The following is a 57,031-nucleotide window of genomic DNA, read 5'->3' on the forward strand; positions in this document are numbered from 1 at the left end:
CAACACGTCAAGGCTTTATTCAGCAATTAAGCTGATTCGCGCGAAAGCCTTTTTACCGGCCTGACAAACATGCGTCGCCCCCACCTTATATAGGAAGGAGCGATCAACCACTTCACCGTCCACCCGCACACCGCCAGAACCCAGCAGATCACGCGCCATAGCGGCATTCTTCACTAGACCTGCCTTGTTGAGCAGCGCAGCAATAGGCATGTCTTCGGCAGACGACAACTCGATCTCCGGCAGATCGTCAGGAAGCTCGCCTTCCTTCATGCGATTACCGGCAGAGCGATGGGCTGCGGCTGCCGCATCGTCACCGTGGAACCGGGCCACGATTTCTTCAGCCAGCTTGATCTTGATATCGCGCGGGTTGGCACCTTGCTGCACATCAATCTTGAACTGCTCGACTTCCGCCATCGAACGGAAGCTCAGCAGCTCGAAGTAACGCCACATCAATGCATCCGGAATGGAGACCAACTTGCCGTACATCACACCCGGCGCCTCCTGGATACCAACATAGTTACCCAGCGACTTGGACATCTTTTTCACACCATCCAGGCCTTCGAGAAGCGGCATGGTGACGATGCACTGCGAGGCCTGACCATAGGAGCGCTGAAGCTCGCGCCCCATCAACAGATTGAATTTCTGATCGGTGCCACCCAACTCGACATCCGCGCGCAGCGCCACCGAGTCATAGCCCTGCACCAACGGGTAGAGAAATTCATGAATGGCGATCGGCTGGTTGGTCGAGTAGCGATTATTGAAGTCATCTCGCTCGAGCATGCGCGCAACGGTGTACTGCGAGGTCAGCCGGATAAAATCCGCCGGCCCCATCTTGTCCATCCAGGTGGAGTTGAACGCCACCTCGGTTTTCGCCGGATCGAGAATCTTGAACACCTGCGCCTTGTAGGTCTCGGCATTCTCCAGAACCTGCTCACGAGTCAATGGCGGGCGCGTCGCACTCTTGCCACTGGGGTCGCCGATCATGCCGGTGAAATCGCCAATCAGGAAAATCACCTGATGGCCCAGCTCCTGGAACTGACGCAGCTTATTAATAAGCACGGTATGCCCGAGGTGCAGATCCGGCGCCGTAGGGTCGAACCCAGCCTTAATGCGCAGCGGCTCACCACGCTTGAGCTTTTCAACCAGCTCGGACTCAACCAATACCTCTTCAGCGCCACGCTTGATCAGCGCCAGCTGCTCTTCGACCGACTTCATGACAGGACTCATAACCACTCAAAAACGAAAGGGAACCAACCATACAAGATCGCTGACAAATAACAAGTTTTGCCCAATGACAGCACACCCTGCGCAGGTCTAATGCCCTCAGGGTTGCCTCAAAGACGATTTGGTTATATTTTATACAGTTACTGCATATTCATCATTTTCTTCATATTTTTTCTTTTCACCTTATTCAAAGTCAAAAGCAGCCTATGACCTCTACAACTAAAGCGCCGCCCCTGTACCCGAAAAGCCATATCCTCGCTGCCAGCGGCGTTGCCGCCCTGCTCAGCCTGGCCCTACTGGTGTTCCCCTCCCGCGAAGTCGAAGCCAAGAAAACCTACCTCAGCCTCGAGCTCGACAATGGCTCGGAGCTGGTTGTGCAGGAGAAGGACGATCTACGAGCCGATACACCTAGCCTGGAGCAAAACAACTCGCCATTCGCCAAGATCGAAGGCGCCCCAGGTAACCCGAGCAACGCCAAACCAGACACCGATAGACAAGAGCAAAGCGCCGACCTCAGCGCTACCGCGGCCCTCCCAGCCGATCCCGCTCATAAAGTCGTAACCGTCACGAACGGCGACACCCTTTCCACGGTATTTGCCCAGGTCGGGCTTTCCGCAACGACCCTGCACGCGGTACTCAATAGCAGCAAAGAAGCCAAGCAGCTGAGCCGCCTCAAGGTCGGTCAGGCACTGGAGTTCCAACTGAGCGCGGATGGCCAGCTGGAAAGCCTGCGCAGCAAGCTGAGCGATCTGGAAAGCATCAGCCTGGCTAAAAGCGATAAAGGCTTCACCTTCAAACGCGAGCTGATAAAGCCAGACGTACAGACGGCCTATGCCCATGGCGTAATCAATAGCTCACTGTTTCTTTCGGCCAAACGCGCGGGCATGTCGCATGGCTTGACCATGGATCTGGCCAACGTATTCGGCTACGACATCGACTTCGCCATGGACATTCGTGATGGCGACGAATTCGAAATGGTCTACGAAGAGAAAGTGGTCAACGGCAAACAAGTCGGCACCGGCAACATTCTCTCGGCACGCTTCACCAACCGCGGCAAAACGTTTACTGCCGTGCGTTACACCGACAAGCAAGGCAATACCAGTTATTACAGTGCCGACGGCACTAGCACGCGCAAGGCCTTTATCCGCACGCCGGTGGACTTCGCGCGCATCAGCTCGCGCTTCTCCAATGGTCGCCGCCACCCGATCCTGAACAAGATCCGCGCGCACAAAGGCGTCGATTATGCCGCGCCACGCGGCACGCCGATCAAGGCTGCCGGCGATGGCAAAATCGCCCTCGCGGGACGTAAAGGTGGTTACGGCAACACCGTCGTTCTGCAGCACGGCAGCCGTTACCGCACGTTGTATGCCCACATGCAGGGTTTCGCCAAAGGCATCCGCACGGGCGGCAACGTCAAGCAAGGGCAGATCATCGGCTACATCGGCACCACCGGCCTGTCCACCGGGCCGCACCTGCACTACGAATTCCAGGTCAACGGCACGCATGTCGATCCACTGAGCCAAAAGCTGCCCATGGCCGACCCGATTGCCGGCAATGAGAAAGCGCGCTTCATGCAACTGAGCAAACCACTTATGGCCCGCATGGATCAGGAAAAATCCACCCTGCTCGCCCTCAATAAGCGCTGAATTACATGCCGCACTACCTTGGCGTGATGTCCGGCACCAGCCTGGATGGTCTGGACATCGCCCTGATCGAGCAGACCAGCAAGACTACACTGCTCGCCACTCATTACCTGCCCATGCCTGATGAACTGCGCGCCGAGCTACTGGCCTTGTGCGCATCAGGCCCTGACGAACTCGCGCGCGCAGCCCTGGCCGAACAGCACTGGGTGGAACTGGCCGCACAAGGCATTGCGAACCTCTTACAGCAGCACAACCTCAGCCCGGCCAGCGTTCGCGCCATTGGCAGCCACGGTCAAACCGTACGCCATGAACCCGCTCGCGGCTTCACGGTACAGATAGGCAACCCCGCACTGCTTGCAGAACTGACCGGCATCAGCGTGATCAGCGACTTCCGGCGCCGCGATGTGGCCGCCGGCGGTCAAGGTGCACCACTGGTACCGGCATTCCATGAGGCCTTATTCGGCAAGCGACGCGGCCAGTTGGCCGTGCTGAATGTTGGCGGTTTCAGCAATCTCAGCCTGTTGCAGCACGATCGACCGGCACGCGGCTTCGACTGTGGCCCAGGCAATGTATTGATGGATGCCTGGATTCAGCGCCAGCGTGGCGAACGCTACGACCGCGACGGCGCCTGGGCGGCCAGCGGACAGCTGCAGCCACAGCTGCTGCACGCGCTGCTGAGCGACCCGTTCTTCCAGACCCTGGGCCCCAAGAGCACCGGCCGCGAGCTGTTCAACCTGGTCTGGCTCGACCAACATCTGAGCAGGCAGCCCGGCTACGCCGCGGCGGACGTCCAAGCCACGCTGCTGGAACTGAGCGCAGCGAGCATCGTCGCCGCCCTTAACCACGCGCAACCACAGACTGACGAATTGCTGGTCTGTGGCGGCGGTGCGCACAACCTGGCCTTGATGGCGCGTTTGGCGGCCTTGCTGCCCGCCTGCACGGTCAACAGCACCGCAGCCTATGGCGTTCCGGCAGACTGGGTCGAAGCCATGGCCTTTGCCTGGTTGGCACACTGCTGCCTGGAAGGTATTCCGGCAAACCGGCCCAGCGTGACCGGCGCCCGTGGCCTACGCGTGCTCGGCGCGATCTATCCGGCTTGACGCGGTTTTCGCAGGGCACATAAACGACAACGCCGTGCACTGGGCACGGCGTCGTTATCTGCAAAACGCTGATGGCTAGATCGAGAACGACGAGCCGCAACCGCAGGTGGTGGTGGCGTTCGGGTTCTTGATCACGAAACGCGAACCTTCCAGCCCCTCCTGGTAATCCACTTCGGCACCGGCCAGGTACTGAAAACTCATCGGATCGACGACCAGGCTGACGCCCTCGCGCTCGACGATGGTGTCGTCATCGGCAACCTCTTCATCGAAGGTGAAGCCATACTGGAATCCCGAGCAACCGCCGCCCGTGACGAACACGCGCAACTTCAGACGCGGATTGCCTTCCTCATCGACCAGGCTCTTCACCTTGCTCGCCGCGCCCTGCGTGAATTGCAAAGCTGTGGGGGTGAAGGTTTCGACGCTCATGCTGACTATCTCCCGGCGCTACGCGCCATACTGCGTTGGGGCCCTGCATTATCCGCTTACCCGAGAAAAGCGGTCAACTATTGTGCAACTTCCAGATGCTCTGGCAGCTCCAGCGGACGCGCCGAGTCTTTCATATGGCACAGACGCCCTTCGATCTGCGCGCCCATGGCCATTTCCATCAAGCCGTAATAGAGATTGCCCCGCACTCGCGCGCGGCTTCCCAACTCCAGGTGCTCTCCGGCATAGACATCGCCGATGACTTCGCCGTCGATCACGATATGGGGGGCGCGGATCTCACCTTCAACCTGCCCCTCGACGCTGACGCGCACCATACCATCGCTGGTCAGCAGGTTGCCGCTGACCCGACCATCAACCTGCACCGCCCCCTGGAAGCGCAGATCGCCACTCAGCTCGGCACCGGCCGCAATCAGGCTGGTCTTGCCGCTGAAACGCTGCAAGTCGGCTTTGCTTTTGTCTTTATTCCACATAAGGCACTGTCACTCTTCGTCGATCCATTTGAATGTACGCTCCAACGGCTTCTCGCCGTCGATTTCGGCACGCACCCTGACCTGACGCGGCACAAAGCCTTCAGGCAATTTCAGCTCGCCAAAACGGCCGGCTTCGGGGATCGCCTGAAAATGTTTGAAGGCGAAAGGAATGACCGGCGCGCTCAACGGCTCCGGCAAGCCCTCGGTCAAGGCTGCCAGCGGCAAACTGAGCTCTTTGTCGCCCTGCCGCCCTTCCACCGTCACCTGTAGCTGACCCACCAGCGGCTTATCGTCCTTGCCCACCCGGCTGAGCAGCAATTTGTAGCGAAAACGCCCTGGCGTGTCCGTGGCTTGTAGCTCAAAGGTACGAATGCGCAGACCTTCGCGACGGCTGGCAGGTGCCAGCACGCCCTTGTAGAAGGCCAAATCCTGCTGCTGTTTGAATATCTGCTCTTCGAGCAACTTGATGGTCAGCCGGCTCTGCTCGTTAGCCTGCTGCGCGACTTTCTCGCCACTGCCGACCACCGCCAAGCGTTGTCGTAGCTGATCCAGCTCCTGCTCTTGCTTGAGCAACTGGGCCTGCATGGGTTGCTGCTCGGCCATCAGCGCCTGTGTGCTGCGCGCCTGCCACCAGGTACCGGCATAGAAGGCGAGAGGAACCGCGGCGAGCAACAGCAACAGCGCTAGGCGCACTCGACCAGCGCGACGCGGATCGCTCGGGCGGACCTCCCAGCCGGCCATCAGGGCAGCATGGCCGCGTGCGACAGACCGAGGCGCTCGTCGAGGCCGAAGAGGATATTCATGTTCTGCACGGCCTGACCCGATGCGCCTTTAACCAGGTTATCGATCACCGACAGCACCACCACCAGGTCGCCACCCTGCGGCCGGTGTACGGCCAGGCGGCAGACGTTGGCACCGCGCACGCTGCGGGTTTCCGGGTGGCTACCGGCCGGCATCACATCGACGAAAGGCTCGCCTGCATAACGCTGTTCGAACAGCGCCTGCAGATCGATCGAGTGATCCACCACGCTGGCATACAGGGTCGCGTGGATACCGCGAATCATCGGCGTCAGGTGCGGCACGAAAGTCAGCCCCACCGCGTGACCGGCCGCGCGCTGCAGACCTTGGCGAATTTCTGGGAGATGGCGATGGCCTTTGACGCCGTAGGCTTTCATGCTTTCGCCGGCTTCGCTGAACAACGAACCGACACTGGCGCCACGCCCGGCGCCGCTGACCCCGGATTTGCAGTCGGCGATCAAGCGTGTGGTATCGGCCAGCCCGGCTTCGAGCAGCGGGATAAAGCCCAGCTGCGCGGCAGTCGGGTAGCAACCCGGCACGGCGATCAGACGCGCCTGCTTGATCGCCTCACGGTTGACCTCGGGCAAACCGTATACCGCCTCGGACAGCAGGTCCGGTGCGCCGTGCGGCTGGCCGTACCATTTGCCCCACTCTTCGGCATCCTGCAGACGGAAATCCGCAGACAGGTCGATGACCTTGGTGCCGGCAGCCAGCAATTCGCCCGCCAATGCATGGGCCACCCCGTGCGGCGTGGCGAAAAACACCACGTCGCACGCGCCCAGCGTGGCGACATCCGGCACGCTGAAAGCCAGATCGGGATAGTGGCCGCGCAGGTTGGGGTACATCTCGTCGACGCGCAGACCGGACTCGGAGCGCGAGGTGATGACCGTTACCTGTGCCTGCGGATGCTGCGCCAGCAGACGCAACAGCTCGACACCGGTGTAACCCGTGCCGCCGACGATTCCGACCTTGACCATCACTTGCCCCTTGCAAAAAGCCATTGGAAAGCTGCCGATGATAAGGCCGCATCGGCCAGCGGCCAACCGCGGTGATGACGGACGGGGCAGCGATCACTACTATCGAGGCACTTTATTGCTCTGAGGTCGAAGCATGCTCTACCTGTGGCTCAAAGCCCTGCACATTATTGCCATGGTCTGCTGGTTCGCCGGGTTGTTCTATTTGCCACGCCTGTTCGTCTACCACGCCATGAGCACAGACGAAGCCAGCCACGAGCGCTTCTGCGTGATGGAGCGCAAGCTGTACCGCGGCATTATGCTGCCGTCGATGCTCGCCACCGTCGGCCTCGGCATCGGCTTGCTCAGCCTCAACCCGAGCTACTACTTCAGCCAGGGCTGGATGCACGCCAAGCTCGCGCTGGTCGTACTGCTGATCGCTTACCACCACGTCTGCGGCGCGCAGCTCAAGCGCTTTGCCCGTGGCGAGAACCAACGCGGCCACGTGTTCTACCGCTGGTTCAATGAAGCGCCGGTATTGCTCTTGATCGGCGTGGTCATCCTGGTGATCGTCCGCCCGTTCTGATCCATTCGCCCAATCGCTAGAAGGTGTCGCCATGTCCTTGCCTGCCCTGCTCGAACAACGCTTGCGTCTGCCGGTCGTCGCCGCGCCGATGTTTCTGGTATCCAACCCGCAGCTTGTGCTCGCCTGTTGCCGCAGCGGCATCGTCGGCAGTTTTCCGGCGCTGAACCAGCGCGACAGCAGCGGCTTCAAAGCCTGGCTGGAAGAGATCGAGGCGGGCCTGGATGAGCAAGCCGCGCCCTATGCGGTCAACCTGATCGTGCATGGCAGCAACCCCCGGTTGCAGGCGGACTTGGCACTCTGCGTCGAGCACCGCGTACCGATCGTCATCACCAGTCTGGGCGCCGCCAAGGAGGTGGTCGATGCCGTGCACAGCTATGGCGGCCTGGTGTTCCATGACGTGACCACCCGCCGGCATGCCGAGAAAGCCGCCGAAGCCGGCGTCGATGGCTTGATCGCCGTCGCGGCCGGCGCCGGTGGCCATGCCGGCACCTGGAGCCCGTTCGCGTTGGTTGCCGAGATCCGTCAGTTCTTCGACAAAACCCTGCTGCTCGCCGGCTGCCTCAACCACGGCCATGAGATTCTCGCCGCGCAATTGCTCGGCGCCGACCTGGCCTACCTCGGCACCCGCTTTATCGCCACCCAGCAGAACGACGCCCCGCAGGCGTACAAGCAGATGATCGTCGAGGCCAAAGCCGCCGACATCGTCCACACCCCAGCGGTGTCCGGCGTGCCGGCCAGCTTCATGCGCCAGAGCCTGGAGCAGGCGGGTTATGACCTGAAGCAGTTGCAGAACAAGGGCGAGGTCAATTACGGCGAGAAGCTCAAGCCGATCAGCGACGAAGCCAAGGCTTGGAAAACCGTGTGGTCGGCGGGCCAGGGCGTCGGCGCGATTGCCGACCTGCCGGCGGTCGAGGAATTGATCGCGCGGCTGGACCGTGAATACCGCGCCGCCCACCTGCAAACACAACAGCTGCAACGACGCTGGGTACGATGAAACGTCGCCGCCTGCTTGGCCTCGGCGCCATCGGGCTGCTCGGCGGCTGGACCCTGCGCCCCAGCGACCAGGGCCAGCCGCACACCCCCTATTTCGCCGCGCTCAACCAACGCTTGCAACGCGAAGGTGGTGGCGCGCCGCTGCTGGTGGTTGACCTCGACCGCCTCGACCATAACGCCGCCCTGCTCAATCGCCGCCTGGGCGGCAAGCTGCCTGTGCGCCTGGTGGGCAAATCCCTGGCTGCCAATGGCTTGCTCGGCTACCTGGCGGAGAAACTCGCCACCCAGCGCTTTATGGTGTTCCACCAGGCGCAAGCGAATGAAGTGGCGCGGGCGTTCCCGCAGGCCGATCTGCTGCTCGGCCAGCCCTTACCCAGTGCCGCCGCGCTGGCCTTTTATCAGCAGTTGCCGCACCCCAGCGCATTCGCTCCGGCACGCCAACTGACCTGGCTGATCGACAGCCCGCAGCGCCTGGCGGCCTATGCGGAGCTGGCCCGCGCGCTCGGCCAGCCGCTGCAAATTGCCCTGGAGATCGACATTGGCCTGGCCCGTGGCGGTTTTGCCAGCCCAGCGCAGTTGGGTGCAGCGCTCAGTTGGCTGCGCGACAACCCAGCGCCGCTGACCCTGCGCGGCCTGATGGGCTATGACGCGCAGGTCGCCCGCACGCCGTTCTGGGTCGGCCAGGCTCAAGCCTTGGCCGACAGCACGGCACGCTACCGCGCCTTTATCGACACAGCGCAGAGCTTCACCGGGCTCTGGCCCCGCAGGCCCACCCTCAACGGAGGCGGCAGCCTGACTTACCCCTTGCATGCGCGCGGCGACACACCGCTGAACGAAGTTGCGCTCGGCTCGGCGCTGCTCAAGCCCAGCGACTTTGATACGTCGCTGCTCGCCGAGCACCAGCCGGCCCTGTGGATTGCCAGCCCAGTACTGAAAGCGCAGCGCGGCGCACTGCCCTTCCTCGGCGACGGCCAAGCCGTGCTGCAAGGCTGGAACCGCAATCGCCAGCAAGCCTTCTATCTCAATGGCGGGCCGTGGCCGGCCGCACCGATATCGCCTGCCGGGCTGAGCCATGACCCACTCTACGGACGCAGCGCCCACCAGGAACGCTTGATCGGCTCCCGCCGCACCGCCTTGGCGGTGGATGATTGGGTGTTCCTGCGCCCGCAGCGCGCGGAGGGTTTACTCGCCGCGTTCGGCGAGCTGCGCTTGCTGCGCCACGGGCGCTTCGTCGGCAGTTGGACACCGCAAGGCAGCGCTTAAATTTGCGCCCCAGCAGGCCGTTGAGACAGGCAGGCGAGGCCGCCTAGACAAGGCAAGAACGGCCGAGAACGCGCAGTTTATAGGGTGTAAATACGCACTTTGAGGCCGTTTTTAACGCCGTATCGGCACCGTAGGTAGTTTTTCAACGGCCTGCTAGGCTGCTTGTTTAGCGGCCTACACGCCCGCTAATCTGTGTGGCCTATTTCCCCTGGCGCCGACAAGGAAGCTCGCATGACCCAAGCCCGTTTCAAGATTGTCTTCGATGGCGAACTGATGCCAGAAGTGGCCATGGAAACCGCCAAAGACAATCTCGTCCGCCTGTTCAAAAGTGACCGTACGCGGATCAACACCCTGTTCAGTGGCAGCACCATCGCCATCAAGCGCGACCTGCACGAAAGCGAGGCCGACCAGTACCTCGCAGCCCTGCACCGTGCCGGCGCGAAGGCGCGCAAAGAGCCGGATCTAGCCGCCAGCCTGTCGCTGGTGGAAACCGATGAACACCGCCCCGCACTCAGCACGAGCGATGCAAGCGCCAGCATGACCTGTCCCAAATGCGGCCAGCAGCAGGACAAAGCGCTGGAATGCTCGGCCTGCGGCATCGTCATCGAAAAATTCATCGCCCGTCAGGCGTTGCCAGCGGAAAGCCCCGCGGCCGCGCCCGGCCCCTCGCCTACACTCGTCAACAACCCAACCAATACGCCCTATGCCCCGCCCCAAGCGGCTGTCGGGGAAACCCTGCCAGCGTTCGGCGAGCTCAACGTCTTCACCCTCGATGGACGCATCGGCCGGCTGCGTTACCTGGCCTGGTCGCTGGTACTGGTGTTCGCCATGACCGGGATCATGGCCGTGGTGGCCATCGCGGCGAGCATTTCCGAAATCCTCGGCGGCTTGCTCGGCATCGCCGTGATGATCGGCATGCTGGTGGTCAGCGTGCAGATCGGCGTGCAACGCCTGCATGACATCGGCTGGAGCGGCTGGCTGCTTCTGCTGAATATCGTGCCCATCGTCAACAGCGTGTTCTGGCTGCTGATGCTGGCGATTCCCGGCAGCGCCGGCGCCAACCGTTTCGGCCCGCCACCGCCGGCCAACAGCCTCGCGGTCAAGGTTCTGGCCGGGCTGTTCCTGACCCTGCTGATCGGCAGCGTGCTGGCCATGTTCCTCGGCGGCTTCGCCATGCTGGCCATGCTGTTTAACGGCCTCGACCTGAGCGCACTGAATCCGCCGAGCAGCTGATCGCGCGCTGGGCCGCGGCAGTATTGCCGCGGCCCAGGCAACCCAACGCCACCGGCGCGGTCAAAGCCGGCCCCCTCACGGAGAATCTCCATGCCCTGTTATGCCCTGATCACTGGCGCCTCCAGCGGTATCGGCCTGGCCTTGGCCGAAGCCCTGGCGCGCCGCGGGCGCAACTTGATTCTGGTCGCACGCCAGCGCGACGCCTTGGAAAGTATTGCCTGCGAACTGACCCAACGCTTTTCCGTGGAGGTGCTGTTTCGCGTGTGCGACCTCAGCGAGCCGCTGCAACTCTCGGGGCTGCTGCATGAATTGGAACAGAGCGAACGCCGTATCGACTTGCTGGTGAACAACGCCGGCCTGGGTACCTGCGGTGCGTTCGTCGCTCAGGACTGGAGCCGCGAGCAAGAACTGATCGAGGTGAATATCCTCGCGCTCGCGCGGCTGTGTCACGCCATCGGCACCGTCATGGCGGGCCAGGGCAGCGGCCAGATTCTCAACGTGGCGTCGGTGGCGGGCTTCCATCCGAGCCCCTGGATGAGCAATTACTACGCGAGCAAGGCTTACGTGCTGCATTTCTCCGAAGGTCTGCGCGAAGAGCTCAAGGAATACGGGGTCTCGGTGTCGGTGCTGTGCCCTGGGCCGACGCGCAGTGCATTCTTCCGTAGTGCACAGATGGACAGCCGCCCACTGCAAGGCGGCAAGTGGATGATGAGCGCCGAAGAAGTGGCGCTCATCGCGGTCAAGGCGTTGGCAAAAAACCGCGCGATGATCATTCCCGGCTGGCGCAATCGCTTGCTGGCGATGGCCCCGCGAGTGGCGCCGCGTTGGCTGGTGCGCAAACTGGCGGCACGCGTCAATCGCCGCCTGAGCGGCGCGGCCTGAGCACCGGGCGCAGACTCAATTGGCGCTGACCGTGCGACCGGCGGCCCAGGTGCGCAGCGCATCCAGGTCTTCGGCCATGACCACCGACAGCGGCGCAGTGCTCTGGATACTGTGCAGCAACAAGGCTTGATCGACGCTGCGTTGCTGCGCCTGCGCGGCATACAGCGCACTGACCACCACTTGCTCGATCTCCGCCCCGGAAAACCCGCTGCTGGCCGCCGCCAGCAGATTCAGGTCGAACCCGCTCGGTTCCAGCTCGCGCCGCCCCAGGTGGATGCGGAAGATTTCCGCGCGCACCGGCTGGTCCGGCAAGTCGACGAAGAACAGCTCATCGAACCGCCCCTTGCGCACCAGCTCCGGCGGTAAACGTTCGATGGCGTTGGCCGTCGCGACCATAAACACCGGGGCTTTGCGCTCGGCCATCCAGGTCAGCAAAGTGCCGAGCACACGCTGACTGACGCCGCCATCGTGGTCGCCGCTGGCCAGGCCTTTCTCGATCTCGTCCATCCACAGCACGCAGGGCGCCATCTGCTCGGCGAGCCGCAATGCCTCGCGCAAGTTGCGCTCGGTCTCGCCGAAGAACTTGTTGTACAGACAGGCGAAATCCAGACGCAGCAAGGGCAAGCCCCACAGCCCGGCCACCGCCTTGGCGGCCAGACTCTTGCCGCCGCCCTGCACGCCAACCAACAGCACCCCCTTGGGCAGGTCGACGCCTTTACCGTCGAGGAAAATCCCCTGACGCTCGGCCAGCCAGCGTTTCAGGTTGCTCAAGCCGCCAACCTCGGCGAAACGTGCGGTGTCGTACTCAAAACTCAACACGCCTTCCAGGTCGAGCAACTGGAACTTGGTCTTGTTCAGCTCCGGCAGATCCTCCTGGGTGATCGCGCCGTCGTCGCAGATCACGTTGCGCGCCAGGGCTCGGGCCTCGGCATGGCTCATGCCGCGCAGGTTTTTCACTACCTGCTGCAAGGTGCGGTTGTCGGTGCGCACGCGGGTGTTACGGTTGCGCTCGCTCCACCGGCTGGCTTCCTCGCGGACGATCGCCAGCAGCTCGTCTTCCGAGGGCAGCGCTAGGCTGAAGCGCGCGGCGAAACGCTGCACTTCCGCCGGCAGCTTGCAGGCATGCGAGACCAGCACCAGGGTCGGGGCGTGGGTGGCATCGCGCATGGCGATTTCCTTGAGCAGGCGCACCAGCTTGGGGGCCTCGTCGAGGAACGGATGCAGGTCGCACAGCACATACAGATTCGGCTGCGGATCGGCCTTGATCAGACGCAACGCGGCCTCCGGTTCCTGGCTCGCGCCTGACTCCAGCGACTCGCCGCCAAAGCCCAGACGCTGCAAGCCTTCGGTCACCGACCAGGTGTGCAGACCGAGGCCGCGCTTGACCGCCAGCCCGGTAAGGGTTTCCAGCACGCGAGGTTCATCCCAAGACTCGATCAGGATCAGCTTGACCTTGGAGTCGAGCACCAGGCCCAGATCATGGATATCGTTCTTCACACCCGCTCCTTGTGGCGGCCATCTGGCCGGGACCAACACTCGCCGTTAAACTCGGGCCTCTTTCAACAGGCCGGGAGACTGTCCATGGACTGTCTGTTCTGCAAGATCGTCGCCGGGGACATTCCCGCGCGCAAGCTTTATGAAGACGATCAGGTGATCGCTTTTCACGATATCGGCCCGCAAGCCCCGGTGCATTTTCTGGTGATCCCGAAAAAGCACATCAGCACCCTCAATCACCTGACCGAGGACGACAAGGCCCTCGCCGGGCACATCCTTCTCACCGCCCAACGTCTGGCCACGGAGCAAGGCTGCGACGAGGGTTTCCGGGTGGTGATGAACTGCAACGAGCAGGGCGGGCAAACCGTGTACCACATCCACATGCACGTGCTCGGCCAGCGCCAGATGCATTGGCCGCCGGGCTGATGCTCAGGTCGTTCGGCCTCGCCATCCTGCTCGCCCTGGCGCTGCCGGCGCAGGCCCAGCAAGCCGGCACGGTGTTTCGCGACAACCTGCCCGGCGGCGCGCATGGCCCGGAATTGGTCGTGGTGCCGGCCGGGCGCTTCCTGCTCGGCGACAGCAGCGGCCGTGGCAACCACAACGAGCGGCCGCTGCGGCCGATCGAGATTGCCCAGCCCTTCGCCATCGGCCGTTACGAAGTGACCTTCGCCGACTGGCAACACTATGCCGACGCCAGCGGCACGCCGATGCCGGACAACGAAGGCTGGGGGCTGTCGTCGCAGCGCCCGGTGATCCACGTGTCCTGGCACCAGGCGCTGGCGTATACCCACTGGTTGTCGAAGGCCAGCGGTCAGCGCTATCGCCTGCCCAGCGAAGCCGAATGGGAATACGCCGCACGCGCCGGGAGCGCGGAGTATTACTGGTGGGGCGCGCAACTCGACAGCCCGCCGAGCCAGCCGCGCGCGCATTGCCGTGGCTGCGGCAGCCCACGCCTGATTCAGCACAAAAGTGCGTTGGTCGGGCAATTCGCGGCCAATGCCTTTGGCCTGTACGACACGGCGGGCAACGTCTGGGAATGGACTGCCTCGCGCTTCGCCAACCCGTTCGACGGCAGCGAGCAACAGGCCGCCGGGCTGCTCGAGCAAAGCCCGCGGGTGATCCGCGGCGGCGCCTGGAACAGCGGGCCGAGCTACCTGCGCAGCAGCCAGCGCGACCTTAAACAACCGCAACACACCGATTACGCCCTGGGTTTGCGCGTGGTGCGCGAGCTGCCCTGATCTCGATCAAGCCGACCCGCCACGATTGCAGTAAACTGGGCGCCGTTGTTCAGCCGGAGGTACCCCATGGCCAATGAACGTCACTACTCACCCGTCGACCGTCTGTTGCTGCAAGCCGATGCGGCTTTGCGCACCCTGCTGCCCTTCAGTGGCCAGCCCAGCCGGCCATCGCCGGCCATCGTGCAGCCGGAAGCCGAACTGGATGACCAGCAAGCACGGCACATCGCCGGACTGATGCGCATCAACCACACCGGCGAGGTCTGCGCCCAGGCGCTCTATCAAGGCCAGGCGCTGACCGCCAAGCTGCCGCACGTGCGCGCCGCCATGGAGCATGCCGCCGACGAGGAAATCGACCACCTGGCCTGGTGCGAGCAGCGTATTCGCCAGCTCGGTAGCCATCCCAGCGTGCTCAACCCACTGTTCTACGGCCTGTCCTTCGGCGTCGGCGCAGTCGCCGGCCTGATCAGCGACAAGGTCAGCCTGGGCTTTGTCGCCGCCACCGAGGATCAAGTGGTCAAACACCTCGACGAGCACCTAGAACAGATTCCGGCCGAAGACGAGAAATCCCGCGCGATCCTCAAGCAGATGCGCAGCGACGAGGCACAGCACGCCACCAGCGCCCTGGAAGCCGGCGGCCTGCGCTTCCCCGCGCCGGTGAAATTCGGCATGACCTTGGTCTCCAAGCTGATGACCAAAAGCAGCTACCGCCTGTAACGGATAAGCCAAACCAAAAGGGCGCCAATCGGCGCCCTTGATGTTTCTACGACAAACCCGCTTAGCGCGGCATGTTGCGCGCGTAGAAAATCTCCAGCATCTCGTGCCGCACACGCTCCTCCACCTGCTGACGCTGCTCGGCCGTCAGGCTGCTGGTGGCATCGCCGAACAGGTAGTTATCCAGCTCGAAGTCCTTGAGCAGCATCTTGGTGTGGAACAGGTTCTCCTGGTACACGTTGACGTCGGTCATCTGGTACGCCGCCTGCGTGTCATCGGAGAGGTAGTTCTGGATCGAGTTGATCTCGTGGTCGATGAAGTGCTTTTTACCTTCCACGTCACGGGTGAAACCGCGCACGCGGTAATCGACGGTGACGATGTCCGAATCGAACTGATGGATCAGGTAGTTCAGCGCCTTCAACGGCGAGATCACCCCGCAGGTCGACACGTCGATGTCCACGCGGAACGTCGCAATGCCTTCCACCGGATGGATTTCCGGGTAGGTGTGCACGGTGATATGGCTTTTATCCAGGTGCGCGAGAATGGTCTCGGGCAACGGACCGGGCGATTCCTCGATCTGGCTTTCCGTCGGCTCCACCGGCTGTTCAGAAATCAGAATGGTCACGCTGGCGCCCTGCGGATCGTAATCCTGGCGGGCAATGTTGAGGATATTGGCACCGATAATGTCGACGACATCCGTGAGAATCTGCGTCAGGCGCTCGGCATCGTACTCTTCGTCGATGTACTGCACGTAGGCCTGCTGGTCTTCCGGCGTTTCCGCGTAGCAGATGTCATAGATGTTGAAGCTCAAGGTCTTGGTCAGGTTATTGAACCCGTGGAGCTTGAGTTTGCTTTTCACCGTTGGAAACTCTCTTTATATAAGCGGCGCAGCCGCGTGGTCGAGCATGCCCGTCAACTGCGAACGACGCAGCTGCGTAGGACGGTTAACACCTCTTCGCGATGGCGATTTTGGTTGTGTGGTGCGAGGCGGCACTGCGCCCCTGAAAAAGGCGCGCATTATGCCGACCACGGCTGCCCGCTGCCAGAGTTTGCCGCGTACAGGTGATAAAAGGATGTCAGCGGCGGCTTGCGGCCCTCAGCCCAACTCGACGATTTCATAGTCGTGGCTGATGTCGACGCCGGCACGGCCGAGCATGATCGACGCCGAGCAATACTTCTCCGCCGACAATTCCACAGCACGCTTGACCTGCGCCTCCTTCAGGCCGCGGCCCTTGACCACGAAATGCAGGTGGATCTTGGTGAACACCTTGGGGTCTTCATCGGCGCGTTCGGCCTCGAGGAAGGCTTCGCAACTCTCGACCGCCTGTCGGGATTTTTTCAGGATGCTGACCACATCGAAGTTGCTGCAACCGCCTAAACCGATCAGCAGCATCTCCATCGGGCGCACACCCAGATTGCGCCCGCCGCTCTCCGGCGGACCATCCATGACCACCACGTGGCCGCTACCGGATTCGCCGAGAAACAGGGCTTCGCCCGCCCACTGAATGCGCGCTTTCATTACCAAGCCTCCGCTGTTAAAAAGGGACGCAGCTTATCACAGCGCTTTTCGCCGCCCGGCATACCGCCGCCAGCGCAAGAGTTCCCCGGCCAGATGTTAGCTGTGTCGCAAAATCGGTCCAGGTTATGGGACGTCTGTTAAGCTGGCGTCGGATTACTGGCACACTTGGCCGGATAACTAAAATAACTAATAAAAAATTGCCTGTCGGACAAAGGCTTACCTTTATTTTATATTCGGGACTCGGGCATGGTTGCGATAACCCTTACACCTAAAATCAAGAATCTCGACAAACTCCTCGCGCATTGTCACCGCCGCCGTTACACGGCGAAAAGCACCATCATCTATGCGGGCGATCGCTGCGAAACCCTGTTCTTCATCGTCAAAGGTTCGGTCACCATCCTGATCGAAGACGACGATGGCCGCGAAATGATCATCGCCTACCTCAACTCCGGCGACTTCTTCGGCGAAATGGGCCTGTTCGAAAAGGAAGGCACCGAGAAAGAACGTAGCGCCTGGGTGCGCGCCAAGACCGAATGCGAAGTGGCGGAACTCAGCTACGCCAAATTCCGCGAACTGACCCACCAAGACCCGGACATTCTCTACGCACTCGGCAGCCAGATGGCCGAACGCCTGCGCAACACCACGCGCAAGGTCGGCGACCTGGCGTTCCTGGATGTCACCGGCCGCGTCGCGCGCACCTTGCTCGACCTGTGCAAACAGCCGGACGCCATGACCCACCCCGACGGCATGCAGATCAAGATCACCCGCCAGGAAATCGGCCGCATCGTCGGCTGCTCGCGGGAGATGGTCGGCCGCGTGCTCAAGGCCCTGGAGGAACAAGGCCTGGTGAACGTGAAAGGCAAAACCATGGTGGTATTCGGCACCCGCTGAGCTCAGCAGACAACAAAAAGCCGGCGCATGCGCCGGCTTTTTGTTGTCTGCGAGTGTTGCGGCCGCGGTTAGCCGCGCACCTCAGTCGACATCGGGACTGGCGATCACCCGCTTGCGCTCCGGGAAAAACAGCCGCTCCAGCTCGGCGCCGGGGCTCTCTGCGCGCATAAAGGCCTCACCGACCAGGAAGGCGTAGACCTCGCTGATCTCCATCAATTCGACATCGGCACGGTTGAGGATGCCACTTTCGGTCACCACCAGGCGGTCGCGGGGAATCCGTGGCAGCAGGTCGAGAGTGGTTTCCAGGCTGACCTCGAAACTGTGCAGGCTGCGGTTGTTGATCCCCAGCAGCGGCGTGTCCAGGGTATTCAGCGCGCGCTCCAGCTCAGCGCCATCGTGCACCTCGACCAGCACGTCGAGGTCGAAGGCCTTGGCGGTGGCCGCCAGCTCGGCCATCTGCGCATCGGACAGCGCCGAGACGATCAACAGCACGCAGTCGGCGCCCAGCGCACGGGCTTCGACGATCTGATACGGATCGATCATGAAATCCTTGCGGATCACCGGCAGCGAACAGGCGTTACGCGCCTCTTGCAGGTAGCGGTCCGCGCCCTGGAAGAAATCCACATCGGTCAGCACCGACAGACACGTCGCGCCGCCCGCCTGGTAGCTTTGGGCGATGGCCGCCGGCACGAAGTCTTCACGCAGCACGCCCTTGCTCGGCGAGGCCTTCTTGATTTCGGCGATCACCGCCGGTTGCTTGCGCTTGGCTTGCGCCAGCAGCGCCTGGGCGAAGCCACGCGGGGCATCGGCGACACGGGCCTCGCGCTCGACCTCGGCGAGGCTGACCACGGCACGACGCGCCGCGACTTCCTCGACCTTGCGCGCCAGAATTTTTTCCAGAACGGTTGGCAGGCTCATCCTTCATTCTCCTGTCTGAACACCGCAGTAAAGGACACCAGTTCTTCCAGGCGTTCGCGGGCCATGCCGCTGAACAGCGCGTCATGCGCGAGCTGCACGCCTTCCTTGAGACTACTGGCGATATCCGCGGCATACAGCGCAGCGCCGGCATTCAAGACGATCATGTCGGAGGCTTTCTGCCCAGCGTCGGTCTTGCGCCGGCCCAGCGCGTCGCGAATCAACGCCAGCGATTGCTGCGCATCGTCCACGGTCAGGCCGATCAGGCTCTGGCTCTTGATGCCGAAATCTTCCGGCTGGATACGGTATTCGCTGACCACGCCGTCTTTCAGCTCGGCGATAAAGGTCGGCGCCGCCAGGCTGATCTCGTCGAGGCCATCCTGCGCATGCACCACCAGCACGTGCTGGCTGCCCAGGCGCTGCAACACTTCGGCCATCGGCCGGCACAGCGCCTGGCTGAACACGCCGATCACCTGATGTTTGACCCCGGCCGGGTTGGTCATCGGGCCGAGCATATTGAAGATGGTGCGCAGGCCCAGCTCGCGGCGCGGGCCGATGGCATGCTTCATCGCGCCATGGTGGGCCGGGGCGAACATAAAGCCCACGCCCACCGATTCCACGCAACGCGCGACCTGTTCGGGTTGCAGATTGAGGTAAACGCCCGCCGCTTCCAGCAGGTCGGCACTGCCGCTCTTGCCGGACACCGCGCGGTTGCCATGCTTGGCCACGCGACCACCTGCCGCCGCCACCACGAAGGCGGCCGCGGTGGAGACGTTGAAGATGTTCATGCCGTCGCCGCCGGTGCCGCAGGTATCGACCAGATGCTCGGCGTTGATCTGCACCGGCGAGGCCAGCTCGCGCATCAGCTTCGCCGCGCCGGTGATTTCGTCGATGGTCTCGCTCTTCATGCGCAAGCCCATGAGGAACGCGCCGATCTGCGCGTCGGTGCATTGTCCGGTCATGATCTCGCGCATCACGTCCTGCATTTCCTCAGTGCTGAGGTCGAGCTGCGCGACGATACGGTTCAGTGCGTCTTTGATATTCATGCGCGCACACCTCCCTGTTGCTTGAGGAAATTGGCAAAGAGCTCGTGGCCCTGTTCCGTGAGAATCGATTCGGGGTGGAACTGTACGCCTTCGATGTTCAGGGTTTTGTGCCGCAGGCCCATGATTTCATCGACCGAGCCGTCTTCCAGCTGGGTCCAGGCGGTGATTTCCAGGCAGTCCGGCAAGGTGTCGCGTTTGACCACCAGGGAATGGTAGCGGGTCACCGTCAACGGTTTGTTCAAGCCGGCAAACACGCCGAGGTCTTCATGGAACACCGGGCTGGTCTTGCCGTGCATCACCTGGCGCGCGCGCACCACATCGCCGCCGAAGGCCTGGCCAATGCTCTGGTGGCCCAGGCAGACTCCGAGAATCGGCAGTTTGCCGGCGAAATGGGCAATCACTTCAAGCGACACCCCGGCCTCGGTCGGCGTGCAGGGGCCGGGCGAGACGACGATGCGCTCGGGCTGCAACGCCGCGATGTCGGCAACGCTGAGTTCGTCGTTGCGGATCACCTTGACGTCCGCGCCCAACTCGCCGAGGTACTGCACCACGTTGTAGGTAAAGGAATCGTAGTTATCAATCATTAGCAGCATGTCGATGCTCCTTGGCAGTCGGCTCAGGCGTCGGGCGTGGCGGTCTGTTCGGCGAGGGCCACGGCGCGGAACATGGCGCGGCGCTTGTTCAGCGTCTCTTCCCATTCCAGCGCCGGCACCGAGTCGGCGACGATACCGGCGCCAGCCTGCACGTGCAGTTCGCCGTCCTTGATCACCGCGGTGCGAATCGCGATGGCGGTGTCCATGTTGCCGTTCCACGCCAGGTAACCGACGGCGCCGCCATAAACGCCTCGCTTGACCGGCTCCAGCTCGTCGATGATTTCCATCGCGCGAATCTTCGGCGCACCGGACAGGGTGCCGGCCGGCAGAATCGCCCGCAATGCATCCATCGCCGTGAGGCCGCTCTTCAGCTGACCGGTGACGTTGGAGACGATATGCATGACGTTGGAATAGCGCTCGATGACCATCTTTTCGGTGAGTTTCACCGAGCCGATTTCCGACACACGCCCGGTGTCGTTGCGGCCCAGGTCGATCAACATCAGGTGCTCGGCGACTTCCTTGGCATCCGACAGCAGGTCTTCTTCCAGGGCCTGGTCGGCTTCTTCGTTGGCGCCGCGCGGGCGGGTGCCGGCAATCGGGCGTACGGTGATCAGGTTGTCTTCGACGCGCACCAGCACTTCCGGCGAGCTGCCGACCACGTGGAAATCGCCGAAGTTGAAGAAGTACATGTAGGGCGTCGGGTTGATACAGCGCAACGCGCGGTACAGGTCGATCGGTGCGGCCTTGAACGGGATCGACATGCGCTGGGAAATCACCACCTGCATGCAGTCGCCGGCGAGGATGTATTCCTTGATCGCCTTGACCGAGCGCTCGTAGTCGTCACGGCTGAAACTGGAGCGAAACAGCGGTTCTGCGGCGGCCGGAGCATTCAGGTCGACGCCCAAACGCGGGGTAATCGGCTGACGCAGCTGATGCAGGATGGCTTGCAGGCGCGCCTGGCCCTGCTCGAAAGCGTCCGCTGCAGCCGGGTCGGCCAGCACGATGGCGTGCATCTTGCCGGCCAGGTTGTCGAACACCACCACGGCGTCCGACACCATCAACAGAATGTCCGGGGTGCCCAGCGGGTCGGGATTCACTCCGTCGGCCAGCTTCGGCTCGACATAGCGCACGCTGTCGTAACCGAAGTAACCCACCAGGCCACCATTGAAACGTGGCAGCCCCGCCAGGGTCGGCACCTGATAGCGTTCTTTGAATTGCTCGACGAACGCCAATGGATCAGCGCACTCGTGGCGCTCCACTTCGGTACCGTCGACGCTCACGCTGATCGTGTGGCCGTATGCCCGCAGAACCGTGCGGGCAGGCAGGCCAATAATCGAATAACGGCCCCACTTCTCGCCGCCCTGCACGGACTCCAGCAGGTAGGAGTTGGCTTGGTCGGCGAGTTTCAGGTAGATCGACAGCGGCGTATCGAAGTCGGCCAGGGTTTCGTAAGCAAGCGGAATGCGGTTATAGCCGGCAGCGGCCAAACGCAGAAATTCTTCGCGGGTCATGATCAGCCTCGTGGCTTGAGGGTAAACGGTTGTGTGCAAACGTGCCGACTAGGCGGCCAGAATCAGGTCAGAGGCGCCAGCGCCAACGGGCCAGGGCCTTGATGATTTTCATCCCAGCTCGGGCGAGCCAGAGTTTGCAGGTAACCACCACGGGGATCTCTTCGGCGGGGGAGTTGGATCACGGCACACTAGCGCAGCCGCCGAGCCGAATCAACCCGACCAGTCGCGCTTTCCGCTGCTGTCAGGGCCTAACCCGGCAGCAGCAGTTGGCGCAGATCGTCCAGCACCTGTGCCGGCCCTTCCTCGGCGATTGGCCGACCATGGTTGTAGCCGTAGCTCAGCGCCACGCAGGGTACGTTGGCGGCCTTGGCGGCCAGCACGTCGCTGCGCGAATCGCCAATAAACAGCGCCTGGTGATGCGCCACCTGGGCGTGCTTGAGCACATGCAGCAGCGCAGCCGGGTCGGGCTTCTGCTGGGGCAGGGTGTCGCCGCCGACAATCCAGCGGAAATAACCGCACAAGCCCTTCTCGTCCAGCAGCGGCGCAACGAAACGCTGCGGCTTGTTGGTGACGATGGCCAAGGCAATATCCCGCGCGCGCAACCAGTCGAGGGTTTCCGTCACGCCGGGGTAAACGCGGGTCAGCGCATGGCTCTCGGCGTAGGCGGCCATAAACAGCTCAAGCGCCGCGCTCGCCTCGCTTTCGCCGATGTGCGCATGGTGCAAATCGCCCGCCAGGGCGCGGCGCACCAGCACGCGGGCGCCATTGCCGACCCAGTCGCGGACCCGCTCGATGCCGGCCGCCGGGCGCCCCAACGCGTGCAGGGTTTTATCCACCGCGGCGGCCAGATCCGGCACCGAGTCGACCAGGGTGCCGTCCAGGTCGAACATCACCAGGCGCGGTAATTGGCCACCGAACAGTTGCTGCAGTCGCGTCACCCGCGCACCTGCGCCAGCTCGGCACGCATGCTGTCGATCACCGCCCGGTAGTCCGGCTGATTGAAGATCGCCGAGCCGGCGACGAAGGTGTCGGCGCCGGCGGCGGCGATCTCGCGGATGTTCTTGACGTTGACCCCGCCATCGATTTCCAGGCGGATCTGCCGGCCGCTGGCATCGATCAGCGCGCGCGCTTCGCGCAGCTTGTCGAGGGTATGGGGAATGAATGTCTGCCCGCCGAACCCCGGGTTGACGCTCATCAGCAGGATCATGTCGACCTTGTCCAGCACGTGTTTGAGCACGTCCAGCGGGGTGGCCGGGTTGAACACCAGGCCGGCCTTGCAGCCGCCGTCGCGGATCAGTTGCAGGGAGCGGTCAATGTGCTCGCTGGCTTCCGGGTGGAAGGTGATGTAGCTGGCGCCGGCCTCGATGAAGTCGCCGATGATGCGGTCCACCGGCTTGACCATCAGGTGCGCGTCGATCGGCGCGGTGATGCCGTATTTGCGCAGCGCCGCGCAGACCATCGGGCCGATGGTCAGGTTGGGCACGTAGTGGTTATCCATCACGTCGAAGTGAACGATGTCGGCGCCGGCGGCGAGCACGTTATCCACTTCCTCGCCCAGGCGGGCGAAATCGGCGGAAAGGATCGACGGAGCGATGGCGAAGGGTTGCATGGCGCACCTCTGAGGGCTGGATCACGGTGGCGCGCATTGTAACGATTACGCCGCCGGCTGGCAGCGCCACCTGAAGGTGGCGCGCCAATCTGCCTCAGATACCGCCTAGGCAGAGGTATTTGATTTCCAGGTACTCATCCAGGCCGTACTTGGAACCTTCGCGCCCCAGGCCAGAGGATTTCATGCCGCCAAAAGGCGCGACTTCGTTGGAGATCAGCCCGGTATTGATACCGACCATGCCGTACTCCAGCGCTTCGGCCACGCGGAAGGTGCGGCCCAGATCGCGGGTATAGAAGTAGCAGGCCAGGCCAAACTCGGTGTCATTGGCCTGACGCACCACCTCGGCTTCGTCGCTGAAGCGGAACAGCGGCGCCAGGGGACCGAAGGTCTCTTCGCGGGCCACGCGCATATCAGGGGTGACGTCGATGATGACCGTCGGCTCGAAAAAGTGCCCGCCCAGCTCATGCGCCTTGCCGCCCTGCAGCACTTTGGCGCCCTTCTCCAGCGCATCGGCCAGATGCGCCTGCACCTTGGCCATGGCGTTGCCATCGATCAACGGACCAATGACGACGCCAGCCTCGTCCCCAGGACCGACCCGGAGCTTGGCCACGGCCGCAGCCAGCTTCTCGGCAAAGGCATCGTAGACGGCCTCATGCACATACAGGCGGTTGGCGCAGACGCAGGTCTGCCCAGCATTGCGGTACTTGGCCACCAGCGCGCCTTCGACTGCTGCGTCGAGATCGGCGTCTTCGAAAACGATGAACGGCGCATTACCGCCCAGCTCCAGCGAGAGTTTCTTCAGGGTCGGAGCGCATTGCTCCATCAGCTTGATGCCGACACCAGTGGAACCGGTGAACGACAGCTTGCGCACGATGGGGTTAGTGCACAGCTCGGCACCGACTTCACGGGAGCGCTCGGCGTCAGACGGCAGCACGCTGAACAGCCCGGCGGGAATTCCCGCGCGCTCAGCCAGTACGGCCAGCGCCAGCGCGCTGAACGGTGTCTGCGGCGCCGGCTTGAGCACCATGGCGCAGCCAGCGGCCAACGCCGGACCGGCCTTGCGGGTGATCATCGCCGCCGGGAAGTTCCAGGGCGTGATCGCCGCGGTCACGCCAATGGGCTCCTTGGTCACGATCAAGCGCTTGTCCGGCTGATGGCCGGGAATGGTGTCGCCGTAGACGCGTTTGGCTTCCTCAGCGAACCATTCGATGAAGGATGCCGCGTAAAGCACCTCACCGCGCGCCTCGGTCAGCGGCTTACCCTGCTCGGCCGTCATGATCCGCGCCAGATCTTCCTGATTGGCCAGCATCAGCTCGTACCATTTGCGCAGCCGCGCCGCGCGCTCCTTGGCCGTCAACGCACGCCAGGCGGGTTGGGCAGCCTGCGCCGCCTCGATGGCCTGACGGGTCTGCGCGCCACCGATGTTCGGCACGACGCCCAGCGACTCGCCATTGGCAGGATTGAAGATTTCAGTCACATCGCCATTGCTGGCGTCGCACCATTGGCCGTTGATATAGGCCTGATGGCGCAGCAGATCGGGATCGTTCAGTTGCATGATTTTCTCCTGCTGCCGAGGGAGGAGATTACCCCTCGGCTGAATTAGGGATTGCAAAGGCCTCACTCGGCGGGCGGCAAGTCCTTGGTGAAGGTCTGGTCGTTCTCGCCGCGGAACATCCGTGCCCCATAGATCAGCGCGCACAGGCCAACGCCGATGGCGAAGGCCCAGCCGGCGCCCTTGATCGCCAGCACCGCGCCGATCACCCCGGCGATGCCCAGGTCACGCTGGCTGCGTGCCTCCATGATGCCCAGGCGCACGCTCACGTAGCCCTGGATCAGCAGGGTCAGCGCCAGCGCAACACCGAGAATCGGCTGCACCAGCGTCACCACCGGCAACAACAGCAGGCCGGTGTTGGTGCCCCAGCGGAACGAGCCGACGCCGCCGTAGATGGATTTCATCGCCTTGGCGCCGCCCTTGAAGCGTTCGGTGATCACCACTTGCATGGCTGACCACTGCGGGCCACACATGGCCACGTCCGGCCCGAAGATGCTCATGAAGGCATTGCGCCCACCGAAGATCAGGTGCGAGCGGTTGGGGTTGAAGTCGACCTTCTCGTCACGCCGTACATGGTCGGCTTCGCCCAGGATCGCCTTGGCGCCGAGCACGTCGCCGAACACCACCAGATAGGCGGCGAACACGGTGGGAATGGCGGTGACGAACATCATCAGTGGCGGCATGCCGAGGCCGAATACGGTGTACTCGTTCCACAGGGTGACGAAGTCCGGCTGGCTGAAACCCCACTCGATGTTCGGCCAAGGCGCCTCACCGAACAGCGGCGCGACTATCACCGCCAGCAGGATGATCGGGAAGATGCCCAGCTTGGCGAAGTTCCACCAGAAGCGATTGCGCTTCTTGAGGTCCTGGAAGTGGATGGAAAACACCAGGTAGAAGGCGATGCCGATGGCGATCGAAATGGTCCAGGGGAAGGTGTCGAAACGACCGCCTTCCTTGAACACCGTCACCACCGCGCTGAGCCCGGCGCCCATGATGATGCCGGCCTTGAGCGCCGAGGGCACCAGGGACACCACCTTGCGCGCCATGCCCGTCATGCCCAGGCCTATCGAGAACACTCCAAGCATCAACTGGAAGGCAATTAGCGCATGCACCCGCTCCGGGCCCTCCGGGAACTGGCTGCAGTAAGCCATCAGCAAAGGAATCGCCGGGGTGATCCAACCCGGAACGACCGGGTCGCCCAGCAGGTGGTGGGTCAGATACAGCAGGCCGTTGAGCATGACCACCGCCAGCGCCACCTCGAAGGGCATGCCGAGAAATTCGGTCATCAGCGGAATCGCCGCCAGGTCCACCGCACACATGAGCAGGCCCTGCATGTAGTCGGATATCTCGAAGCGGTAATGAATGAAAGGCAGACGCACCTTGAATGGCCCCACCGGCCAGTAGGGGGCTTCCACACCAAGGTCTTGTTGATGCAGTTCGGACATTTGAGTCACCCAGCTTTATTAGAGTTGTATTTCAGCCGGCCCCAGCACACTGGGGCCTTTCATCTTCGTTGCGGTAATCAGTAGGCAGCGCGGTAGATCTGTTCGATATCGCCAGCCGTCAGGCGCCGCGGATTGTTGCGCATCAGCCGATCGATCTTGCTGGCTTCCTCGGCCATGGCCGGGATGGCGTCTTCCGGCACGCCGAAGCTGCGCATGCCCTTGGGAATGTCGACGCTGGCGCACAGCTCGGCCATGGCCTCGACGGCCAGGTCGGCGGCGGCCTTGTCGCTCAGGCCATGGGTCTGCACGCCCAGAGCAGCAGCGATCTCGGCCATGCGCTCGACGCAGGCCAGCTTGTTCCAGGCCATTACATACGGCAGCAACAAGGCATTACTCACGCCGTGGGCGATGTTGAAGCGACCGCCCAGCGGATAAGCCAGCGCATGCACGGCGCCCACGCCGGCATTACCGAACGCCATGCCTGCCATCAGGCTGGCGGTGGCCATGTCTTCGCGAGCGACCAGATCCGCCGGGTTGGCATAGGCCTTGGGCAGCGCCTTGGCGATCAGCTTGATGGCGCCAATGGCCAGGGCGTCGGTGATCGGCGAGGCGTTCACCGACAGATAGGACTCCACCGCGTGTACCAATGCATCGACGCCACTGGCAGCGGTCACGCCGCGCGGGCAGGTCAGGGTCATCAGCGGGCTGACCAGGGCCACATCGGGCAACAGGTAGTCGCTGACGATGCCCTTTTTCAGTTGCGCCTGCTTGTCGGAGAGGATCGACACGTTGGTCACTTCCGAGCCGGTGCCGGCGGTGGTCGGGATGGCAATCAGCGGCGGCCCTTTGCGCTTGATCTGATCGACGCCGAACAGCTCTTCCAGGGCACCGTCATGACCGACGTAGCCGGCCACGGCCTTGGCGATATCGATGGCGCTGCCGCCACCGACGCCGATCAGACCGTCATGGCCACCGGTGCGATAGGCATTGGCGCAGGCTTCGACGATGGCGATTTCCGGCTCGGGCTCGACACCCTCGAAAATGCCGTAGGCGCGCTCGCCCAGTTGTTTGATCACGTGATCGACAGTGCCGGACTTGAGCAGAATGCTATCGGTGACAATCAACGGGTTGGTGATGTTCAGACGGGGCAGTTCGACCGCCAACTGCTCGACCGCCTCGCGGCCGGTGATCAGTTTGTTGGCGATCTTGAATGCAGAAATACTCATCAGCGGGGCCTTTTTCTCGTTGTTGTGCCAAAACGAATCAGGCCGAGCCATAGCGAAAGCTGTGCCAGCTCGCGCAAAGCCCCGCGCCAGAGCGCCTGCGACGATTTGACCCAGCGCCGACTCACAGGCAATTGATTAGGAAATTAATCAACCCCGCATAAATCGATTCGCTTTCTAATCAGTGTGATCCCACTTTTTCATCTTCTGCACCACGGTGGCCTGACTGATACCCAGGGCGCGGGCCGCTTCACGGGTGGTCTTGTGCTGCAGCAAGGCCGCACGGATTGCCTCGCGTTCGAGCAATTCGACGCGCTTGCGCAGCGGTATCTGCGCATCATCACCTACGGCCTCAGATGCCTGACGCACCTCGGTGGGCAGGTCGAACAGCCCGATACTGTCACCTTCGCAGGTCACCACCATGCGCTCGACCAGGTTGATCAGCTCGCGGATATTGCCGGGCCAGGGGTAATCGACCAGCCGGTCCAGCGCCTCCAGACTCCAGCTCAACTGACGGGCATAACGGGCGTTGAACTGCGCCAGGTAGTAGTTGAGCAGCGGCACCACCTCATCGCTGCGCTCACGCAAAGCGGGAATATGGATCGGCACCACATTCAGGCGGTAATAGAGATCGGCGCGAAAGCGCCCCTCGGCCACACGTTGCGGCAGGTCATGGTGGGTGGCGGTGATGATGCGTACATCCACCTCCTTGAGCTCCAGGCCACCGACCGGAATAAAGCGACTCTCCTCAATCACCTTGAGCAGTTTGACCTGCACGGCCAGCGGCAGGTCGCCCACCTCATCGAGAAACACCGTGCCCTGGTGCGCCAGCTCCAGCAGGCCGCGCTTGCCCTTGCTGCCGGCACCGGTAAACGCACCGGGCACGTAGCCGAACAACTCGGCCTCGATCAGGTGTTCCGGCAACGCCCCGCAGTTGAGCGCCAGAAATGGCTGCTGCGCCCGGGCACTGGCGGTGTGGATGTACTGGGCGATAAGGGTTTTACCAACACCCGTCTCGCCCTGCAGCAGCACCTTCACATCGCTGCGCGCGACTTGCCTGGCTTGGGCGAAGACGCGCCCGGAGGCGACCTGGTCCGCCACGGGAGAGTCGTTGAGCAAGGCATCGCGCTGCCCGGCATGCAGGCGTGCCGTACTCGAGCGCAGTTGCTTGAGCTGTTGCAGCTCGTCGCGCTCGTGCTTCATGCGCAGCAGTTCGGTCATGTCGCGCACGGTGCTGACCACGTAACGCACACTGCCATCCGCCGCCAGGATTGGCGTGCCACTGACCAGCAGGCGATTACCCTGGCTAACGCGCTGCATCATCGACAGCGCCTTGCCTTCCTTAAGCACCCGCAGCGAGACGGATTCCGAGAGCACGCCATCGCGTACCAGCTCCTGCATCGGCCGGCCGACCAGGTCGACGCCGCGCAGGCCGGTCAGGCGCTCGTAAGCTCGGTTGACCTTCAGCGTGACGCCATCGGCATCGGTGATGTAAACCCCGTCATGCAGCGCGTCGAGCAGCTCTTCCAGATTGGCTTCGCTGAGATTCATGGCCCCTCCTCTCACCGCGAAAGGCCAGTAGTTTAAAGAGTGCGCACGCGAGAAGGGCAAAAACCGCTGGCACCCGAACGGCGGCGCCAGCGTGGGCGGCTTACTCGCTGGCCTGGGTACGCAGTTTCTCGCTGCGCCCGCGCAGCCATTCCAGGGTCAGCAACAGCACCACCGAGAAACCGATGAGCAGGGTCGCGGCGGCGGCGATGGTCGGGCTGAGGTTCTCGCGGATGCCGCTGAACATCTGCCGCGGCAAGGTGACTTGCTCGGGGCCGGCGAGGAACAGGGTCACCACCACTTCGTCGAACGAGGTGGCGAAGGCGAACAGCGCACCGCTGATCACCCCCGGCGCGATCAGCGGCAGGGTGACCCGGCGGAACGCGGTGAGCGGCGAAGCGCCGAGGCTGGCGGCGGCGCGTACCAGGTTGTAGTTGAAGCCCTGCAAGGTCGCCGATACGGTGATGATGACGAACGGCACGCCGAGCACCGCGTGCACCAGGATCAGCGACAGGTAGCTGTTGCCCATGCCCAGCGGGGCGAAGAACAGGTAGCTGGCCACGCCGACGATCACCACCGGCACCACCATCGGCGAAATCAGCAGGCTCATCACCAGGGCCTTGCCGCGGAACTCGCCACGGGTCAGGCCAATCGCGGCTAGGGTGCCGAGCACCATCGCCAGCACGGTGGCCGCCGGAGCGACGATCAGGCTGTTTTTCAGCGCGCGCATCCAGCTGGCGGAGGCGAAGAAATCCTCGTACCAGCGCAGGGAGAACGACTCGATCGGGTAGACCAGGAAGGTGCCGGCGTTGAACGACAACGGGATGATCACCAACACCGGCAGAATCAGGAACAACAGCACCAGCGCGCAGAGCGTGCGCAGGCTGTAGTACCACACGCGTTCGACCGGGGACATGTAGGGGCTCAGCATTTCATTCGTCTCCTTTATCCCAGACGCAGGCGGCTTGCGCCGACCAGCCAGCTATAGACCACGTAGAGCACCAGGGTGGCGAACAGCAGCAGGCCGCCAAGGGCCGTGGCCATGCCCCAGTTGATCGAGGTGTTGGTGTAGAACGCGACAAAGTAGCTGACCATCTGATCGCCGGGGCTGCCGAGCAGCGCCGGGGTGATGTAGTAGCCGATGGAGAGGATGAACACCAGCAGGCAACCGGCGCTGACGCCGGCCAGGGTCTGCGGGAAATACACCCGCCAGAAGCTGGCGAACGGGTGGCAGCCGAGGGAGATCGCCGCACGCATGTAGGTCGGCGAAATGCCCTTCATCACGCTGTAGATCGGCAGGATCATGAACGGCAGCATGATGTGCACCATGGAGATGTAGACCCCGGTGCGGTTGAACACCAACTGCAAGGGCTTGTCGATGATGCCCAGCGCCAGCAGTGCCCCGTTGATCAGGCCGCTGGACTGCAACAGCACGATCCAGGCCGCCACGCGCACCAGGATCGAGGTCCAGAACGGCAGCAGCACGAGGATCATCAACAGGTTGCTCTGCCGCGTCGGCAGGTTGGCCAGCAGGTAGGCCAACGGGTAGGCCAGCACCAGGCAGATGGCGGTGATCACCAGGCCCATCCAGAAGGTGCGGGTGAAAATATCCAGGTAGATCGCCTGGTCCGGCGTGGCCGGCGCCAGCTCGCCGAGGTCATCGATGCGATGATCCAAGGCGGCCAGCAGGTAATAGGGCGTGACGTCACTGGTGTTGCGGCGGATTACCTGCCAGTAGGCCGGATCGCCCCAGCGCTCGTCGAGGCTTTCCAAGGCATCTTTATAGGAGGCCGGCTCGCTCTTGAACGGCAGCGCCCGGGCGGTCTTGGCCATCAGGCTGCGGTAGCCGGCCAGTTCCATGTTCATTCGCTTGGACAAGTCGCCGACCGTCTGATTGGCCCGCGCTTCGGCCAGGTCCAAGCTCAGCGCGCGGTACACCGGCTCCGCGGGCAGTGCCTTGCCGTCCCAGCTGGCGATTGCCTCGACGGTGCGCGGCATGCTGTCGACCACTTCCGGGTTGTTCACGCTCTTGTAGAGCAGCGCGGCAATCGGCACCAGAAACACCAACACCAGAAATACCAACAGCGGCAGGATCAACGCCTGGGCTTTCAGGCGATTGAAGCGCTCGGCACGCGCCAGACGCTGCTTCAAGGTGGGGCCGGCGACCTCGGTCAGGGGTACGGTGGTGGCCATAACGAACTCCGCGAAAACAGGGAAACCAGGGAAAACTCCCCTCCCCCGCAAGCGGGAGAGGGGCCGAGCCAGGGCATGGCTTAGTTACGCGCAGCCCAGGCGTTGAAGCGTTGTTCCAGTTGCTCGCCGTAGTCGGCCCAGAAGGTCACGTTCATGGCCACCTGGTTGGCGATGTTTTCCGGGGTGGTGGGCATGTCTTTCAACAATTTTGGATCGAGCAAGGCCACCGCGTTCTTGTTGGCCGGACCGTAGGCGATGTTCTCGGAGAAGGTCTTCTGCTGCTCGGGCTGTACGCTGAAGGCGATGAATTTCTGCGCCGCGTCCTGGTCTTTCGCACCTTTGGGGATGGCCCAGGCGTCGAAGTCATAGATGCCGCCGTTCCACACCACTTGCAGGTTGCTCTCGTTCTGTACCGCGGCGATGCGGCCGTTGTAGGCCGAGCTCATGACCACGTCGCCGGAGGCGAGGAACTGCGGCGGCTGGGCGCCGGCTTCCCACCACTGGATGCTCGGCTTGATCTGGTCGAGCTTGGCGAACGCACGGTCCTGACCTTCCTTGGTGGCCAGCACCTGATACACCTCTTTCGGCGCCACGCCGTCGGCCATCAGGGCGAACTCCAAGGTGTACTTGGCGCCCTTGCGCAGGCCGCGCTTGCCGGGGAATTTTTCGGTATCCCAGAAATCCGCCCACCCGCTCGGCGCGCTGCTGAGCTTGTCGGCGTTGTAGGCGAGCACCGTCGACCAGACGAAGAAGCCCACGCCGCATGGCTGGATGGCGCCCTCGACGTAATCATCGGGGTTGCCGAACTGCGCCGGATCGAGCTCTTCGAACATGCCCTCGTCGCAACCGCGGGACAGTTCCGGCGACTCCACTTCCACCAGGTTCCAGGACACGCTGTTGGTGTCGACCATGGCTTTGACCTTGGCCATCTCGCCGTTGTACTCACCGGCGATGACCTTGCCGCTGCCGCTCTTTTCCCAGGGCTCGTAGAAGGCTTTGGTTTGCGCCGTCTTGTTCGCGCCGCCAAAGGAAATCACCGTCAAATCGGCGGCCAGCGCCGGCGTGGCGCAGGCCACGGCCAGGGCGAGCGCGGGGAACGTGAGGTATTTGCTCATTATTGTTTACTCCACTGTGGCTGGGGGTTGGTAATGCGCGAAAGGATCAGTGACTGTCCAACAACGGATCGAGCGCGCGGACGTGCTCCACTTGCCAACCGATCGGCACCACATCGCCCACCGCCAGGGCCGTGTCGAGTTCGGCAATCGGTTGTTTTACGAAGAAGTTGCTCATGCCACAGACTTCCAGGCGCACGCGCACGTGGTCGCCGAGGTAAATGAATTCCGCCACGCGCCCGGAAAACCGGTTGCGGCAGCTTTCGCTGGAGCCGTTCAAGCGTACGCGCTCGGGGCGGATCGACAGGGTCACCGGCTCGCCGGTCTGGCCGACGTTGACCGCCAGCGCCTCGACCTTCTCGCCGCGCGCCAGGCTGACCACGCAACGCTCGCCGTCCTGGCTGAGCAGGCGGCCATTGAGGCGGTTGTTTTCGCCGATGAAGTTGGCGACGAAGGTATTGCGCGGCTCTTCATACAGGGTGCGCGGATCGGCGATCTGCTGGATCTCGCCCTGGTGGAACACCGCCACCCGGTCGGACATGGTCAGCGCTTCGCCCTGGTCGTGGGTCACGTAGACCACGGTCACGCCGAGGCGCTTGTGCAGGTGTTTGATCTCCATCTGCATGTGCTCGCGCAGCTGCTTGTCCAGCGCGCCGAGCGGTTCGTCCATCAGCACCAGTTGCGGCTCGAACACCAGGGCGCGGGCCAGGGCCACGCGCTGCTGCTGACCGCCGGACAATTGAGCCGGATAGCGCGCGGCAAAGGCGTCGAGCTGGACCATCGACAGCGCGCGTTTGACCCGCTCGCTGACATCGGTCTTGCTCATGCCGCGCACCGACAGCGGGAAAGCCAGGTTCTCGGCCACGGTCATGTGCGGGAACAGCGCGTAGTTCTGGAACACCATGCCGATGTCACGCTTGTGCGGCGGCACGTTGTTCAGCGAACGACCGCCCAGCTGAATGACCCCGGCGGTCGGCGTCTCGAAGCCGGCGAGCATCATCAGGCTGGTGGTCTTGCCGGAGCCGGACGGCCCGAGCAAGGTGAGGAATTCGCCTTTGCGAATATCCAGGTTGAGGTCTTTGACGATCAGCGATTCGCCGTCGTAGCTTTTTTGCACGCCACGAAAGCTCACCAGTACCTCGTCTGCCGCCCCTGTTGCCGTTGCCTCGCCCATACCCACACCTTCGATTTGCCGTAAGCCGTACTGAGAGCCTAGAGAAGCCTGCAGCCAGCGCAAATCGGGCGGTATGAGAGATTGCTATAAGGGCTATGGAAGATTGCATGTAGGGATTGCCCTACAAAAACAGCCGCTAGGGTGGGTGGGCCGAAGTTCCGTAGGCTGGGTTAGACGCGTGCGCGGTGGCCCGCTCAAGCAGCCGGTTCTGGCGCGGCGTGACCCAGCATTGACGGCGCGAGTACCGACGCCGTGCTGGGTTACGCGGCGTGCGGAATCTGTGTCGCCTGTACCTCGGCGGCCTGCGCCGCTAACCCAGCCTACAAGGTTGAGGCGCTTGCCTGCCAAGCACTGCCTTGTTTCACGCAGAACCTTTATTTAGAGGCAGCACACTCACAAGAGCTTGTGTTCCAGCGCATAACGCACCAGATCGGCCACCGAATGCAGGTTGAGTTTCTGCATCAACCGCGCCTTGTGGGTGCTGATGGTCTTGCTGCTGAGCGCCAATTGCTGGGCGATCTCGTTGACGTTGGCACCCTGCACCAGGCGCTCGAATACCGAGAATTCACGTTCGGAGAGCAACGCATGCGGCGGCCGCGAGTCGGTCAGGCCGACCTCGAAAACCATGCGGTCGGCCAGATCGGGGTCGATATAGCGACCGCCGCCGGCGACCTTGCGAATCGCCGTGAGCAGCAGCGCCGGGTCGCTGTCCTTGGTCGCGTAACCGGCTGCACCGACCTTTAATGCGCGCGCGGCCATTTGCGCCTCGTCGTGCATCGACAGCACCAGAATCGCTGGCGGCTGGCTGAGCGCGCGAATCCGCGGAATCGCCTCCAGGCCATTCACCCCGGGCATGGAAATATCCAGCAGCACCACTTCGCACGGCGTATGCCGCAGGGTTTCCAGCAGCTGTTCGCCATTGCAGGCCTCGCCGACCACCAGCAGATCCTTGGCCAGGCCGATCAGTTGCTTGATGCCCTCGCGCACGATGGTGTGGTCTTCCGCAACCAATACCCGAATCACTCGCAGCCTCTCCTCTTACCGCCCGGCGATATGCCGTGGCGCGCTCAATTGTCCAGCGGCACGCTGACCGTCAAGGTGGTGCCTTCGCCCGGCCGGCTGTCGATGTCCAGGCTGCCGCCGAGCATCAGCACGCGCTCGCGCATGCCGACCAAGCCAAACGAGTGGCTACTCACCGCCGCGGGTTGGAAACCGCGACCATCGTCGCTGATGCTCAGGCGCAACCTATCGCCTTCCAGCGCCAAGCGCAGGTCGACAGTATGCGCGCCGGCATGCCGGATCACATTGGTCAGTGCCTCCTGCAGGATACGGAACAGGCCGATGGCTTTGGCGTCGGCCAGCTGCGGCAGGTTTTCCGGCACCTCGACCAAACAGGGAATCTGCGTGCGCGCCTCGAAACGCTGCGCCTGCCATTCGATGGCCGAGGCCAGCCCGGCATCCAGAATCGGCGGACGCAGGGCGCTGGCCACGTCGCGCACCAACTGGAACAGCTGGGCGATCAGCCGTTTCATATTGTCCAGGCGCTCGCGCAGGCCGGAATCGAGCTCGGCATAGCTCAGCTCGCACATCGAGGTTTCCAGCTTGAGCACGGTGAGCACCTGGCCCAGTTCGTCGTGTACCTCGCGGGCGATGCGCGCCTTCTCTTCCTCGCGCACGCTTTCCAGGTGCGCCGACAATTCGCGCAACTGCGCCCGCGACTCACCCAGCGCCAACTCGGTGCGCTTGTTCTCGCTGATGTCCCAGACGATGCCGTCCCACACCACCTGACCACCCTCGAGGCGCCGGGCAATCGCCTTGATGTCAGCCCAGCGTTGCTCGCCAGCGCGGGTGAGAATGCGCCCCTGCCAGTGCCAGTCGCTGTCGCTGGCCAGGGCCTGGTCCTGGCTGCGGTGATAAGCCGCACGGTCGTCCGCGTGCACCAGGCTGCGAATGCCGTGATCCGGCGCCAGTAACGCGGCCGCCGGGTAGCCGACCAGGCTCTCGCTGCCGTCGCTGATAAAGGCGAAATCCACCGGCTCGCCCGGCTGCGCACGCTCCAGACGAAACACCAGGCCCGGCACGTTGGCGGCGATGCCTTGCAGGCGCGCCTCGCTCTCCTGCAAGGCCGCCAGGGCGCGGCGCCGCTCGGTGACATCGGTGATGAACACCACCAGGTACTCGGTGTCGCGGTAACGCAGAAAACTCAACGACACATCCGCCGGCAAGGCACTGCCATCGGCACGCCGGCACTCGGTCTCGAAACTCAGCGGGCCGTCATCGCCGTGGCGCGCATGCTTCCACAGGTTGAGCCAGCGATCCATGTGCAGGCTCGGCTCGAAATCGATCAGCGGCCGCTCGACCACCCCACCCGGCGCATAGCCGAGCATTCGCTCGGCAGCGTGGTTGGCGTAGCGCACGTGGCTGTCCCAGTTAACCCAGAGAATACCGACGGTGCTGTGGTCGATGGAAAACTGCGCCAGGCGCAACGCATCCCTGGCCGCCTCGCGCAATTCGATGTCGTGCCGCGCGGCGAGCAGGCAAAACTCCAAGTTGTCGCGCTGCCGCCGCAGCCAGAACAACAGCACCAGGCTGATCAGCAGGAGCAGACCCAGCAGGATGCAGAGGCTCTGCCAAAAACCCGAAGAGTCAGCCACACGCGGATTACGCGGTTGCAGCCAGCGGGCGTGCAGTTGATCGAGGTCCTTGGCCGCAATCGCCCGCAAACCGACGTCGACGATCGCCGCCAACTCAGGCCAGTCGCGCCGCGAAGCGACCCGCAATAGCTGCGGCAGACCGATGTCGCCGACAATCGCCAGCCCGGCGAATTCGGCCTCGTGCGATAACCGGCTGAGCTGCGCTTCGTCCAGCACCGCATATTTCGCCTGCTGACCAAGCACCTGCAACAAGGCCTGACGCGGCGAATCGACCGCCTGCAAATGCAGATTGGCATGGCTGCTGCGCAAATAATCGGCCACTGCGCTCGGCACTTTCAGCGCCACCGGCGCCTCGCCATCGAGCTGTTCCAGGTCGACGGCGCCAGTGCCGTCGCGCGCGCCCACCAAGAGATGCGGCACACGCATGTACGGGTCGGAAAATAACCACAGGCGCAGCCCGGCCGGGGTCTGACTGAGGCCCGGCGCCAGGTCGATCTGGCCGGCGCGCAAAGCCGCCTCCAGCGCCGCCTGATCCTGGAAATGCCGCCAGCGCAACTCGACGTGCAGCGCCGCGGCCAGCCAGTTCATCAACTCGATATTGGCCCCGGAGAGGGTCTGCTGGCGGCGATCAAACTGCGCATACGGCGCCTGCAACAGCACCCCCACGCGCAACTGCGGGTGCGCCTGCAACCACGCACGCTGCGCCTCGCTAAGGGCGGCGGACGGCGGGGCATTGGCCGCCCCTACCGGCAGCGGCAGGCAGGCAAGCAACAGCGAAAAACACAACAGACGAATCATGCACAACACCGCGCAGTTCACGCTCAAGGGAAACACTAGGGCCTGTTGCCGTTTCATTCGCGGGCGCGATGAAACGGCAACAGACCCTATTCGGCCTACCTTACTCCAGGCGCCCCTCACCAGGCGAAGGCTCGGCCTGACAAATAGTCGCCGAGCCATTAGGCTGGCTGAATCACCACCGGCCAGGGTTATTCCGATGCTGCGCACTCGCTCCCCGTTACTGCCCCTGCTCTGCCTGTCGCTGCTGCCTTACACGCTGACGCTGCATGCCGAAGAACGTGCACCGACCAGCGCCCCGTCCGGCGAACAGACGGAGCCGCCGACAGCCGTCGAGCGCCCGCCCCTGGGTGAGCGCAGCCAAGCCGAGGCACAAGCCCTGACACGCCAATTACCGGCCAGCGAACAGCAGCAGTTGCAGGCCGGCGACGAGACCTTCCTCGCCCTCTGGCAGCCAGCGAATGTCGGCAAGCCGAGTGGCGCGGTGATCCTCTTGCCGGGTGACAGCGAAAGCGCCGACTGGCCGCAGACCGTCGGCCCCCTGCGCAGCAAACTGCCGGACGCCGGCTGGCACAGCCTGAGCCTGAGCCTGCCCGACCCGGAGGGCGATCCATTGCTGACGCGCGCCGCGCCCAGCAGCCCAACGCCTGACAGCGCTGAAACACCGGCAGACGCCAGCGCCACCGCGGATCCGGCTAGCGATGACAGCGCCAGCGAAGCGGCAGCCAGCGCCGCACCGAACCCCGCCAGCCTGCGCCAGGCGCATGCCGAGCGCGTGCTGGCACGCATCGCGGCCGGCATCGCCTTCGCTCAACAGCAGCAAGCGCAGACCGTGGTTCTGCTCGGCCATGGCAGCGGTGCCTATTGGGCCGCGCGCTACCTGGCCGAGCGTCAACCGGCGAATGTGCAGAACCTGCTATTGGTCGCCGCCGAACTGCCCGAGGGTTTCAGTCCCGCGCTAGAAGAGCTGATTCCCAACCTAAAGCTGGCCACCGGCGATTTTTACTACAAGGACCAGGCCAACGACCGCACCGCCGCGCTGAAACGCCTGCAAGCCGGCAAACGGCAACAGCACCCGGCGTATATTCAGGTCGCCATGAAGGCGTTGCCAGGCAATCGCGCGGCAGAACAGGAACAACTCTACCGGCGCATTCGCGGCTGGCTCAGCCTGCACTTACAGGCCAGCGCACCGCCTGCCGCTACGGCTACGCCGGCTGGTGCGCCGGGCGGTTAGCGAAAGCCGTGGCGCTGACGAATCAGCGCATAGGCCTGGTGCAGCTCGCGGGTTTTTTCCGTGGCGTCGCGCACCCGCTCAGGGCCGGCACCGCTGCCAAGCAGTTTGTCCGGATGATGGCGGCTCACTAGCCGGCGATAGGCGCGCTTGATCTGCGCCGGTTCGCTATTAGCCGCCACGCCGAGCAAACGCAGCGCCTCTTGATAATTACCACCGGCGGACGCCAGCGGCCCCTGTTTCGGCGCGTATGCGCTACTCAGCAACTCCTGAGCAGCGGCGGACACGCCCAACCACGTGCCCCACAGCAAAATCAGCTCGCGCTCGGCCTGGCTGACCCGCCCGTCGACCCACGCCATCCGCCAGCACGCGCGCAGCAAGGCTTCGCTGCGCTGCCGCTGACGGCGCAATGGCGCGCGTAAGCTGTCGCGCCCGGTCTTGCCCCGGGCGAACGCCTCGATCGCCCGCCGCTGCGCCTGCTCATGCAACCCCAAGCGCTGCATCTCGGCTCGCGCCTGCTGAATGTGCGCCTGCGACACACGCCCTTCGCACTTGGCCAAGCGCCCCAGCAGGATAAACAGCAAGGCCTCGTCATCCGCCGCCGGCGCGCCACCCAGGCGCTCGCGCAATACGGCCCAGCTATGCAAGCGCCAGCGGCGGTCCAGTACCTGCCCCAGCAGCCCGCCCAGCAGTGCCCCCGGAATGCTGGCCACGGCCAACCCGGCAACCGCGCCAAGCAGAGTCGCCGGCCAGAGCATCTCAGTGCCCCTGTGCGAGCAGACGCTCGACATCGGCCAGACGTTCGTGGGTGCCGACATCGACCCAGCAACCGCCAAAACGCTCACCGCCGACCAGGCCGTCGGCCATCGCCCGACGCAGCAGAGGCGCCAACTTGAACGCTTCGGCCTGGCAGCCGGCAAACAAGCTCGGCGACAGCACGGCGATGCCGCTGTAGGTCAGGTTGGCGTGCTCCGCCTGGGCGTCACGCACCTGCCCGTCGTCCAGGTAGAAATCACCTGCGTGGTGATGCACCGGGTTGTCGACCAAGACCAGATGGGCCAAGCCTGTCAGCGCACGCTGCAGGCGGGCAAAGGGGTAGTCGGTGAAAATATCGCCGTTGACCACCAGAAACGGTGCGTCGCCGAGCAAGGGCAGCGCGCGAAAAATCCCGCCACCGGTTTCCAGCGGCTCGCCCTCGGCCGAGTAGCTGATGCGCACACCGAAGCGCGCGCCGTCGCCAAGGTAATCCTCGATCTGCTGCCCCAGCCAGGCATGGTTGATCACCAGCTCATGGAACCCGGCAGCCGCCAGGGCGCGCACGTGGTACTCGATCAACGGCACACCGGCGGCGCGCACCAGCGGCTTGGGGGTGTGCAAGGTCAGCGGGCGCAGGCGCTCGCCCTTGCCGGCGGCCAAAATCATCGCCTTCATGCCGGCACCACCGCGCCCTTGGGCAAACTGGCGAATAATTCGGCCAGCTCAGCCAACTCCGGACGCCGCGCCAGCACCGCGTCTATATAAGTGAAGAAGCGCGGCACGTCGCCGAGGTACTTGGGTTTGCCGTCGCGGTGGCAGATGCGCGCGAAGATGCCGATCACCTTGAGGTGACGCTGCACGCCCATCAGGTCGCTGGCCCGCAGAAAGTCCTCCAGCTCGGCCTGCACCGGAATACCGACGACCTGCGCCTGGCGCCAATAGGCTTCAAGCCAGCCACGCACCCGCCCCTCGGACCAACTGAGAAAAGCATCCTTGAACAAGCACGTGACGTCGTAGGTCACCGGCCCATACACCGCATCCTGAAAATCCAGCACCCCAGGGTTCGGCTCGCTGAGCATCAGGTTGCGCGGCATGTAGTCGCGATGCACCAGCACCTTGGGCTGCGCGAGAGCACTGTCGATCAGCAGCCGGCAGACCCGCTGCCACGCCGCTTGCTGCGCCGCGTTCAGCTCAACGCCCAGGTGACGCTGCACATACCACTCGGGAAACAACTGCAACTCACGACGCAACAACGCCTCGTCGTAGCTTGGCAGCGGCGCGCTCATCGGCAGTTGCTGAAACGCCAGCAACGCTTGCTGCGCATCGGCGAACAAGCGATCGGCATTGCGCTCATCGATCACATCCAGGTAGGTCTGCCGGCCCAGATCATTGAGCAGGAGAAAGCCGCGCGCCAGATCCGCCGCGAGAATCTGCGGCACATTCACCTGGGCGGCGGCGAGCAGTTCGGCGACCTGGACGAATGGCCGGCAGTCCTCTTGAGGCGGCGGCGCATCCATCACGATCAGGCTGCGCTCGGCGCCCTGCCAACGGAAATAACGACGAAAGCTGGCATCGCTGCTGGCGGACGTCAGGCTGGCGTGTGGCACCGCCCCCCAGCCGCGTGCAGCGAACAGTGCCGGTAGTTGTTGGTCGAGCCATTCATTGAGCAGTTGCAGGCGTACATCTTCATCAGGCATTACAAGGGTCTCCGACGGCGCTAGCCGTTGCGCGGGTCATGCTTTATTATCCAGCATCTTTTTCAGCCCATCGAGTGGCGTGCGGCCCCTGGGCCGATGGCGCGCAGGAAGCCCGGAAAAATAAGATGGCAGTAAAATACCCCGCGTTTCGTAAAAAATTCCCACTTCTGGTAACTGGCGGCCTTCTGGCCCTCCAGCCTATCGCAGGTTCATTGGCAATTGCTGCCGAGCAGTATGACTGCCAGGTGTCGGCGTCGGGTGGTTGGGCGTGCGCGCCGAAAACCAGTAGCGCGGCCGTGCCTGCGCGGCCCGTGCACAGTGGCGCCGCCGTCAGCTCAAGCGGCGCGGCCAGCACTGAAAAAAGTGCTGTCGACAAAACCGCCAGCACCACCCTGGTCACCGAAAGTGGCGGCAAGGGCCTGGCTTCGCGCAGTGCCGACTACAGCCACCTGGACTGGGTGCCACGCGAGCAACTGAGCGCCGCGCAGTTGGCGGAAGTCGGCCCGTATTGCGCCGGTGCCTACATCGAGCCGAGTCGCCCAGGCATGAACGACAAAACGCCGATGAGCCAAGCGCCGCTGTTCGTTTCCGCCAAGGCTTCGCGCTATGAGCAGGAACAGCAAGTGGCAACCTTGGCCGGCGATGTCGTGCTGCGCCAAGCCGGCATGCAAGTCGAGGCCGACGAAGCCAACCTGCGCCAGGCAGAAAACCGTGGCGAACTGATCGGTAACGTGCGCCTGCGCGACCAGGGCATGCTGGTCGTTGGCGATCGCGCCGAGTTGCAACTGGATAACGGCGAAGCACAAGTCGATAACGCCGAATACGTGCTGCACAAAGGCCACATACGCGGTAGCGCGCTCTATGCCAAACGCGAAGAAAGCGCAATTATCCGCCTGAAAGACGGCACGTACACCAGTTGCGAACCAGGCAGCAACAGCTGGCACCTGAGGGGCAACAACATCACCCTGAACCCGGCGACCGGCTTCGGCACGGCCACCAACGTGACCTTGCGGGTGAAAGACTTCCCGGTGTTCTACACCCCCTACATCTATTTCCCGATCGACGACCGTCGCCAGTCCGGCTTCCTGCCGCCGAGCATCGGCAGCTCCAGCGATAACGGCCTGACCCTGCAAACGCCGTACTACTTCAACCTGGCACCGAACTACGATGCCACGCTGTACCCCACCTACATGAGCGACCGTGGCCTGCTGATGGAAGGCGAGTTCCGCTACCTGACCAAAAGCAGTGAAGGTCAGCTGGGCGCCGCCTACCTCGACGACAGCAACGACGACCGCAAGCTGCAATCGGAATACGAAGACCAGCGCTGGCTCTATAGCTGGAAACACCGTGGCGGCCTCGACTCGCGCCTGCTGGCCGAAGTCGACTACACCGACATCAGCGACCCGTACTACTTCCAGGACCTGAGTACCGACCTGGGTATCGACACCACGACCTATGTCAACCAGCGCGGCACCCTGACCTACCGCGGCAATGGCTACACGGCGCGCTTGAACGCGCATGCCTATGAGCTGGCCAATATCACCGATATCACGCCGTACGACCGCCTGCCGCAGATTACCCTGGATGGCCGCCTACCGTTCCAGCCGGGCGGCTTGAACTTTGCCTATGGCACTGAGCTGGTACGTTTCGATCGCGACCTGCGCAGTGGATTCTTCACCGACGAAAACGGGAACACTGGCACAGAAGAGTTCCGCTGGTACGACGACCGCCTGCGTGGCCTGGCTCGTGCCAACGGTGAACGCCTGCACCTCGAACCTGCGGTCAGCCTGCCGCTGAACTGGAGCTGGGGCTTCCTCAAGCCACAGGTCAAGTACCTGCACACCAATTACGACCTGAGCCTCGATCAGCAGGGCAAGACCAGCCTGCTCGCCGAACAGGAGTTCAACAACAGCCAGGATCGCGGCGTACCGATCTTCAGCGTCGACAGCGGCCTGTACTTCGACCGTGAGACCCAATGGTTTGGCAAGTCCTATCGCCAGACCCTGGAACCGCGCCTGTTCTACCTCTATGTCCCCGAGGAAGATCAGACCGATATCCCGCTATTCGACACGGGCGAAAGCACCTTTAACTACTCGTCGTTGTGGCGGGAAAACCGCTTCTCCGGCAAAGACCGGATTGGCGACGAAAACAAGCTGTCGCTGGGCGTCACCAACCGCTGGATCGAAAGCAACGGCTTCGAACGCCAACGCTTCAGCATTGGCCAGGCCTTCTACTTCGAAGATCGCAAGGTGACTTTGCCTGACAGCTTCAGCGGCAGGCCCGGCACATCACCACTCAGTGATCGCGCAGACTACCAGTCATCGGTCTCGCCTTACGCACTTGAATATATGTACCGTTTCAACCGCGACTGGCGCCTGAGTTCAGATTTCAACTGGGACCCGGACACCCATCGCACCCGCTCGGGTAGTGCAATGTTCCACTACCAGCCGGAAGACAACCCGAACAAGGTAGTCAACGCCGGGTATCGCTACCGCAACGACACCGTGCGCTTTGATCAGACCACCGGCGACTGGGTGGTTGGCGGCGGCGACTACGGCACGCCAGGCAGTCCCAACTTCATCAAGGACTACTACAAGATCAGCCAGCACGATTTCTCGGTTATCTGGCCAATCGTGCCGAAATGGAGCGTGATTTCCCGCTGGCAGTACGATTACGGCCGCAACCGCACGCTGGAGGCTTTCGGTGGTTTCGAATACGACAGTTGCTGCTGGAAGCTACGCCTGATCAACCGCTACTGGATCGACTACGACGAAGTCAGCCTCAACCCGGCACTGAATGACGAGCCGGACCGCGGTATTTTCCTGCAAATCGTCCTCAAAGGCCTGGGCGGCGTGGTGGGTAACAAGACTGAGACTTTCCTCGACCAAGGCATTCAAGGTTATCGTGAACGTGAAGATCAAGCTTTCTGATTGCGTGCGCCCGCTGCTGTTGGGCGCGCTGTTTCTGGGTACTGCGGCCCAGGCCGAAGTACAACCGCTCAACCGCGTCGTGGCTATCGTCGACAACGATGTGATCATGCAGAGCCAGCTCGATTCGCGCCTGCGCGAGGTGCAGCAAACCATCACCAAACGCGGCGCGGCACTGCCGCCGGAGCATGTGCTCAGCCAACAAGTGCTGGAACGTCTGATCATCGAGAACATCCAGCTGCAAATCGGTGACCGTTCAGGCATCCGCATCACCGATGAAGAGCTCAACCAGGCGATCGGCACTATTGCCCAGCGTAATGGCATGAGCCTCGAGCAGTTCCGCGCCGCCCTGGCCCAGGACGGTTTGTCCTATGTCGATGCGCGCGACCAAGTACGCCGTGAAATGGTCATCAGCCGCGTGCGCCAGCGACGCGTGGCCGAGCGCATCCAGGTGACCGACCAGGAAGTGAAAAACTTCCTCGCCTCCGACCTGGGCAAGATGCAGCTGTCGGAAGAGTTCCGCCTGGCCAACATCCTCATTCCGATTCCTGAGGGTTCCTCTGCCGAGGCCATTCAGGCTGCCGAGCGTCAGGCCCAGGAGCTTTACCAACAACTGCAACAGGGTGCCGACTTCGCCCAGCTGGCGATTGCCCGCTCGGCCAGCGAAACAGCCCTGGAAGGCGGTGAAATGGGCTGGCGCAAAGCCGCACAACTGCCGCCACCGTTCGACGCCATGCTTGGCGCGCTGTCGGTCGGCGAGGTCACCGAACCGATGCGTACGCCGACCGGCTTCATCATGCTCAAGTTGCTGGAGAAACGCGGCGGCGAAACCCAGGTACGTGACGAGGTGAATGTCCGTCACATCCTGATCAAGCCCAGCGAAATCCGCAGCGAAGCCGAGACCAAGCGCCTGACCGAACGCCTCTACGAGCGCATTCAAGCGGGCGAAGATTTCGCCGAACTGGCGAAAAGCTACTCCGAAGACCCGGGCTCGGCCCTCAACGGCGGTACGTTGAACTGGATCGACCCCAACGCGCTGGTGCCGGAATTCCGCGAAGTGATGAACAACACCGCCAGCGGCGAAATTTCCAAGCCGTTCCAGAGCCCCTTCGGCTGGCATGTACTGCAAGTCATAGGTCGCCGCGCCACGGACAGCAGCGCGCAGTTCCGCGAGCAACAGGCGCTGAACGTGCTGCGTAACCGTAAGTACGACGAAGAACTGCAATCCTGGCTGCGGCAGATCCGCGATGAGGCCTACGTCGAAAGCAAGCTCTAAGAGCCGCCTATCGACAAGCAAGCCCGGCGTTCTGCACCTCGCAGCGCCGGGCTTTTTCGTTGGTCCTGTCGCCGTTACGCGGGAGCGGCTTTAACCGCGAAAGAGTGGCACGTTTGGCAGATTGAACTCGCACACAGGCGCCGTGCGCTGGCTGGGTAGCAGGGGCCTTGGCCGCTGCCACAACAGCCTGACTGCTCATGCGGCACGTCATTGGCACGCGGCCTTTTCGTTTCGACACGCGCACTGGGTAAAATGCCCTATCGCTCCCGCATCGGCATTCCAAGGGCACCACCATGATTGCACCGCAGCGCTTTGCACTGACCCCCGGCGAGCCGGCCGGCATCGGCCCGGATCTCAGCCTGCTGCTCGCGCAGCAGGCTCAGCCGCACATCCTGATTGCCATTGCCAACCGGGAGCTGCTCGCCGAGCGAGCCCTGCAACTGGGCGTGACCATCGAACTGCTGGCCGTCAGCCCCTCAGCCTGGCCGACCCAGGCCGCCAAAGCCGGCAGCCTGTATGTCTGGGACACGCCTCTTGCCGCACCGGTGATCCCCGGCCAGCTCAACCCGGCCAATGCCGCTTACGTTCTGGAGACCCTGAAACGTGCCGGGCAAGGCTGCGTCGCTGGGCATTTCGCCGGGATGATTACCGCGCCGGTGCACAAGGGCGTGATCAACGAGGCCGGCATCGCCTTCTCCGGTCACACCGAGTTTCTTGCCGAGCTGACGCATACCGAACAGGTGGTGATGATGCTTGCCACCCGCGGTCTACGCGTCGCCCTGGTCACCACGCACCTGCCGCTCAAGGACGTCGCCAGCGCGATCACCGGCGAACGCCTGACGCGGGTCACCCGCATCCTTGAGCACGACCTGCGCACTAAATTCGGCATTGCCCGGCCGCGCATCCTGGTGTGCGGCCTCAATCCGCACGCCGGCGAAGGCGGCCACCTTGGCCACGAGGAAATCGACATCATCGAGCCGACCCTCGAACGCCTGCGCAGCGAGGGCCTGAACCTGATCGGCCCCCTGCCAGCCGACACGCTGTTCACCCCCAAACACCTCGACCACTGCGACGCGGTGTTGGCCATGTACCACGACCAGGGACTGCCGGTGCTCAAGTTCAAAGGCTTTGGCGCCGCAGTCAATGTCACCCTGGGCCTGCCGATCATCCGTACCTCGGTCGATCACGGCACCGCCCTGGATCTGGCCGGCAGCGGCAAGATCGACAGTGGCAGCCTACAGGTCGCCCTGGAAACCGCCTATGCAATGGCGGCTAGCCAGGCGTAAGTTCGTGGTCGATACGCTTAGCTAGAAGCGCGCAGCGCCGCGATCCAACGTATCGGCGAAAGCAGGCCGGGTTTCGCTGCGCGTTGCCCAGCCTACGGTTTGCGCCGCCAATGCTGTTAAACTGCCGCTCTTTGCATTCGCTTTAAGCTTGCGGCTTGAAGCTTGGAGCCGCCTGCATGTCCGAACACTACCAACACCGCGCGCGCAAGCGCTTCGGCCAGAACTTCCTGCACGATGCCGGCGTCATTCACCGCATCCTGCGCGCCATTCATGCACGCGAAGGCGAGCGCATGCTGGAGATCGGCCCGGGCCAGGGCGCCCTCACCGAAGGACTGCTCGACAGCGGCGCGCAACTTGACGTGATTGAACTGGATCGCGACCTGATTCCGCTGCTCAATGGCAAATTTGCCGCCGAGCCGCGCTTCCAACTGCACCAGGGCGACGCCCTGAAGTTCGACTTCAGCAGCCTCAATCCGGCGCCACACAGCCTGCGGGTAGTCGGCAACCTGCCGTACAACATTTCCACGCCGCTGATCTTTCACCTGCTGAATAACGCCCACCTGATCCGCGATATGCACTTCATGTTGCAGAAGGAAGTGGTCGAACGCCTCGCGGCCGGCCCAGGCGGGGGCGACTGGGGCCGCCTGTCGATCATGGTGCAGTACCACTGCCGGGTGGAACACCTGTTCAATGTCGGTCCAGGCGCCTTCAATCCGCCGCCCAAGGTCGACTCGGCCATCGTGCGCCTGGTACCGCACGAGGTACTGCCGCATCCGGCCAAAGACCACCGCTTGCTGGAAAACGTGGTGCGCGAAGCCTTCAACCAACGGCGCAAGACCCTGCGTAATACGCTCAAGGCCTTGCTGCCGGCAACCGATATCGAGGCCGCCGGCGTCGATGGCAGCCTGCGCCCGGAACAGTTGGACCTAGCGGCCTTCGTCCGTCTGGCCGATAAACTGGCTGAGCAACCCCGCGCCGAAAGCCCCAGCTAAACTGGCTTTTCAGCTTACCGAGTTCTTCAATCGTCGCGAGCGCAGTATCACCAGGCGCAGCAGATATTGAGCAGGTTTTGTGCATGTCCGATCCCCGTTATCAAGTCGACGTCAACGTCGCCACCCGCTACTTGCCGGAGCAGTCGCAGCCGGAGCAGAACCGCTTCGCCTTCGCCTACACCGTGACCATCGTCAATAACGGTCAAGTGCCGGCCAAATTGCTCTCGCGCCACTGGCTGATCACCGATGGCGACGGCCGCGTACAGGAAGTGCGCGGTGCCGGCGTGGTCGGCCAACAGCCATTGATCACGCCAGGCCACAGCCACACCTACAGCAGCGGCACGGTGATGGCCACGCGCGTGGGCACCATGCAGGGCAGCTACCAGATGCTCGCCGAAGACGGCAAACGCTTCGACGCCGAGATCGTGCCTTTCCGCCTGGCGGTGCCGGGCTCGCTGCACTGATGGCAACCTATGCTGTCGGCGACCTGCAAGGCTGCCTGAAACCGCTGCAATGCCTGCTGCAACGCGTGGCTTTCGATCCGGCCAAGGATCGCCTGTGGTTGGTCGGCGACTTGGTCAATCGCGGCCCCGAGTCGCTGGCGACCCTGCGCTTTCTCTACGGCATGCGCGACGCCGTGACCTGCGTGCTGGGCAACCATGATTTGCACCTGCTGGCGGTTGCTCACAACATCGAACGCCTGAAAAAAGCCGATACCCTGCAAGAAATTCTCGACGCCCCGGACCGCGGCGACTTGCTCGACTGGCTGCGGCGGCAGAAACTGCTGCATTACGACGCCGCGCGCGACATCGCCCTGGTGCATGCCGGCATCGCGCCGCAGTGGTCGCTGCAAAAAGCCCTGCGCCGTGCAGCCGAGGTCGAAGAGGTGCTGCTCGACGATGCCCGCTTGCCGCTGTTCCTCGACGGCATGTATGGCAACGAACCGGCCAAGTGGGACAAAGACCTGCAAGGCGTCACCCGCCTGCGCGTGATCACCAACTACTTCACCCGCATGCGCTTCTGCAAAGCCGATGGCACGCTCGACCTGAAAAGCAAAGAGGGTATTGGCACCGCGCCCCCCGGCTACGCGCCCTGGTTCAGCCACAAGCAACGCAAGACCTCGGGCCAGAAAATCATCTTCGGCCACTGGGCGGCGCTCGACGGCCAATGCAACGAGCCCGGCCTGTTCGCCCTGGACACCGGTTGCGTGTGGGGCGGCGCGCTGACCCTATTGAATATCGACAGCGGCGAACGTCACCGCTGTGACTGTAACGAGGAACCCGCATGAGCGATTTCAAGCGTATCCCCCCAGAGCAGGCCCAGGCACTGCGCCAACAAGGTGCCGTGGTGGTCGACATCCGCGACCCGCAAAGCTTCGCGCTCGGCCACATTAGCGGCTCGCAGCATCTGGACAACCACTCGCTGGCCGACTTTATCGCCAAGGCCGACCTCGACCAGCCGCTGATCGTCGCCTGCTACCACGGCAACTCCAGCCAGAGCGCGGCGGCCTACCTGATTGGCCAGGGCTTCTCCGAGGTCTACAGCCTGGATGGCGGCTTCGAGCAATGGCGCGCAACCTACCCGGAAGAAACCGCGCAAACCCCGCCCGAATAAAAATTTATCCCCAGGCAAGGCCGCGCCAGCGCTGGGCTGCCGCCCTGCCCTGATGAACGGTAATATCCAGTTATCGTTCGTCGCCCCTTGACCTCGCCGATTACGAACTATCCTTTAGCTCAGGCCATCCAAAACAAGGTAGAGCCGGCCAACCGGCATCCGGGCCATCGGTAAGACTTTTAGGTGTACTGGGGGACTCTTCTCGGTTGACCCGTCAACCGACTACCAGCACCCGCACGACCGATCCCGCGCCGGCTCCAAGCATCGAGCGAGGTGAAGTCATGAGCATTTTCAGCCACTTCCAACAACGTTTCGAAGCGACTCGCCAGGAGGAATGCTCCCTCCAGGAGTACCTCGAACTGTGCAAACAGGACCGCAGCGCTTACGCCACCGCGGCCGAACGGTTGTTGATGGCGATCGGTGAACCGGAACTGCTCGACACCTCGAGCAACTCCCGCCTGTCGCGGATCTTCTCCAACAAAGTGATCCGCCGCTACCCGGCCTTCGCCGACTTCCACGGCATGGAAGAATGCATCGACCAGATCGTTTCCTACTTCCGCCACGCCGCTCAGGGCCTGGAAGAGAAGAAACAGATCCTCTACCTGCTCGGCCCCGTCGGCGGCGGTAAATCCTCGCTGGCAGAAAAGCTCAAGCACCTGATGGAAAAAGTGCCGTTCTATGCCATCAAGGGCTCGCCGGTGTTCGAGTCCCCGCTCGGGCTGTTCAGCGACGCCGAGGATGGCGCCATCCTCGAGGAGGACTACGGAATTCCGCGGCGCTACCTCAACAGCATCATGTCGCCCTGGGCGACCAAACGCCTGGCCGAGTTCGGCGGCGACATCAGCCAGTTCCGCGTGGTCAAACTGTACCCGTCGATTCTCAACCAGATCGCCGTGGCCAAGACCGAGCCAGGCGATGAGAACAACCAGGACATCTCCGCGCTGGTCGGCAAGGTGGATATCCGCAAGCTCGAGGAATTCCCGCAGAACGATGCCGACGCCTACAGTTATTCCGGCGCCCTGTGCCGCGCCAACCAGGGCCTGATGGAATTCGTCGAGATGTTCAAGGCGCCGATCAAGGTGCTGCACCCGCTGCTCACCGCCACCCAGGAAGGCAACTACAACAGCACCGAAGGCCTCGGCGCGATCCCCTACAGCGGCATCCTGCTGGCCCACTCCAACGAATCCGAGTGGCATAGCTTTCGCAACAACAAGAACAACGAAGCCTTTATCGACCGTATCTACATCGTCAAGGTGCCGTATTGCCTGCGCGTCACCGACGAGGTGAAAATCTACGACAAGCTGCTGTTCAACAGCTCTCTGGCTAACGCCCATTGCGCCCCGGACACCCTGAAAATGCTCGCGCAGTTCTCCGTGCTGTCGCGCCTGAAGGAACCGGAAAACTCCAACGTCTACTCGAAGATGCGCGTCTACGACGGCGAAAACCTCAAGGACACCGACCCCAAGGCCAAATCGATCCAGGAATACCGCGACACCGCAGGCGTCGATGAAGGCATGAACGGCCTGTCGACCCGTTTCGCCTTCAAGATCCTCTCCAAGGTGTTCAACTTCGACCCCCACGAGATCGCCGCCAACCCGGTGCACCTGCTCTACGTACTGGAACAGCAGATCGAGCAGGAACAGTTCCCCGCCGAAGTGCGCGAGCGCTACCTGCGCTTTATCAAGGAGTACCTGGCGCCGCGCTATATCGAATTCATCGGCAAGGAGATCCAGACCGCCTACCTGGAGTCCTACAGCGAATACGGGCAGAACATCTTCGACCGCTACGTGCTGTACGCCGACTTCTGGATTCAGGACCAGGAATACCGCGACCCGGAAACCGGCGAGATTCTCAACCGCGTGGCCCTCAACGAGGAGCTGGAGAAGATCGAGAAACCGGCCGGCATCAGCAACCCGAAGGATTTCCGCAACGAGATCGTCAACTTCGTGCTGCGCGCCCGCGCCAACAACAACGGCAAGAACCCGACCTGGCTCAGTTACGAGAAGCTGCGCGTGGTGATCGAGAAGAAGATGTTCTCCAACACCGAAGACCTGCTGCCGGTCATCAGCTTCAACGCCAAAGCGAGCAAGGAGGACCAACAGAAGCACAACGACTTCGTCACTCGCATGGTCGAGCGCGGCTACACCGACAAGCAGGTGCGCCTGCTCTCCGAGTGGTATCTGCGGGTTCGCAAATCGCAGTAACACGCCACCGGCGCGCCAGCAGGTCGCGCCGGTCGCACCCGCGTTCTGAGGAGCAGTCATGAGCCATGTGATCGACCGGCGCCTGAACGGCAAAAACAAGAGCACGGTAAACCGCCAGCGCTTCTTGCGGCGTTACCGTGACCACATCAAGAAAGCGGTGGAGGAAGCCGTTAGCCGCCGCTCCATCACCGACATGGAGCATGGCGAACAGATCAGCATCCCCGGCCGCGACATCGACGAACCGGTGCTGCACCATGGCCGCGGCGGCAAGCAAACCGTGGTGCACCCGGGCAACAAAGAATTCACCACCGGCGACCGCATTGCCCGCCCGCAAGGCGGCGCGGGCGGCAAAGGCGCCGGCAAGGCCAGCAATTCCGGCGAAGGCATGGATGAATTCGTCTTCCAGATAACCCAGGAAGAATTCCTCGACTTCATGTTCGAGGACCTTGAATTACCCAACCTGGTGAAACGCCACCTGACCGGCAGCGATACCTTCAAAACCGTACGCGCCGGCATCAGCAGCGAAGGCAACCCGTCGCGGATCAACATCGTCCGCACCCTGCGCTCGGCCCACGCACGGCGCATCGCGCTGTCCGGCAGCAGCCGCACCAAGCTGAAAGCCGCGCAAGCCGAGCTGGAACGCCTGAAGCGCGAAGAACCAGACAACTTCGGCGATATTCAGGCCCTGGAAGCGGAAATCAGCAAACTGCATGCGCGGATCAACCGGGTGCCGTTCCTCGACACCTTCGACCTCAAATACAACCTGCTGACCAAGCAACCCAACCCCAGCTCGAAAGCCGTGATGTTCTGCCTGATGGACGTTTCCGGCTCGATGACCCAGGCGACCAAGGACATCGCCAAGCGCTTCTTCATCCTGCTCTACCTGTTCCTCAAGCGGAACTACGACAAGATCGACGTGGTGTTTATCCGCCACCACACCAGCGCCCGCGAAGTAGACGAAGAAGAGTTTTTCTATTCGCGCGAGACCGGCGGCACCATCGTTTCCAGCGCACTCAAGCTGATGCAGGAAATCATGGCCGAGCGCTACCCGATCAACGAGTGGAATATCTATGCCGCCCAGGCGTCGGATGGCGACAACTGGAATGATGACTCGCCGATCTGTAGGGATATATTGATCAAGCAGATCATGCCGTTCGTGCAGTACTTCACCTACGTCGAGATCACCCCGCGCGAGCACCAGGCGCTGTGGTTCGAATACGAGCAAGTCTGCGAGGCATTCGCCGACACCTTCGCCCAGCAGCAACTGGTGTCGGCCGGCGATATCTACCCGGTGTTCCGCGAACTGTTCCAGCGGAGGCTCGTAACATGACGGCTTATGACAGCGCTGCACGCGAGAAGAAACGCCAACCGATTTCCACTGGTTCGGAATGGACCTTCGAACTGATTCGCGCCTACGACAAAGAAATCAGCCGCCTGGCCGAGCGCTATGCGCTGGACACCTACCCGAATCAGATCGAGGTGATCACCGCCGAGCAGATGATGGACGCCTATGCGTCCGTCGGCATGCCGCTGGGCTACCACCACTGGTCCTACGGCAAGCACTTTCTCAGTACCGAGAAATCCTACTCCCGCGGGCAGATGGGCCTGGCCTACGAGATCGTGATCAACTCCGACCCGTGCATCGCCTACCTGATGGAGGAAAACACCATCACCATGCAGGCCTTGGTGATCGCCCACGCCTGCTACGGCCACAACAGCTTCTTCAAGGGCAACTACCTGTTCCGCACCTGGACCGACGCCAGCTCGATCATCGACTACCTGGTGTTCGCCAAGCAGTACATCATGCAGTGCGAAGAGCGCCACGGCATCGACGCGGTGGAAGACCTGCTCGACTCCTGCCATGCGCTGATGAACTACGGCGTCGACCGCTACAAACGCCCCTACCCGATTTCCGCCGAGGAAGAGCGGCGGCGCATGAAGGAGCGCGAGGAACACCTGCAGAAGCAGATCAACGACCTCTGGCGCACCATTCCCAAAGGCGCCAGCAAAGGGGGCGACAAGGACAGCAAGCGCTTCCCCGCCGAACCGCAGGAAAACATCCTGTATTTTCTGGAAAAACACGCGCCGCTGCTGGAGCCCTGGCAACGCGAGATCATTCGCATCGTGCGCAAGATCGCCCAATACTTCTATCCGCAGCGCCAGACCCAGGTGATGAACGAAGGCTGGGCGACCTTCTGGCACTACACGCTGATGAACGACCTGTACGACGAAGGCCTGGTCACCGATGGCTTCATGATGGAGTTCCTCCAGTCGCACACCAGCGTGGTTTACCAACCGTCGTTCGACAGCCCCTACTACAGCGGTATCAACCCCTACACCCTGGGCTTTGCCATGTACCGCGACATCCGGCGAATCTGCGAGGCGCCCACCGAGGAAGACCGCCGCTGGTTTCCCGAGATCGCCGGCAGCGACTGGCTGAGCACCCTGAAATTCGCCATGAAAAGCTTCAAGGACGAGAGTTTCATCCTGCAATACCTGTCGCCCAAGGTGATCCGCGACCTCAAGCTATTCAGCATCCTCGACGACGACCAGAAAGATGAGCTGAGCGTCCCGGCCATCCATGACGAGCCCGGCTACCGCACCATCCGCGAAACGCTGGCGGCGCAATACAACCTGGGCAACCGCGAACCCAATGTGCAGATCTGGAGCATCGACCGCCGTGGCGACCGCTCACTGACCCTGCGCCACCAGCAGCACGACCGCAAACCGCTGGGCAACTCCACCGAGGAAGTGTTGAAACACCTGCACCGCCTCTGGGGTTTCGACATTCACCTGGAAACCCTGCAGGGCGACCAACTGGTCGGCACCCAGCATGTGCCGCCCAAGGGCGACAACGAACATGACGGCGACTACCCGCGGCTCGACCTGATCATTCCGCCCATTTGATCGGTTGACCGCAATGCCGGCACTGCCCAGCATCTACAGCAGATTCCCCGAGACGGTGGCGATGCGCCTATTCCTTGTTCTGCTGTTGTACCTCGGCCTGGCCACTTGCAGCAGCCAGATCCCGCTGGCGCATGTACTCAGCCCGGCCAGCGCCGAGCTGGCCGGACGCCGTGATTTCGTGCTGATGGCCCCGGAGCAGGTCATCGCCGGCGACATACCCTTTCATGAACGCTACTCCCAACTCGATCAGCTGTTGCGCCAGGGCCTGGCGCAACGCGGCTACCGCGAAAGCCCACAACCGGAGTTACGCGTGTATTACTGGCTGGCCGTGCAAGACCGCCCGCTGGAGTTCAAGGTCGACGTGCCGTCCCCCAACCCGCTCGGCCCCTACCAGGCGATCCACCGCCTGCGCGACGCCACCGGCACCTTGCGCCTACGTCTCACCGACCTCGACGACCGACTGCTCTGGGAAGGCCTGATCAGCACCGGACTCAGCCCCGCGCGGGACAGTGCCGAGTTGCTCGAACGCGCGACCCATGCCCTGACCCAGCAGATTCCCGCCGCGAGCCATTAACAGGCCAGCTTTTCTGGCTGCCCGCCACCCGCAACCGTTATCCTTTGCGCTTAGCGGAGGAACAACCATGCAGATTTATAAAGTCGGCGGCGCGGTGCGAGACCGCCTGCTCGGCCGCCCGGTCAGCGAGACCGACTGGGTGGTGGTCGGTGCCAGCGCCGAACAGATGCTGGCGCTGGGCTACCGCCCGGTCGGCGCCGATTTTCCGGTGTTTCTGCACCCGCATACCGGCGAGGAATACGCCCTCGCACGCACCGAGCGCAAAAGCGGGCGCGGCTACGGCGGCTTCACCTTCTACGCCAGCCCGGACGTAACCCTGGAAGATGACCTGATCCGCCGCGACCTGAGCGTCAATGCCATGGCCGAGGACGCTCACGGCCAACTGATCGACCCCTATGGCGGCCAACGCGACCTCGCCGGCAAACTGCTGCGCCATGTCTCCCCGGCGTTTGCCGAAGACCCGCTGCGCGTGCTGCGCGTCGCCCGCTTTGCCGCTCGTTATGCGCCACTGGGGTTTCGCGTGGCGGCCGATACCCTGAACCTGATGCGTCAACTCGCGGACTCCGGCGAGCTGGCAGCACTGACGCCCGAGCGCAGTTGGAGAGAAATCTCCCGCGCACTGCTGGAACCGCGCCCGGATGTATTCATCCAGGTGCTGCGTGACTGTGGCGCGCTCAAGGCGCTGTTGCCGGAAGTCGATACATTGTTCGGCGTCCCGCAGCCGCCCGCGCATCACCCGGAAATCGACACCGGCGTGCATGTGCTCAGCGTCTTGCGTCAATGCGCCGAACACCAACAGCCGCTCAGCGTGCGCTGGGCCTGCCTGCTGCACGATGTTGGCAAAGGCCTGACGCCGGAGGCCGATTGGCCACGGCACATCGCCCACGAGCAACGCGGCCTGAAGTTGATCGAGGCAATCAATCAGCGCTGCAAGGCGCCGAAAGACTGTCAGGAAATGGCCCTGCTGGTCGGTGAGTATCACACCCACGGACACCGCGCCCTTGAGCTAAAAGCCTCGACCCTGCTGGAGCTGCTACACCGCTTCGATGTGTATCGACGTCCGCAGCGCTTTGAGGAATTCCTCAAAGCCTGCGAAATGGACGCCCGCGGCCGCGCAGGGCTGGAGCAACGCGACTACCCGCAAGCCAATTACCTGCGTGGCGCCATGCACGCCGCACGCGAGGTCCCGGTGCAGCCCTTGCTGGAGCAGGGTTTCAAAGGCCCGGAGCTGGGCGAGGCACTGAAGCGCGAGCGCCTGAACGCGCTTAAGGCCTACAAGAAGACGATGGGGATGTAGGGCGTAGGGTGGCCACCTGCAGGGGCAACGCCCTACGTCTACGCCTGCGCCGGGAAGGCCTGGATTAGCCCGGCCGGAGTCAGCTCCGCCCCGCGCCACTGGAATGCCACAGGCTGCAATTGCTGATCGATCTGCGCCTCGCGCCACAGCGTTGCAAAGGACTTGCCCGCTTCCGGATGCCGCATTTCCGGCACCAGCAGCGCCAGCGGCCAGAGCACGAAGGCGTTCTTCAAGATTTCCGCGCGCGGCAGGATCAAGCCGTCGAAATTACCGACCTGCTCGCCGTACAGCAGCACATCGATATCCAACGGCAAGCCTTTGCGCTCGGGCGCATAGCGGCCGTTGTCGGCTTCGATAAACTTCAACCGGCGATCCAGCTCGCGCAACGGCAAATCCGTCACGCCGATTACCACCAGGTTGAAAAACGGCCCGCTCTTGATCCCCACTGGCTGGCTCTCGAACACCGGCGAGCAACGCAGGTCATGGAGAAAGCCGGCCAACGCATCAAGACCGGCGTGCAAATGGCGTTCGCGCTCGATATTGCTACCGAGGCCCAGTAAAACCGGAGTTAACGACATCCGCGCTCAATCTCCACACCGACACCGCCACTGGCTGCCGGCACAGCGCCGGGTTTGGTCAACTTGAGTCGCACCCAGGGAATCTGGAATTCACTCATCAGCAACTCGACCAGACGCTCGGCAAAGGTTTCCACCAGGATGAACTGCGCCTCGCTGGCAAACACCTGGATGCGCGTCGACACCGCGGCATAATCGAGTGCCTTGCTCAGGTCATCGCCCGCCGCCGCTGGGCGGTTGTCCCAGCCCAGCCACAAATCCACACGCAAGCACTGGCGAATGGTGCGCTCCCAGTCATAGGCGCCGATTACCGTATCGACTTCCAAACCTTCGATAAAGACTGTGTCCAAGCACGCTCTCCGCGGCACGACAATGGCGCCGCACCTAGTTAGAATCGGGACGTCCCTCGCCCCGGAATGGATACCATGTTTTGGCTGTTGGCGATCCTCGCCTACCTGCTCGGCTCGTTGTCCTTCGCCATCCTGCTCAGCCGTATGGCCGGCGGGCCGGACCCACGCGCCAGTGGCTCGGGCAACCCCGGCGCCACCAACATGCTGCGCGTCGCGGGCAAACGCCTGGCTATTCTCACGCTGATCGGCGACCTGTTGAAAGGCTTACTGCCCGTGCTGATCGCCAGCCTGTTCGACTTCAGCCTGCAACAACAAGCCTGGATCGGCCTCGCGGCGGTTATCGGCCACCTGTACCCGCTGTACTTTAACTTTCGCGGCGGCAAAGGCGTCGCCACGGCCGCCGGCATGCTACTCGGCCTTTACCCGCCGGCCGCCTTGCTGGCCGTAGCCGCCTGGCTACTGGCCTTCAGCCTGACCCGTACCAGCTCGCTGGCCGCGCTGATCGCTACACCACTGACCCTGCCACTGCTGGC

The 57,031-nt window shown here is 63.0% G+C and carries 54 protein-coding genes (1 of these 54 cut by a window edge); 25 read left to right on the plus strand and 29 right to left on the minus strand.

Annotated features, from left to right (window positions below):
• Positions 1 to 15: 15 nt before the first annotated feature.
• A complete protein-coding gene (gene tyrS, locus B3M58_RS02825) occupies positions 16 to 1,215 on the minus strand; it encodes a tyrosine--tRNA ligase (RefSeq protein WP_296217039.1) in 1,200 nt (399 codons plus the stop codon).
• A 215-nt stretch (positions 1,216 to 1,430) separates the two neighbouring features.
• On the opposite strand from tyrS, the gene B3M58_RS02830 reads away from it, so the two are divergent.
• Positions 1,431 to 2,870: a peptidoglycan DD-metalloendopeptidase family protein gene (locus B3M58_RS02830; protein ID WP_296217040.1), complete on the plus strand. Its 1,440-nt coding sequence runs from the start codon at positions 1,431 to 1,433 to the stop codon at positions 2,868 to 2,870.
• 5 nt (positions 2,871 to 2,875) lie between these two features.
• Positions 2,876 to 3,967 carry an anhydro-N-acetylmuramic acid kinase gene (locus B3M58_RS02835; RefSeq protein WP_296217041.1) on the plus strand — a complete coding sequence of 364 codons (1,092 nt, stop codon included), beginning with the start codon at positions 2,876 to 2,878 and terminating at the stop codon, positions 3,965 to 3,967.
• A 75-nt stretch (positions 3,968 to 4,042) separates the two neighbouring features.
• On the opposite strand, the gene erpA is transcribed toward B3M58_RS02835, so the two are convergent.
• From erpA to argC, 4 genes are all read right to left on the minus strand, one after another.
• Positions 4,043 to 4,393 (minus strand): iron-sulfur cluster insertion protein ErpA, encoded by a 351-nt coding sequence (gene erpA, locus B3M58_RS02840; protein ID WP_090448660.1) that lies wholly within the window; start codon positions 4,391 to 4,393, stop codon positions 4,043 to 4,045.
• A 77-nt stretch (positions 4,394 to 4,470) separates the two neighbouring features.
• Positions 4,471 to 4,881, minus strand: a complete 411-nt coding sequence (locus B3M58_RS02845) for a bactofilin family protein (protein ID WP_296217042.1) — start codon at positions 4,879 to 4,881, stop codon at positions 4,471 to 4,473.
• A 9-nt stretch (positions 4,882 to 4,890) separates the two neighbouring features.
• Positions 4,891 to 5,622 (minus strand): DUF6776 family protein, encoded by a 732-nt coding sequence (locus B3M58_RS02850; RefSeq protein ID WP_296217043.1) that lies wholly within the window; start codon positions 5,620 to 5,622, stop codon positions 4,891 to 4,893.
• Complete coding sequence (gene argC, locus B3M58_RS02855; RefSeq protein WP_296217044.1) at positions 5,622 to 6,656, minus strand: N-acetyl-gamma-glutamyl-phosphate reductase; 1,035 nt, start codon at positions 6,654 to 6,656, stop codon at positions 5,622 to 5,624. Before argC ends, B3M58_RS02850 begins: the two co-directional genes overlap by 1 nt.
• Before the next feature lie 133 nt (positions 6,657 to 6,789).
• Between argC and hemJ the strand changes: the two genes are divergently transcribed.
• The 5 genes from hemJ to B3M58_RS02880 all read left to right on the plus strand — a co-directional run bounded on the left by hemJ (position 6,790) and on the right by B3M58_RS02880 (position 11,589).
• Entirely contained in the window at positions 6,790 to 7,218 is a 429-nt protein-coding gene (hemJ, locus tag B3M58_RS02860; protein ID WP_296217045.1) for a protoporphyrinogen oxidase HemJ, read from the plus strand.
• 31 nt (positions 7,219 to 7,249) lie between these two features.
• Complete coding sequence (locus B3M58_RS02865) at positions 7,250 to 8,212, plus strand: NAD(P)H-dependent flavin oxidoreductase (RefSeq protein WP_296217046.1); 963 nt, start codon at positions 7,250 to 7,252, stop codon at positions 8,210 to 8,212.
• Entirely contained in the window at positions 8,209 to 9,474 is a 1,266-nt protein-coding gene (locus tag B3M58_RS02870) for an alanine racemase (RefSeq protein WP_296217047.1), read from the plus strand. The genes B3M58_RS02865 and B3M58_RS02870 overlap by 4 nt, the downstream gene beginning before the upstream one ends.
• Before the next feature lie 231 nt (positions 9,475 to 9,705).
• The gene (locus tag B3M58_RS02875; protein ID WP_296217048.1) at positions 9,706 to 10,707 is read left to right on the plus strand and encodes a DUF805 domain-containing protein; all 1,002 of its coding nucleotides are present in this window, start codon (positions 9,706 to 9,708) and stop codon (positions 10,705 to 10,707) included.
• A 90-nt stretch (positions 10,708 to 10,797) separates the two neighbouring features.
• Entirely contained in the window at positions 10,798 to 11,589 is a 792-nt protein-coding gene (locus B3M58_RS02880; RefSeq protein ID WP_296217049.1) for an SDR family NAD(P)-dependent oxidoreductase, read from the plus strand.
• 15 nt (positions 11,590 to 11,604) lie between these two features.
• Here the strand turns inward: B3M58_RS02880 and B3M58_RS02885 are convergent, their stop codons facing one another.
• Complete coding sequence (locus tag B3M58_RS02885) at positions 11,605 to 13,086, minus strand: AAA family ATPase (protein WP_296217050.1); 1,482 nt, start codon at positions 13,084 to 13,086, stop codon at positions 11,605 to 11,607.
• Positions 13,087 to 13,170: 84 nt separating this feature from the next.
• Between B3M58_RS02885 and B3M58_RS02890 the strand changes: the two genes are divergently transcribed.
• The 3 genes from B3M58_RS02890 (at position 13,171) to coq7 (ending at position 15,035) form a co-directional block, all read left to right on the plus strand.
• A complete protein-coding gene (locus B3M58_RS02890) occupies positions 13,171 to 13,509 on the plus strand; it encodes a histidine triad nucleotide-binding protein (RefSeq protein WP_296217051.1) in 339 nt (112 codons plus the stop codon).
• Positions 13,509 to 14,321: a formylglycine-generating enzyme family protein gene (locus tag B3M58_RS02895; RefSeq protein WP_296217052.1), complete on the plus strand. Its 813-nt coding sequence runs from the start codon at positions 13,509 to 13,511 to the stop codon at positions 14,319 to 14,321. Before B3M58_RS02890 ends, B3M58_RS02895 begins: the two co-directional genes overlap by 1 nt.
• A 66-nt stretch (positions 14,322 to 14,387) precedes the next feature.
• Positions 14,388 to 15,035 carry a 2-polyprenyl-3-methyl-6-methoxy-1,4-benzoquinone monooxygenase gene (coq7, locus tag B3M58_RS02900; RefSeq protein ID WP_296217053.1) on the plus strand — a complete coding sequence of 216 codons (648 nt, stop codon included), beginning with the start codon at positions 14,388 to 14,390 and terminating at the stop codon, positions 15,033 to 15,035.
• A gap of 61 nt (positions 15,036 to 15,096) precedes the next feature.
• Here coq7 and speD read toward each other — a convergent pair whose 3' ends face one another.
• Positions 15,097 to 15,891: an adenosylmethionine decarboxylase gene (gene speD, locus B3M58_RS02905; RefSeq protein ID WP_296217054.1), complete on the minus strand. Its 795-nt coding sequence runs from the start codon at positions 15,889 to 15,891 to the stop codon at positions 15,097 to 15,099.
• Positions 15,892 to 16,128: 237 nt separating this feature from the next.
• Positions 16,129 to 16,551, minus strand: a complete 423-nt coding sequence (locus B3M58_RS02910; protein ID WP_296217055.1) for an OsmC family protein — start codon at positions 16,549 to 16,551, stop codon at positions 16,129 to 16,131.
• A 246-nt stretch (positions 16,552 to 16,797) separates the two neighbouring features.
• Here B3M58_RS02910 and crp point away from each other — a divergent pair, with 246 nt between their 5' ends.
• Positions 16,798 to 17,442: a cAMP-activated global transcriptional regulator CRP gene (gene crp, locus B3M58_RS02915; RefSeq protein WP_296217056.1), complete on the plus strand. Its 645-nt coding sequence runs from the start codon at positions 16,798 to 16,800 to the stop codon at positions 17,440 to 17,442.
• Between the two features lie 81 nt (positions 17,443 to 17,523).
• On the opposite strand, the gene trpC is transcribed toward crp, so the two are convergent.
• The 16 genes from trpC to B3M58_RS02995 form a co-directional block, all read right to left on the minus strand.
• Positions 17,524 to 18,360 carry an indole-3-glycerol phosphate synthase TrpC gene (gene trpC, locus B3M58_RS02920; RefSeq protein ID WP_296217057.1) on the minus strand — a complete coding sequence of 279 codons (837 nt, stop codon included), beginning with the start codon at positions 18,358 to 18,360 and terminating at the stop codon, positions 17,524 to 17,526.
• Positions 18,357 to 19,403: an anthranilate phosphoribosyltransferase gene (gene trpD / locus B3M58_RS02925; protein ID WP_296217058.1), complete on the minus strand. Its 1,047-nt coding sequence runs from the start codon at positions 19,401 to 19,403 to the stop codon at positions 18,357 to 18,359. The genes trpC and trpD overlap by 4 nt, the downstream gene beginning before the upstream one ends.
• A complete protein-coding gene (locus tag B3M58_RS02930; RefSeq protein WP_296217059.1) occupies positions 19,400 to 19,996 on the minus strand; it encodes an aminodeoxychorismate/anthranilate synthase component II in 597 nt (198 codons plus the stop codon). Before B3M58_RS02930 ends, trpD begins: the two co-directional genes overlap by 4 nt.
• A gap of 23 nt (positions 19,997 to 20,019) precedes the next feature.
• Positions 20,020 to 21,507 (minus strand): anthranilate synthase component I, encoded by a 1,488-nt coding sequence (gene trpE, locus B3M58_RS02935; RefSeq protein ID WP_296217060.1) that lies wholly within the window; start codon positions 21,505 to 21,507, stop codon positions 20,020 to 20,022.
• A gap of 248 nt (positions 21,508 to 21,755) precedes the next feature.
• Positions 21,756 to 22,445: a phosphoglycolate phosphatase gene (locus B3M58_RS02940; protein ID WP_296217061.1), complete on the minus strand. Its 690-nt coding sequence runs from the start codon at positions 22,443 to 22,445 to the stop codon at positions 21,756 to 21,758.
• The gene (gene rpe, locus B3M58_RS02945; protein ID WP_296217062.1) at positions 22,442 to 23,116 is read right to left on the minus strand and encodes a ribulose-phosphate 3-epimerase; all 675 of its coding nucleotides are present in this window, start codon (positions 23,114 to 23,116) and stop codon (positions 22,442 to 22,444) included. Before rpe ends, B3M58_RS02940 begins: the two co-directional genes overlap by 4 nt.
• Positions 23,117 to 23,210: 94 nt before the next feature.
• Positions 23,211 to 24,671, minus strand: coding sequence for an NADP-dependent succinate-semialdehyde dehydrogenase (gabD, locus tag B3M58_RS02950; protein ID WP_296217063.1), 1,461 nt, complete (start codon positions 24,669 to 24,671; stop codon positions 23,211 to 23,213).
• 62 nt (positions 24,672 to 24,733) lie between these two features.
• Complete coding sequence (locus B3M58_RS02955; RefSeq protein ID WP_296217064.1) at positions 24,734 to 26,113, minus strand: hypothetical protein; 1,380 nt, start codon at positions 26,111 to 26,113, stop codon at positions 24,734 to 24,736.
• 77 nt (positions 26,114 to 26,190) lie between these two features.
• Positions 26,191 to 27,339 (minus strand): iron-containing alcohol dehydrogenase, encoded by a 1,149-nt coding sequence (locus tag B3M58_RS02960; protein ID WP_296217065.1) that lies wholly within the window; start codon positions 27,337 to 27,339, stop codon positions 26,191 to 26,193.
• A 174-nt stretch (positions 27,340 to 27,513) separates the two neighbouring features.
• The gene (locus tag B3M58_RS02965; protein ID WP_296217066.1) at positions 27,514 to 28,887 is read right to left on the minus strand and encodes a sigma-54 interaction domain-containing protein; all 1,374 of its coding nucleotides are present in this window, start codon (positions 28,885 to 28,887) and stop codon (positions 27,514 to 27,516) included.
• A 100-nt stretch (positions 28,888 to 28,987) separates the two neighbouring features.
• Positions 28,988 to 29,815: an ABC transporter permease gene (locus B3M58_RS02970; protein WP_296217067.1), complete on the minus strand. Its 828-nt coding sequence runs from the start codon at positions 29,813 to 29,815 to the stop codon at positions 28,988 to 28,990.
• Between the two features lie 14 nt (positions 29,816 to 29,829).
• A complete protein-coding gene (locus tag B3M58_RS02975; protein WP_296217068.1) occupies positions 29,830 to 31,077 on the minus strand; it encodes an ABC transporter permease in 1,248 nt (415 codons plus the stop codon).
• An 80-nt stretch (positions 31,078 to 31,157) separates the two neighbouring features.
• Positions 31,158 to 32,192 (minus strand): polyamine ABC transporter substrate-binding protein, encoded by a 1,035-nt coding sequence (locus B3M58_RS02980; protein WP_296217069.1) that lies wholly within the window; start codon positions 32,190 to 32,192, stop codon positions 31,158 to 31,160.
• A 46-nt stretch (positions 32,193 to 32,238) separates the two neighbouring features.
• Complete coding sequence (locus B3M58_RS02985; RefSeq protein ID WP_296217070.1) at positions 32,239 to 33,363, minus strand: ABC transporter ATP-binding protein; 1,125 nt, start codon at positions 33,361 to 33,363, stop codon at positions 32,239 to 32,241.
• Between the two features lie 393 nt (positions 33,364 to 33,756).
• On the minus strand, positions 33,757 to 34,386 hold the full coding sequence (locus tag B3M58_RS02990) for a response regulator (protein WP_296217071.1): 630 nt from the start codon (positions 34,384 to 34,386) through the stop codon (positions 33,757 to 33,759).
• A gap of 44 nt (positions 34,387 to 34,430) precedes the next feature.
• On the minus strand, positions 34,431 to 36,815 hold the full coding sequence (locus tag B3M58_RS02995; RefSeq protein ID WP_296217072.1) for a PAS domain-containing sensor histidine kinase: 2,385 nt from the start codon (positions 36,813 to 36,815) through the stop codon (positions 34,431 to 34,433).
• Positions 36,816 to 37,011: 196 nt separating this feature from the next.
• Between B3M58_RS02995 and B3M58_RS03000 the strand changes: the two genes are divergently transcribed.
• Positions 37,012 to 38,046 (plus strand): alpha/beta hydrolase family protein, encoded by a 1,035-nt coding sequence (locus B3M58_RS03000; RefSeq protein WP_296217073.1) that lies wholly within the window; start codon positions 37,012 to 37,014, stop codon positions 38,044 to 38,046.
• Here the strand turns inward: B3M58_RS03000 and B3M58_RS03005 are convergent.
• Genes B3M58_RS03005 through B3M58_RS03015 form a run of 3 tightly spaced genes read right to left on the minus strand, consistent with a single transcriptional unit; the run spans position 38,043 to position 40,496 of the window.
• A complete protein-coding gene (locus tag B3M58_RS03005; RefSeq protein ID WP_296217074.1) occupies positions 38,043 to 38,801 on the minus strand; it encodes a TerB family tellurite resistance protein in 759 nt (252 codons plus the stop codon). The genes B3M58_RS03000 and B3M58_RS03005 overlap by 4 nt on opposite strands.
• Before the next feature lies 1 nt (position 38,802).
• The gene (murU, locus tag B3M58_RS03010) at positions 38,803 to 39,474 is read right to left on the minus strand and encodes an N-acetylmuramate alpha-1-phosphate uridylyltransferase MurU (RefSeq protein ID WP_296217075.1); all 672 of its coding nucleotides are present in this window, start codon (positions 39,472 to 39,474) and stop codon (positions 38,803 to 38,805) included.
• Positions 39,471 to 40,496, minus strand: coding sequence for an aminoglycoside phosphotransferase family protein (locus B3M58_RS03015; RefSeq protein WP_296217076.1), 1,026 nt, complete (start codon positions 40,494 to 40,496; stop codon positions 39,471 to 39,473). The genes murU and B3M58_RS03015 overlap by 4 nt, the downstream gene beginning before the upstream one ends.
• Positions 40,497 to 40,621: 125 nt before the next feature.
• Between B3M58_RS03015 and B3M58_RS03020 the strand changes: the two genes are divergently transcribed.
• The 12 genes from B3M58_RS03020 (at position 40,622) to B3M58_RS03075 (ending at position 55,573) form a co-directional block, all read left to right on the plus strand.
• A complete protein-coding gene (locus B3M58_RS03020) occupies positions 40,622 to 43,426 on the plus strand; it encodes an LPS-assembly protein LptD (protein WP_296217077.1) in 2,805 nt (934 codons plus the stop codon).
• Positions 43,407 to 44,699, plus strand: coding sequence for a peptidylprolyl isomerase (locus tag B3M58_RS03025; RefSeq protein WP_296217078.1), 1,293 nt, complete (start codon positions 43,407 to 43,409; stop codon positions 44,697 to 44,699). The genes B3M58_RS03020 and B3M58_RS03025 overlap by 20 nt, the downstream gene beginning before the upstream one ends.
• Positions 44,700 to 44,992: 293 nt before the next feature.
• Positions 44,993 to 45,985 (plus strand): 4-hydroxythreonine-4-phosphate dehydrogenase PdxA, encoded by a 993-nt coding sequence (pdxA, locus tag B3M58_RS03030; RefSeq protein WP_296217079.1) that lies wholly within the window; start codon positions 44,993 to 44,995, stop codon positions 45,983 to 45,985.
• A 176-nt stretch (positions 45,986 to 46,161) separates the two neighbouring features.
• Positions 46,162 to 46,977, plus strand: coding sequence for a 16S rRNA (adenine(1518)-N(6)/adenine(1519)-N(6))-dimethyltransferase RsmA (gene rsmA / locus B3M58_RS03035; RefSeq protein WP_296217080.1), 816 nt, complete (start codon positions 46,162 to 46,164; stop codon positions 46,975 to 46,977).
• 83 nt (positions 46,978 to 47,060) lie between these two features.
• On the plus strand, positions 47,061 to 47,441 hold the full coding sequence (gene apaG, locus B3M58_RS03040; protein ID WP_296217081.1) for a Co2+/Mg2+ efflux protein ApaG: 381 nt from the start codon (positions 47,061 to 47,063) through the stop codon (positions 47,439 to 47,441).
• Positions 47,441 to 48,265, plus strand: a complete 825-nt coding sequence (locus B3M58_RS03045) for a symmetrical bis(5'-nucleosyl)-tetraphosphatase (protein ID WP_296217082.1) — start codon at positions 47,441 to 47,443, stop codon at positions 48,263 to 48,265. Before apaG ends, B3M58_RS03045 begins: the two co-directional genes overlap by 1 nt.
• Positions 48,262 to 48,591, plus strand: coding sequence for a thiosulfate sulfurtransferase GlpE (glpE, locus tag B3M58_RS03050; protein WP_296217083.1), 330 nt, complete (start codon positions 48,262 to 48,264; stop codon positions 48,589 to 48,591). Before B3M58_RS03045 ends, glpE begins: the two co-directional genes overlap by 4 nt.
• Before the next feature lie 281 nt (positions 48,592 to 48,872).
• The gene (locus B3M58_RS03055; RefSeq protein ID WP_296217084.1) at positions 48,873 to 50,795 is read left to right on the plus strand and encodes a PrkA family serine protein kinase; all 1,923 of its coding nucleotides are present in this window, start codon (positions 48,873 to 48,875) and stop codon (positions 50,793 to 50,795) included.
• 58 nt (positions 50,796 to 50,853) lie between these two features.
• Positions 50,854 to 52,125: a YeaH/YhbH family protein gene (locus B3M58_RS03060; protein WP_296217085.1), complete on the plus strand. Its 1,272-nt coding sequence runs from the start codon at positions 50,854 to 50,856 to the stop codon at positions 52,123 to 52,125.
• Positions 52,122 to 53,702, plus strand: coding sequence for a SpoVR family protein (locus tag B3M58_RS03065; protein ID WP_296217086.1), 1,581 nt, complete (start codon positions 52,122 to 52,124; stop codon positions 53,700 to 53,702). The genes B3M58_RS03060 and B3M58_RS03065 overlap by 4 nt, the downstream gene beginning before the upstream one ends.
• Positions 53,703 to 53,763: 61 nt before the next feature.
• Positions 53,764 to 54,276 (plus strand): hypothetical protein, encoded by a 513-nt coding sequence (locus B3M58_RS03070; RefSeq protein ID WP_296217156.1) that lies wholly within the window; start codon positions 53,764 to 53,766, stop codon positions 54,274 to 54,276.
• 67 nt (positions 54,277 to 54,343) lie between these two features.
• Entirely contained in the window at positions 54,344 to 55,573 is a 1,230-nt protein-coding gene (locus B3M58_RS03075) for a multifunctional CCA addition/repair protein (protein WP_296217087.1), read from the plus strand.
• Between the two features lie 38 nt (positions 55,574 to 55,611).
• On the opposite strand, the gene folK is transcribed toward B3M58_RS03075, so the two are convergent.
• Together folK and folB are read right to left on the minus strand one after the other, a co-directional pair.
• Positions 55,612 to 56,151 (minus strand): 2-amino-4-hydroxy-6-hydroxymethyldihydropteridine diphosphokinase, encoded by a 540-nt coding sequence (gene folK / locus B3M58_RS03080; protein WP_296217088.1) that lies wholly within the window; start codon positions 56,149 to 56,151, stop codon positions 55,612 to 55,614.
• A complete protein-coding gene (gene folB, locus B3M58_RS03085; protein ID WP_296217089.1) occupies positions 56,142 to 56,498 on the minus strand; it encodes a dihydroneopterin aldolase in 357 nt (118 codons plus the stop codon). Before folB ends, folK begins: the two co-directional genes overlap by 10 nt.
• A gap of 75 nt (positions 56,499 to 56,573) precedes the next feature.
• Between folB and plsY the strand changes: the two genes are divergently transcribed.
• Positions 56,574 to 57,031, plus strand: partial view of a glycerol-3-phosphate 1-O-acyltransferase PlsY gene (gene plsY, locus B3M58_RS03090; protein WP_296217090.1) — the 5' portion only. It continues 112 nt past the right edge of the window; 458 of the gene's 570 nt are visible here — the first part of the coding sequence; its start codon is at positions 56,574 to 56,576; its stop codon lies off the right edge, out of view.

This window comes from Pseudomonas sp. UBA2684 (assembly GCA_002354655.1).
Taxonomy (GTDB): Bacteria; Pseudomonadota; Gammaproteobacteria; order Pseudomonadales; family Pseudomonadaceae; genus Aquipseudomonas.

Coding starts and splice junctions, on each gene's coding strand:
- tyrS (WP_296217039.1), bottom strand. CDS start 1,215: ATGAAGTCGGTCGAAGAGCAGCTGGCGCTGATCAAGCGTGGCGCTGAA.
- B3M58_RS02830 (WP_296217040.1), top strand. CDS start 1,431: ATGACCTCTACAACTAAAGCGCCGCCCCTGTACCCGAAAAGCCATATC.
- B3M58_RS02835 (WP_296217041.1), top strand. CDS start 2,876: ATGCCGCACTACCTTGGCGTGATGTCCGGCACCAGCCTGGATGGTCTG.
- erpA (WP_090448660.1), bottom strand. CDS start 4,393: ATGAGCGTCGAAACCTTCACCCCCACAGCTTTGCAATTCACGCAGGGC.
- B3M58_RS02845 (WP_296217042.1), bottom strand. CDS start 4,881: ATGTGGAATAAAGACAAAAGCAAAGCCGACTTGCAGCGTTTCAGCGGC.
- B3M58_RS02850 (WP_296217043.1), bottom strand. CDS start 5,622: ATGGCCGGCTGGGAGGTCCGCCCGAGCGATCCGCGTCGCGCTGGTCGA.
- argC (WP_296217044.1), bottom strand. CDS start 6,656: ATGGTCAAGGTCGGAATCGTCGGCGGCACGGGTTACACCGGTGTCGAG.
- hemJ (WP_296217045.1), top strand. CDS start 6,790: ATGCTCTACCTGTGGCTCAAAGCCCTGCACATTATTGCCATGGTCTGC.
- B3M58_RS02865 (WP_296217046.1), top strand. CDS start 7,250: ATGTCCTTGCCTGCCCTGCTCGAACAACGCTTGCGTCTGCCGGTCGTC.
- B3M58_RS02870 (WP_296217047.1), top strand. CDS start 8,209: ATGAAACGTCGCCGCCTGCTTGGCCTCGGCGCCATCGGGCTGCTCGGC.
- B3M58_RS02875 (WP_296217048.1), top strand. CDS start 9,706: ATGACCCAAGCCCGTTTCAAGATTGTCTTCGATGGCGAACTGATGCCA.
- B3M58_RS02880 (WP_296217049.1), top strand. CDS start 10,798: ATGCCCTGTTATGCCCTGATCACTGGCGCCTCCAGCGGTATCGGCCTG.
- B3M58_RS02890 (WP_296217051.1), top strand. CDS start 13,171: ATGGACTGTCTGTTCTGCAAGATCGTCGCCGGGGACATTCCCGCGCGC.
- B3M58_RS02895 (WP_296217052.1), top strand. CDS start 13,509: ATGCTCAGGTCGTTCGGCCTCGCCATCCTGCTCGCCCTGGCGCTGCCG.
- coq7 (WP_296217053.1), top strand. CDS start 14,388: ATGGCCAATGAACGTCACTACTCACCCGTCGACCGTCTGTTGCTGCAA.
- B3M58_RS02910 (WP_296217055.1), bottom strand. CDS start 16,551: ATGAAAGCGCGCATTCAGTGGGCGGGCGAAGCCCTGTTTCTCGGCGAA.
- crp (WP_296217056.1), top strand. CDS start 16,798: ATGGTTGCGATAACCCTTACACCTAAAATCAAGAATCTCGACAAACTC.
- trpC (WP_296217057.1), bottom strand. CDS start 18,360: ATGAGCCTGCCAACCGTTCTGGAAAAAATTCTGGCGCGCAAGGTCGAG.
- trpD (WP_296217058.1), bottom strand. CDS start 19,403: ATGAATATCAAAGACGCACTGAACCGTATCGTCGCGCAGCTCGACCTC.
- B3M58_RS02930 (WP_296217059.1), bottom strand. CDS start 19,996: ATGCTGCTAATGATTGATAACTACGATTCCTTTACCTACAACGTGGTG.
- trpE (WP_296217060.1), bottom strand. CDS start 21,507: ATGACCCGCGAAGAATTTCTGCGTTTGGCCGCTGCCGGCTATAACCGC.
- rpe (WP_296217062.1), bottom strand. CDS start 23,116: ATGCAACCCTTCGCCATCGCTCCGTCGATCCTTTCCGCCGATTTCGCC.
- gabD (WP_296217063.1), bottom strand. CDS start 24,671: ATGCAACTGAACGATCCCGATCTGCTGCGCCATCAGGCCTATATCAAC.
- B3M58_RS02955 (WP_296217064.1), bottom strand. CDS start 26,113: ATGTCCGAACTGCATCAACAAGACCTTGGTGTGGAAGCCCCCTACTGG.
- B3M58_RS02960 (WP_296217065.1), bottom strand. CDS start 27,339: ATGAGTATTTCTGCATTCAAGATCGCCAACAAACTGATCACCGGCCGC.
- B3M58_RS02965 (WP_296217066.1), bottom strand. CDS start 28,887: ATGAATCTCAGCGAAGCCAATCTGGAAGAGCTGCTCGACGCGCTGCAT.
- B3M58_RS02970 (WP_296217067.1), bottom strand. CDS start 29,815: ATGCTGAGCCCCTACATGTCCCCGGTCGAACGCGTGTGGTACTACAGC.
- B3M58_RS02975 (WP_296217068.1), bottom strand. CDS start 31,077: ATGGCCACCACCGTACCCCTGACCGAGGTCGCCGGCCCCACCTTGAAG.
- B3M58_RS02980 (WP_296217069.1), bottom strand. CDS start 32,192: ATGAGCAAATACCTCACGTTCCCCGCGCTCGCCCTGGCCGTGGCCTGC.
- B3M58_RS02985 (WP_296217070.1), bottom strand. CDS start 33,363: ATGGGCGAGGCAACGGCAACAGGGGCGGCAGACGAGGTACTGGTGAGC.
- B3M58_RS02995 (WP_296217072.1), bottom strand. CDS start 36,815: ATGATTCGTCTGTTGTGTTTTTCGCTGTTGCTTGCCTGCCTGCCGCTG.
- B3M58_RS03000 (WP_296217073.1), top strand. CDS start 37,012: ATGCTGCGCACTCGCTCCCCGTTACTGCCCCTGCTCTGCCTGTCGCTG.
- B3M58_RS03005 (WP_296217074.1), bottom strand. CDS start 38,801: ATGCTCTGGCCGGCGACTCTGCTTGGCGCGGTTGCCGGGTTGGCCGTG.
- murU (WP_296217075.1), bottom strand. CDS start 39,474: ATGAAGGCGATGATTTTGGCCGCCGGCAAGGGCGAGCGCCTGCGCCCG.
- B3M58_RS03015 (WP_296217076.1), bottom strand. CDS start 40,496: ATGCCTGATGAAGATGTACGCCTGCAACTGCTCAATGAATGGCTCGAC.
- B3M58_RS03020 (WP_296217077.1), top strand. CDS start 40,622: ATGGCAGTAAAATACCCCGCGTTTCGTAAAAAATTCCCACTTCTGGTA.
- pdxA (WP_296217079.1), top strand. CDS start 44,993: ATGATTGCACCGCAGCGCTTTGCACTGACCCCCGGCGAGCCGGCCGGC.
- rsmA (WP_296217080.1), top strand. CDS start 46,162: ATGTCCGAACACTACCAACACCGCGCGCGCAAGCGCTTCGGCCAGAAC.
- apaG (WP_296217081.1), top strand. CDS start 47,061: ATGTCCGATCCCCGTTATCAAGTCGACGTCAACGTCGCCACCCGCTAC.
- B3M58_RS03045 (WP_296217082.1), top strand. CDS start 47,441: ATGGCAACCTATGCTGTCGGCGACCTGCAAGGCTGCCTGAAACCGCTG.
- glpE (WP_296217083.1), top strand. CDS start 48,262: ATGAGCGATTTCAAGCGTATCCCCCCAGAGCAGGCCCAGGCACTGCGC.
- B3M58_RS03055 (WP_296217084.1), top strand. CDS start 48,873: ATGAGCATTTTCAGCCACTTCCAACAACGTTTCGAAGCGACTCGCCAG.
- B3M58_RS03060 (WP_296217085.1), top strand. CDS start 50,854: ATGAGCCATGTGATCGACCGGCGCCTGAACGGCAAAAACAAGAGCACG.
- B3M58_RS03065 (WP_296217086.1), top strand. CDS start 52,122: ATGACGGCTTATGACAGCGCTGCACGCGAGAAGAAACGCCAACCGATT.
- B3M58_RS03070 (WP_296217156.1), top strand. CDS start 53,764: ATGCGCCTATTCCTTGTTCTGCTGTTGTACCTCGGCCTGGCCACTTGC.
- B3M58_RS03075 (WP_296217087.1), top strand. CDS start 54,344: ATGCAGATTTATAAAGTCGGCGGCGCGGTGCGAGACCGCCTGCTCGGC.
- folK (WP_296217088.1), bottom strand. CDS start 56,151: ATGTCGTTAACTCCGGTTTTACTGGGCCTCGGTAGCAATATCGAGCGC.